Here is a 56,829-nt window from a genome sequence, read left to right on the forward strand (position 1 = left end):
GACCGCCGGGGTGGTCGAGGTGCCCGCGAAGCTGTAGCGGAAGTAACCGTCGACGGTGGCCGTCGTGGTCGTCTTCAGGTTGCCCGTCGAGTCCGACTTGATCGTCTTCAGCGTGGTGTAGGTGTCGCTGCCCTTCTTGCGGAACTGCAGCTTCACCGACTGGTTGGTGTAACCGTGGTTCCGGCCGTCCTCCCAGTTGGCGCGGGACAGCTTGCCCGTGACCGTGACGGTCCTGCCGGAACGATCGCCGATCGGAACGATCGGGAGAACGCTGATTCCCCGCGCCCCAGGACGGGACGCGGGGAAACCGGAGAAACTCGCGACTACTGCACGTCGACGTAGTCACCCGTGGCGTTGACCGCCGGGGTGGTCGAGGTGCCCGCGAAGCTGTAGCGGAAGTAACCGTCGACGGTGGCCGTCGTGGTCGTCTTCAGGTTGCCCGTCGAGTCCGTCTTGATGGTCTTGACGGTGGTGTAGGTGGTGCTGTCCTTCTTGCGGAACTGCAGCTTCACCGACTGGCCGGTGTAGCCGTGGTACAGGTTGTCCTCCCAGTTCGCGCGGGAGAGCTTGCCCGTGACCGTGATGGTCTTGCCCTTCTTCACCGGCTCCGGCGAGGCGTTGACCGTCAGCTTCGAGTAGCGCTGGACGTTGGGGGACGTGAAGCCGCCCTGGTCGGCGATGCCGACGTTGTCCCAGTTGATGTTGTCGCTGGTCCAGTCCTCGCCGTTGTAGGCGACGGCCAGAGCCGCGGCGTGCCAGGCACCGGCGTCCGAGTTGAGCAGCTCACCCTCGGCCGGGTAGATGTCGACGTCGCCCTTGCAGGTGGCGACGGTCGACGAGGTGGCCGTGCAGGTCGCGTCGTAGTCACCGAACAGCATGTTGTCCGGCGCGTCGAACGAGCCCTTGTAGAGGTAGGGGCCAGTGAAGAAGTCGTCGGCGGTGATGTCGACGTCGGCGCCGTGGGTCATCGTGTAGGTGACCGGGACGGCGACGTGGTTGGTGGTGCCGACCTTGACCGCCGCGCCGCTGTTCACCTTGATGTTGGAGAAGGTGGCGTCGAGGGCGTACGGCGTGCCGGTGTCGGCGGCCGTGGAGGCGCTGAACGCGGTCTTGCCGGTGGCCGCGCGAGCGACTTCCTGCGCCTTGGTGACGTTCGCGCGGTAGGAAGAGGCGGAGTCGTCGGCGTGGGCGCCGGGCACGGCGAAGGCGGAGAGAGCCAGGGCGCCGGAGACGGCGGCCACAGTGGCACGTATGCGCATGCGATCCCCAAGTGGAGAAAGGGGCCCCGGTGGTGGTCGTTCCTCACGGCTCGTCGTCGCACGGGGCCCAAATGATCGTGGAGTCTGTTGACTCGGAAGACCAGATCCGCGACGGGTGCGAATGGTTGTACGGGTGATGAAGACTTTGTGTACGGATTACCAAGATCACAGGAAGGTGAGAGGAACGGCCGTCCCCGCCCCTCTCACCTCACCCCGGCCGGATCAGTCGAACCAGCGGTCCCGGGCCAGCTCCTCGGTGCGGGACGGGTCCTCCAGGAGGGCCGCGACCTCGAAGCGGCGGGGCCACTGGCCGGCCGCCCAGGCGAGTCCGGCGGCGACGCCCTCCAGGGTGGCGGCGTGCAGCACGCCGTCGCGCGTACGCCGCCAGTCCAGCTCGGTGCCGTCCACGAGGAGTTCCTCGTGTTCGACGTACGAGGTGGGGGTCGAAGGGCCGAGCAGCACCCGTACGGAATCGGGCACGTCGTGCTCGACGCCCTCGGAGTCCACCTCGCCGGTGACGGACTCGCTCAGCCGCCGCACCTGGAACAGCTCGGCGAGTTCGGCGGCGCGCGAGGGCCGGACAGGGAGCAGCGGCACGCCGTCGGTGAAGGGCAGCAGGTCGGGCGAGTCCACGACGACGGCATCCGCCGCGTCCACGACGCGCACCTCACCGTCGACGACGGCCCGCAGCTCGTCCGGCAGCGTCACCTGCTCGGGGTCGAGGTCGGCCAACGCGCCGTACAGAGCGTGCAGTTGGGCGCCGGAGACCTCCCGGTCGGGGTCGGCGAGCCGGTCGAGCAGCTCGGCGGCGCCGCCGGGTTCGTCGAGGAGCGCGGCCACGGAGGTGCGTACGCCGAGCGCCCGCAGCACCTGCTCGTCGTCGAAACCGGTCGCGTCGGCGGCGTCGTACAGGCCGTGCAGGAGCGGGTCGCCGCCCTCCGCGCGCAGCCCGGCGGGACGGCGGCCGTCGAGTACGGGATGCCCGCGCAGCCACCAGGCGGCGTACGGCCGGACGATCTCGTGTGTGCCGTCCGGCAGCAGGATGCGCACCGGCTGGGTGATCGCGTCCCGCAGCGGCGGCTGCGAGAGCAGGGCGAGGGCCTGCGGCCACCGCTCGTCGTCCACCAGGTCGAGATCCCGTACGGCGACGATCTCGGTGGCGACGGGCGGCACCGGGGTGTCCGGCAGCCGGTCGAGGACGTCCTCGCACCACACGTCGACGGCGTCCAGCAGCCCCGCGTCGTCGGGTTCGGCGTAGTCGGAGTCGCGCGGCTCCAGCTCGTCCGGGTCCAGGACGAGATCGGTGGCGCGTACGAGGGCGAAGTTGGCCAGCACACCACAGGCGGCGAGCGGCTGCTCGCCCCAGCGCTCGGCCAGCTCGCCGTCCACGAAGGCGAGTTCGTCCTCGCGCATGACCTGGGCGAACGGGCTGCCGGGCAGGACGAGTTCACCGGCGGGCGCGATGTCGCCCTCCTCGTCCGGGAGGGCGAGGGCGCCGAGCCAGGGCTCGTCGCCGGGTTCGAGGCCGGCGTCGCGGACGAGGGCGAGCACGGTGTCGGCCAGTTCCTCCGCGTCCGGCGCGTCCTCGTCCCATGCCCCGCCGTCGTCGTCGAGCGAGGCGGCGACGGCGGCACGCACCTGCGGGGTGGTGAGCACGGCGCGGGGCGTGGCCGGGAGGGCGCCCAGCTTCTCCAGGAGCGGGTGTGCGGCGTCCGGGTGGGCGACCTTGAGGCCGAGCCGGGCGAGGGTGTCGGGGGCCGCCTGCGGGCCGTCGGAGGTGGGCAGCAGGACCTGCCGGGGCCCGATCGTGGTCCGCCCGTCGGCGAGCGGCACGGGCAGCCCGGAGAGCCGGTCGGGGTCGACGCCCGCGAGGCTGTCGTAGAGCCGCCACCACCAGCCCGGGTCCTTCTCCAGCCCGGCCAGCCGGTCCACGGCCTCCGTGAGGGGTACCCGCGCGACCCCCAACGTCCGCAGCTCCACCCGGCGTTCGAGCCCGGCGGGCAGCAGGCTGGGCAGCACCTCCGCCAGCACCCGTACGGTCTCGGCGCCCGCGCCCTCCACCACCTCGGCGTCGCGGGGCCGCAGGGCGGCGGGGTTCTCCGCCACGCTGCTCTCGGGCCATTCGGCGGGGGTGTCCTGGGCGCTCTCCGGTGGCGCGGCCGGCGGCAGGAAGGCGGTGCGGGGCAACCGGTCCAGGATCGCCTGGCGCAGGACGCCGTCCAGCTCGCCCTTGCCCAGCGGGCCCGGCACCAGGTCGATGATCCCGGCGTTCACCGGGCGCCAGGCGGCGAGCAGTTCGGCGTACGCGTCCGCCGCGCGCTGCACGAGGAAGTCGGTGAGCGGGCCGGGGGCGGCGTGCCGCCGGGTAGTGTCGAGCGGGAGGGAGGCGATGAGCAGGGCCGGGACGCCGAGGGGCTCGTCGCTGGGGGTGGGCGCGTGCACGACCGGGCTGGTGCGGGGGCGGGCCGGCGTTCCGTCGGCGTCCACGGGCACGGCCCAGGTCACCGACCAGTGCGGGCGCAGCCGCTCCTCGACCGGGCGGTCGGCGAGGAGGGCCGGGTCGACGGGGCCGTGCCGGGAGACGGTGCGGTAGCGGGTGACGCCGTCGCGGGAGTCCTCGACGGCGACACCGTGCTCGTCGCCACGGCGCACCAGGGTGCGTACGTCGCCGCCGATCTCGACGACCACTTCCTCCAGGCCCGGAAGGGCGAGCAGCAGGGCGTCGTCGATGTTCTGGAGCAGCCGCTCGGCGAGACCCTCGGCGGCCCCGTCCCGCAGCGGCAGGATCACGACGGTGTCGTACGGATCCGGGGCGGTGCCCTCGGCCGCGAACGGCAGCCGGAGCAGCGGCACATGGCCGTCGCGCCGGCGGATCTCGTCGCCCAGGCTCGGACTGTGCCGGGCGGTGTCCGCCGCCAGCTCACGGGCCTCGGCGAGGGACCAGCGGACGCCACCGTGCCGCCCGACGACGGCGGGCTCGTCGGTGACGGCCAGCACGGCGGCGAAACCGACGCCGAAGCGGCCGATCGCGGTGTCGTGGGCGTCCCGCTTGGCGGAGGCGCGGAGCGTGGACAGGGACTCGACGCCGGCCGCGTCGAGCGGGGCGCCGGTGTTGGCCGCGACGAGCACGCCGTCGCGGAGGGTGAGCCGGAGACGGCCGGGGACGCCCGCCCTTGCCGCCGCGTCGGCGGCGTTCTGGGCGAGCTCGACGACGAGCCGGTCCCGGTAGCCGCCGAGGACCAGGTCCTCCTCGGCGTTGGCGTCCTCGCGGAACCGGGCCGGGCTGGTGGCCCAGGCGTCCAGCACACCGCGTCGCAGGCGCGCCGTCCCGAACGGGTCCGCGCCCTCGGCTGCCGGCCGCACGAACTTGCTCACGGTTCACTCTCCCTCTCGCCTGACGCGACCGCGAGTGCTGCGCCCGGTCGCGGCATGAAGGTACCGCGCTCCGGGGCACCCTCCGCCCGGGGCTCTCTCCACGGAGCACCGTGAGCGAGTGCGGACGCCCTTCAGGGGCGCGGGGAACTGCGCAATCTTTCAGGGGGCCGGCGCCCGGGGGCGCAGCCCCGGGATACGGGCCGCGCGAGGAGCACCGTGAGCGGGTGCGGACGCCCTTAGGGGCGCGGGGAACTGCGCAATCTTTGTAGGGGGGTCTGGGGGCGCAGCCCCCGGATACGGGACGGGCAGGGGCGGAGGGGGCGAAGAAACCCGCGGGTTACGAGTGGCCCAGCTCCGCCGAGGACTCGTCCGGGGTCACGGAGACCGACCCCGAGTCCGGGGACGGACGGAGCGGGAACGGGTCCACCCGGGTCTCGTCGATCACCGGTGCGGCCGGCCGCGGAGGCTTCGGCATGACCGCGGCCTCGGAGTGGCCCCCACAGCCGTACGAGAGGGAGACCACCCGCCCGTCAGCGGGCGAGAACTCATTCGCACAGACCCCGAACGCCTGACCGAGCGACCCGCCGATGGGGTTCAGGAATCCGCAGCTGACGCACGAGGCGGGCGCGGCCTGCGCCATCGCCGTCTTCGGCCCGTACGACTCCTCCCACCGGTCGGCCGCGACATGCAGCCCGTACCGGGACAGGACACGGGCCCGCCGCAGCCCCAGCTCCTCCGCCACCGCCGCGATCGAACCGCGCCGCGGCGCGACCGGCAGCGTCGCGGGCGCCCCGCCGGTGACCTCCGCGTCCTCCGCCTCCACCAGCTCGGCCATCTCGTCCGAGACGGGGGAGTTCGGCGGCGGCTCGTCCTCGCCGGTGAAACCGGGCTCGAGCCGCAGATCCTCGGCGTCCGTGGGCAGCAGGTCGCCAGGACCCATGTCGCCGGGGCGCAGCCGCTCGCTCCACGGCACCCACTCCGGGGCGAGCAGCGCGTCGGAGCCGGGCAACAGCACGGTCTCGTCGAGCGTGACGAGCTTGGCGCGGGAGGCCCGGGCGACGGTCACCGCCCAGCGCCAGCCCCGGTACCCGGGCTCCTTGCATTCGAAGTAGTGCGTGACAACACGGTCCCCCTCGGAGACCAGCCCCGCGTGCTCGCCGACGACGCCGGGGGCGGCGGCCTCCTCGGCGGCGGCGCGGGCGAGGTCGACCGCCTCGGCGCACAGGCGGTCGGGGGTGCGGCTTCGCGTTGTCGCTGCGCTCACAGGTATCGCTTCTCTCCTACGCCGTCTCACGGGTGCGCCATTCCTCCGGCGGGGGTGCGGACGGAGCGGACCAAAGGACCGCGTCGACGTCCGCGCCCGATCGCACTCGGGCGCACCTACGCCATCCATTCTGCGGGATGGCCGAGAGGCGCGCGGCCGAGAACAATCGCCGCAGGCGCGTAACGCACGCTACCTTCTCCTGGCCCCTGGGCCCACACCGGCGGGCGTCTTCGGCGCTCCGCGCCGACATTCGCCACCGCTCCGAGGTGGTCCCTCCCCCCGCTCCGCGGGGCCTCATCCCCCGCTCCGCGGGGCCTCTCCGCCGCTCCGCGCCCGCCTCTCCGCCGCTCCGCGGCATTTTCTCCGGCGCTCCGCGCCGGTGTTTCCCACCCGCCCACCGGTCTCGGCCGACCGCACGGCTCCCCCGGCACGTGCCCCCGCCCGCGCCATCACACGGCGCCCATACGCGCGGTAACCGCACTACGCACCCCCGACTCGGGGCACTATGACGGAGTGGCAGCCGCAAGGTCGCCCCAGGGAGCCGCCGGGATCGGCAGTGGTGGCGTCAAGGGGAGTACCCGAAGTGGCGGATCGAGCCGGGTGACCGGCTCCGTCCGTGCGGTGGGGCGCGCCCTGCACTTCCCGCTGACCGGCACGGCCCGCGGCATCAGGAAGGCGACACACGCCCACGGCGCGGGCGAGTCCGGCCTCGGCAAACTGATCGAGCTGCACGCGGTGAACGGCGCCGGCGACGTCATGATCACCGTCGCCCTCGCCTCCACCGTCTTCTTCTCCGTCCCCACCGACGAGGCCCGCGGCCGCGTCGCCCTCTACCTCGCCATCACCATGGCGCCCTTCACGCTCCTCGCCCCCGTGATCGGCCCCCTCCTCGACCGCCTCCCGCACGGCCGCCGCGCCGCCATGGCCGGCGCGATGCTCGCCCGGGCCTTCCTCGCGCTGACGCTCTCCGGCGCCGTCGTGACCGGCGGTATCGAGCTGTATCCCGCCGCGCTCGGCGTGCTGGTCGCCTCCAAGGCGTACGGAGTCGTACGAAGCGCCGTGGTGCCCCGGCTGCTGCCACCCAGGTTCTCCCTGGTGAAGGCCAACTCCCGGGTCACCCTCGGCGGGCTCCTCGCCACCGGAGTCGCCGCGCCGATCGGTGCGGGGCTCCAGGCCCTCGGCCCGCGCTATCCGCTCTACGGCGCCTTCGTGATCTTCATCGCGGGTACGTTCCTGTCGTTCACGCTGCCGCCCAAGGTCGACTCGGCCAAGGGCGAAGACAGGGCGCTGCTCGCCGCGGACGAGGAGCATCTGCACGGGCCGCAACTGATCAAGAAGAAGGTGCGGCGCCCCGGGCTGCGGACCGTCGGTACGGCCGTCACACACGCCCTCGGCGCCAACGCCTCGCTGCGCTGCCTCTCCGGCTTCCTGATCTTCTTCCTCGCCTTCCTGCTGCGCGAGCACCCGCTCACCGGCGAGAGCGCGGCCGTCTCGCTCGGCATCGTGGGCGTCTCGGCGGGCGCGGGCAACGCGCTCGGCACAGCGGTCGGAGCCTGGCTGAAACAGCGCTCCCCGGAGATCATCATCGTGACGGTGGTGGCGTTCGTGCTGGGCGCGGCGATCACGGCGGCGGTCTTCTTCGGGGCGGTCCTGGTGGCCTGTCTGGCGGCGGTCGCCGGGTTCGCGCAGGCCCTCGCCAAGCTGTCCCTGGACGCCCTGATCCAGCGGGACGTCCCCGAGCTCGTCCGTACGTCCGCCTTCGCCCGCTCCGAGACGCTGCTCCAGATGGCCTGGGTCCTCGGCGGCGGGATCGGCATCGCCCTGCCGCTCAACGGGACGCTCGGCCTGTCGGTGGCCGCCGCGATCGTCGCGGCGGGCTGGCTGACGACCGTACGCGGCCTGCTCAGCACGGCCCGCCACGGTGGTCCGGCCCGCCAGCGGGTGGCCTAGCCCCACCGCCCGCCGCCCCCGGCCGGCCACGCGACCCGCACCCCCGGCACCGGCACCCGCACCCGCACCCGCACCCGCACCCGCCCAACCACAGCACCCCCGGCGTCCGCGCCCTCAGGGCACACGGGCCCCTGCCAGGAGTGCGGCCCGGCCACGCACGGCACGCCGTACCCCACGTGGGGAGAGCACTGGACGTGCCCGATAGCCTTCGCCCATGACCTCCCTGCCCCGCGGCAGAGCCGCTAATGATCACCGTGCTGCGCGCCGCCGTCGCGCCGTCGCCGCCGTCGGCGCCGTATCCGCCGGGCTGCTCGCCCTGTCCGCCTGTGACAAGCCGACGCCGCTGGCCACCATCACGGTCGGCGACCACTCGGTGAGCTCCGAGACCGACTGCTACAACGACGGCAAGGCGGTGAGCACCGCGGATCTGGCCAACTGCCTGAAGGCGAAGGACATCAAGTCCATCAAGGTCGACCCCGACGCCACCGTGCGGTTCGGCGTGGACCCGAAGATCGCGGACAAGGGCTGGACGATCCTGATGAACGGTCAGCCGCTGACCGATTCCAGCACGAAGACGTACCGCACGATCCCGGGCAGCGTGTTCTTCAACGCCCAGTACGGGGCGAGCGGCAACTCCACGCTGGTCTCCATCAAGGAGGGCGACAAGACCGTCACCGGTCTGTGGTCCTTCAAGCTCAAGAAGGACGCCTGATCGCTGCCGCTGGGCTGCGTGTGCTGGTGGCCACCGCGGTCCCCGTCGAGCGGGACGCGGTGGCCGGGGCGTTCACTGCCCCAGCCCGTGAGGTCGTCCTTCCCGGGGTGACCCTGCGGCGGCTGTCCACAGCGGCGGTGGACCTGCTCGCCGCCGGCGTCGGTCCCGCGCTCGCCGCCGCCTCCACCGCCACCGCGCTCACCGCGGCGGCCCTCGAAGGCGATCCGTACGGCCTGGTCGTCTCGGCCGGGATCGCGGGCGGGTTCCAGCCCGACGCCCCGGTCGGGTCGCTCGTCGTCGCCGACGAGATCACCGTGGCGGATCTGGGCGCGGACACCGCGGACGGCTTCGTGCCGGTCACGGAGCTGGGCTTCGGGACCGTCAGCCACCGTCCGCCACCATCACTCGTACGAGAGGTCGTGGCGGCCACGGGGGGACGCGTCGGGACGGTACTCACCGTGTCCACGGTGACCGGCACCGCCGCCCGCGCGGCCGCACTGCGCGCACGGCACCCCCGCGCCCTCGCCGAGGCGATGGAGGGGTTCGGGGTCGCCGAGGCGGCCGCCGCGCACGGGGTGCCCGTCCTGGAGCTCCGCGCGGTCTCCAACCCCGTCGGCCCGCGCGACCGCGCCGCCTGGCGTATCGGGGACGCTCTCGCCGCCCTCACCGAGGGTTTCGGGAAGCTCACGCCCGTACTGGAGAGTTGGAACCCACATGAGTCCTGAGAAGCTGCCCGCGCCCCTGCGCATCGCCTACTCGCCCTGCCCGAACGACACGTTCGTCTTCGACGCCTGGGCCCACGGCCGGGTGCCGGGCGCGCCCGCGCTCGACGTCACCTTCGCCGACATCGACATCACCAACGGCATGGCCGAGCGCGGCGAGTTCGACGTGCTGAAGGTGTCGTACGCCGTGCTGCCGTACGTCCTCGACGAGTACGCGCTGCTGCCCTGCGGCGGCGCGCTGGGACGGGGCTGCGGCCCGCTGGTGCTCAGCCGCGGAGCCGACGCGGACCTGACCGGCCGCACGGTCGCCGTACCCAGCGAGAAGTCGACGGCGTACCTGCTCTTCCGGCTCTGGGCCGCGGACACGGTCCCCGGTGGGGTCGGCGAGATCGTGGTCATGCCGTTCCACGAGATCATGCCGGCCGTGCGGGACGGGAAGGTCGACGCGGGCCTCGTCATCCACGAGGCACGTTTCACGTACCAGAACTACGGGCTGCACAAGCTCGCCGACATGGGTGAGCACTGGGAGCGGACGACCGGGCTGCCCATCCCGCTGGGCGCGATCATCGCCAAGCGCTCGCTCGGCGACGACACGCTGAAGCTGCTCGCCGACTCGACCCGCGCCTCGGTCCGCGCCGCCTGGGACGACCCGGAGGCCTCCCGTCCCTACGTCCTGGAACACGCCCAGGAGATGGATCCGAGCGTCGCCGACCAGCACATCGGCCTGTACGTCAACGAGTTCACGGCCGATCTGGGCGACGACGGGTATGCCGCCATCCGCGGACTGCTCACCCGTGCGGCGGCCGAGGGGCTGCTGCCGCCCCTCGGCCCGGATGCGCTGAACTTCCCGTAGATACAGGCGGGACATCCCTTATGTCCCGCACTTCGCGTACGGCCCGAGTACGGCACGCACTCCGAGTACGGCCGTACTTCCCGTACTTCCCGTGCGTCCTATACGTCGAGCTGGTCCGCGACCGCGCGCAGCAGGCCCGCGATCTTCTTGCCGGAGGCCTTCTCCGGGTAACGGCCCTTCTCCAGCATCGGCGTGATGTTCTCCAGGAGGGTCGTCAGGTCCTGGACGATGGAGGCCAGTTCGTCCGGCTTGCGGCGCTGCGCGGCCGCGACGGAGGGGGTCGGGTCCAGGATGGTCACCGAGAGTGCCTGGTCGCCGCGCTGGCCCGCGACGACACCGAACTCCACGCGCTGGCCGGGCTTGAGAGCATCGACTCCGGCGGGCAGGACCGAGGAATGAACGAAGACGTCGCCGCCGTCGTCGCGGGAGAGAAAGCCGAAGCCTTTCTCGCTGTTGAACCACTTGACCTTGCCGGTAGGCACGTCTGTCCTCGTCCTCGTACTCGTCGGGAACTGCTCTGAAAACTGCTCGGCGGTTGCAGGGGCAACTGCCCTTAAACGGCTCTGGATAGCACTACAGCGGGTCGTCGGACCCGCCGGTACCAAGGCTAATGGTCCGACGGCTGGTGACAAGACGTCGCTGGATTGTTCCTTCGCGCAGGGAACTACCCTGGTCCGGTGCGTGACAAAACCCAAGCGAATTCCGCCGAAGCCGGTGACCGGCTGATCCGTGCCGGTGCCATCGTCTTCTTCATCGGAGCGTTGGCCACACTGGTCACCGTGGCCCCGCTGCTACTCGGTACGACGCCTTTTCCGACCTACATGTTCGGCTTGAGCATGCTCATGGGTGTCGGATTCCTGTTGGCCGGAGCCGGTGTGCTCCAGTCGATCGCGGAGGGCCGCCGCCGGGCGCGCGCGGCACGCGGCTAGGCGCGCGGCACGGCTGGGGCGCCCGCTACGGCCGGTAGTCCGCCAGCCACTCCGGGAACCGGGTGAGGTCGGCGAGGACGACGTCCGCGCCCGCCGCGCGCAGCTCCGCCGCGTCGCACGGCCCGGTGGTCACGGCGACGGAGTAGGCGTTCGCCGTGTGCGCGCCGCGTACGTCTCCGACGTGGTCGCCGACGTACACGCTCGCGCCGTGCTCGCGCAGCGCCTCCGCCTTCTGCTCGGCCCACAGGTTGCCGACGACCTCGTCCGCGTCGATGCGCAGATGCTCCAGGTGCAGCTTGGCGTTGGGCTCCCACTTCGCGGTGACGACGACGGCCCGCCCGCCGGCCGCGTGCACGGCGGCGACGGCCTCCCGGGCGCCGGGCATCGCGAGCGTGCCGGTGATGGCGTACGTGGGGTACATCTCACGGTAGAGATCGGCTATGGCCGCGACGTCCTGGGCCGGGAACCAGTTGACCAGCTCGTCCTCCAGCGGCGGCCCGAGCCGCGTGATCACCAGATCGCAGTCGATGTACGTCCCTGTCCGCGCGGAAAGCGCCTGGTAGCAGGCGTGGATACCGGGGCGGGAGTCGATCAGGGTCATGTCGAGGTCGAACCCGACGGTCAGCGCGGGGGAGGTCGTGTCAGCCGAAGTCATATGGGCCATTGTGCCCAGCGGGGCGCGCGGCCGTCGGCGGGGCGGGTGCCCGGTCAGCGTGGGCGCTGTGAGCGCCACACCAGGTACAGGGCCGAGGCCACGGCCGCGCCGCGGACGACCCAGGGCCAGGTCTCGGTGATCGCGTCGTTCATGTGGCCCTGGGCGATGGGGGCACCCCAGCGGCCGTTCGTACGGCCCCACAGCCAGACGATGCCGGCGGTGGCGGCCAGGCCCGGCAGGACGAGGACCGCCCACTTCGACTCGGCGGGGGTCAGCCGGCGCGAGCCGTAGGCGATGAGCCAGCCGAGACCCAGGGCGAACCAGTTGCCGAGGACGGCGCCGGCGACCAGGAGGACCGCGGCGAGCAGGAGGAGGGGGTTGGTCCAGCCGCTGAGGCGGGGGAGGCGGCGGCGCGCGGGGGCGTCGTCGGTCTCGGCCGCCGCCCGCACCTCGGGCTCCTTCTCCGGAGCCGCTTCCCTGGCGGCCGGCCCCGCTCCCGGCCCCGCTCCCCCGTCGGGCTTTTCGCGGGGCGGCGGCTTGAGCAGCTCGGGGATCTCCACGCCGCCGACGAACCCCGGCACGCTGTCCCCGAGCCCGAACGGGCTGCTGTCCACCCGCCACCAGTCGGGCTGGGTCGCGCTGTCGCCGAGCTCGTGGGCGCTCGCGAGGTGCGGCGGGGACGGGGCGTCGGCGTTCTCGGTGGGTGCCGCTTCGGCGGCGCGCGGCCTCGGGACGACACGGCGCAGGCCCTTGGGGCGGGTCTCCGGTTCGGCAGCGCGCTGGCTGGGGACGGCGGCCCACGGCTCCGGCGCGGGTCCGGCGGCGCCGTCCTGGCCGGCCGCCGCGACGATCTCGTCGGGGGTGCCGAGGCGAGCGAGGATGCGGCGGACGGCGGCGGGGCTGTCGACGGTCGTCTTCGCGCGGCGGCGGTCGATCTCGTTGCGCAGCTCGGAGACCAGCCGCATGCGTGTCGCGGACGGCAGCTGGCGCTGCTGGGCCAGGTCGCCGACCCGGCTCAGGTAGTCGAAGACGAGCTGGTCGCTCTCAATCCCCACGAAGTCCCCTCCGGGGCGCGTGCGTTGGATACCCCGTGCTGACGGTACCGGGTTTTTCGCCCCCTCCGCCCCTACCCGCCCCTTGCCTGAAGGCTGCACCCCCGGACCCCCCGGAAAAGCTCGCGCGGCTCCCCGCGCCCCCTGTCCCCGGGGTGCGGGGAGCCGCGCGCCAACACCCCGGCCCCGCCCCACCCGCTACCGTTGACAGGATGAGCACCGAGACCGCTCCGCGTTCCCTGGCGGAGGCCCTCCGCGCGCGGGACGACGCCTCACTGTCCGCGCTCCTCAGGTCCCGCCCGGACCTGATCACCCCCGTCCCCACCGACCTCACGCAGCTCGCCACCCGCGCAGGCACCCGCGCGTCGGTCGTCCGTGCCCTGGAGCGCCTGGACCGGTTCGCGCTGCAGACGGCGGAGGCCCTGGCCCTGGCGGCGGAACCGGCGACGTACGACGAGCTGCTCGGGCTGATGGCGGGTGACGAGCGGGACCCGGCGGTCACGGCGGCGTTCCCGCACGCGCTCGGGACGCTGCGCGAGCAGGCGCTGGTCTGGGGCCCCGACGACCGTCTCCGACTCGTACGGACGGCCCGGGAGCTGCTCGCGCCGTCCCCGCAGCACCCGTCCCCGACGGGACTCGGACCGACCGTCGCGGAGGCGACGGCGGGCAGCATGTCTCCGGGGCGCATCCAGGAGATCGTGGTGGCGGCCGGGCTGCCGAGCACCCACGACTCGGTGTCGGCGGTGGCCTCGCTCACCGCGCTGTTCGCGGACCGGGAGCGGATGTCGGCGCTCCTCGACGAGGCGCCCGTCGACTCGCTGGACGTGCTGTCGCGGCTGGTGTGGGGGCCGCCGTACGGCCAGGTGACGGCCGACCCGGCGCGCCATCTGCGCTGGCTGATCGACCGGGGGCTGCTGCTGCCGACGGCGCCCGGCACGGTCGTCCTGCCCCGGGAGGTCGCCCTGCATCTGCGGGCGGGCCGCGCGCACCGGGCGACCGAGCCGGTGGCGCCCGCGGTCGACGCCGCGCGGACGCACCGTCCACAGGTTGTGGACGCCGCGGCGGCCGGTCAGGCCTACACCGCCCTGGCGACGATCGACGAGCTGCTCAAGGACTGGCACGAGGGCGGACCCGCGGTGCTGCGCGCGGGCGGGCTGAGCGTGCGGGACCTGAAGCGGACGGCGGTGGCGCTCGACGTGGCGGAGCCGGTGGCCGCGTTCTGGGTGGAACTCGCCTACGCGGCGGGCCTGTTGGCGTCGGACGGCGAGGCCGACGAGCGGTACGCGGCGACGCCCGGGTACGACGAGTGGCTGGAGCTGCCCGCCGCCGAGCGCTGGGCGCGGCTGGCCTCGGCGTGGCTGGCGGCGACCCGCACGGCGGGCCTGGTCGGCGGGAGGGACGCGAAGGACCGTACGTTGTCGGCGCTGGGCCCCGGTCTGGACCGTTCCGCGGCACCCGAGGTCCGCCACCGCGTCCTCACCCTGCTCGCCGCGCTCCCCGAGGGCGCCTCCGCCACCGCGGACTCCGTCCTGGCCCGCCTCCACTGGGAACGCCCGCTCAGAGGCCCCCAGTCCGCGGCGACGGACGACCTGCGCGCCCGGCTGGCCCGGTGGACCCTGTCCGAGGCGGAGATGCTGGGGATCACGGGCCGGGGCGCGCTGTCGGCGCAGGGGCGGGCGCTCCTGGGATTCCCGTCGCCGTCCGCGCGGGAAGGCGAAACCACCGGATCCGCCCAGCAGACCGGACCCACCGGGTCCGCCCAGCAGACCAAGCTCACGGAGTCCGCGCGGCAGACCGGGCCCACCGGCCCCGGCGACAAGCTCCCCGCCCACAAGCACCACCACCACACCCTCGCCCCCGAGACGCCCACCCGCTCCCCCGCCGAACAGGCCGCGGCCGCCGCGCGGGCAGCCCGTCTGCTCGCCCCGCTCCTCCCTGAGCCGCTGGACCACGTCCTCCTCCAGGCGGACCTGACGGCGGTCGCGCCGGGCCCGCTGGAGCGCCCCCTGGCGGACACGCTCGGCGTCCTGGCGGACGTGGAGTCGAAGGGCGGGGCGACGGTCTACCGCTTCACGCCGGGTTCGGTGCGCCGGGCGCTGGACGCGGGCCGCTCGGCGTCGGACCTGCACGCGTTCCTGGCCACCCACGCGCGCACCCCGGTCCCGCAGCCGCTCACGTATCTGATCGACGACGTGGCGCGCCGGCACGGCCATCTGCGGATCGGCGCGGCCTCGGCGTACGTCCGCTGCGACGACGACGCGCTGCTGAACGAGATCCTCGCCGACAAGCGCTCGCAGGGACTGCGCCTGCGTCGCCTCGCCCCCACGGTCCTGGCCGCCCAGGCCGATCCGGCCGCCCTCCTCGAAGGCCTCCGCTCGATGGGCTTCGCGCCCGCCGCCGAGTCCGCGGAGGGCGACGTCCTGATCACCCGCGCACACGCCCACCGCACCCCGCCGCGCACCGCACCCGAGCCCGTCCCGGACGGCCCCCCGGTCCCCGACGCCACCCTCCTCGGCGCCGCGGTCCGCGCCATCCGCGCCGGCGACCTGGCCTCCACCGCCCCCCGCAAGCAGACCCCGGAGACCGGCGCCCCGGCCAACGGCGCCCTCCCCCGCACCAGCTCCGCCGAGACCCTCGCCACCATGCAGGCCGCCGTCATGACCGGCGACTCGCTCTGGATCGGCTACGTGAACGCCGAGGGCGCCGCCAGCCAGCGCGTCATCGCCCCGATCCGCGTCGAGGGCGGCTTCGTCACGGCGTACGACCACACGGCGGACGAAGTCCGCACCTATCCGTTGCACCGCGTGACCGGAGTGGCGGAGCTGGCGGACGACCAGCCGTGATCACCGCCCCTTGAGGCACACTGGACGTTTGGCCGGTCACCCGCGCGGGGTGGTCGGCGCGCAGAAAGGGACGGGTGTGAACGGACCCCTCATCGTCCAGAGCGACAAGACACTGCTTCTCGAAGTCGATCACGAGCTGGCCGACGCCTGCCGGCGGGCCATCGCCCCGTTCGCGGAGCTGGAGCGGGCGCCCGAGCACATCCACACCTACCGGGTGACGCCGCTGGGGCTGTGGAACGCGCGGGCCGCGGGGCACGACGCGGAGCAGGTCGTCGACGCGCTCGTGGAGTTCAGCCGGTATCCGGTTCCGCACGCGCTGCTCGTCGACATCGCGGAGACCATGGACCGCTACGGGCGGCTCACCCTCAGCAAGCACCCCGCCCATGGCCTCGTCCTCACCACCACCGACCGGCCCGTGCTCGAAGAGGTGCTGCGGTCCAAGCGGATCGCGCCGCTGGTCGGCAACCGGCTCGACGCCGACACCGTGGCCGTGCATCCGTCCGAGCGCGGTCAGATCAAGCAGACGCTGCTGAAGCTGGGCTGGCCGGCCGAGGACCTCGCCGGGTACGTGGACGGGGAGGCGCACCCGATCGAGCTGGCCGAGGACGGCTGGGCGCTGCGGCCGTACCAGAAGCAGGCCGTGGAGAACTTCTGGCACGGCGGCAGCGGCGTCGTCGTGCTGCCCTGTGGCGCCGGGAAGACACTCGTCGGCGCCGGGTCCATGGCGCAGGCCAAGGCCACCACGCTCATCCTTGTCACCAACACCGTCTCCGCCCGGCAGTGGAAGCACGAGCTGGTGAAGCGGACCTCGCTGACCGAGGACGAGATCGGCGAGTACAGCGGTACGAAGAAGGAGATCCGGCCGGTCACCATCGCCACCTACCAGGTGCTGACGACCAGGCGGAAGGGTGTCTATCCGCACCTCGAACTCTTCGACTCCCGTGACTGGGGGCTCATCGTCTACGACGAGGTGCATCTGCTGCCCGCGCCCGTCTTCAAGTTCACCGCGGACCTGCAGGCGCGTCGCCGGCTGGGCCTCACGGCCACCCTCGTGCGCGAGGACGGGCGGGAGTCGGACGTCTTCTCGCTCATCGGTCCCAAGCGGTTCGACGCGCCCTGGAAGGAGATCGAGGCCCAGGGGTACATCGCGCCCGCCGACTGTGTCGAGGTCCGGGTGAATCTGACGGACTCCGAGCGGCTCGCGTACGCCACCGCCGAGACGGAGGAGAAGTACCGCTTCTGCGCCACGACCGCGACCAAGCGGAAGGTGACGGAGGCGATCGTCCGCCGGTTCGCCGGGCAGCAGATCCTTGTCATCGGGCAGTACATCGACCAACTCGACGAGCTGGGCGAGCACTTGAACGCGCCCGTCATCAAGGGCGAGACGAGCAACGCGGAGCGCGAGCGGCTCTTCGAGGCCTTCCGGCAGGGGGAGATCTCCGTCCTGGTCGTGTCCAAGGTCGCGAACTTCTCCATCGACCTGCCGGAGGCCACGGTCGCCATCCAGGTGTCGGGCACCTTCGGGTCACGGCAGGAGGAGGCCCAGCGGCTCGGACGGGTGCTGCGGCCCAAGGCCGACGGGCACCAGGCCCACTTCTACTCCGTCGTCGCCCGCGACACCATCGACCAGGACTTCGCCGCCCACCGGCAGCGGTTCCTGGCCGAACAGGGCTACGCCTACCGGATCATGGACGCCGACGAGTTGCTGGCCGACACCGACAGCTGACCCGCGACCAGCAGCGCCAGCAGCGGGTAAGGCGACGCCAACGGCTGCTGCCACCAGGGGAGTTGCAGATCCAGGGCGCCCTGATGCGGGACCAGCCACAGGGTGCGGGCGGTGAAGACCGCGGCCGCCGTCAGGGCCAGGCGGCGGTGGTGCTCGGCGTACAGCACGGCGATCAGCGGGACGCACCACACCCAGTGGTGCGACCAGCTGATCGGGGAGATCAGCAGCCCGGTGAGGGCGGTGACGAGGACGCCCCGCCGGTCGGTGCGCGCGCGCCGGGCCAGCCACAGCCCCGCCAGCGCCACCGCCAGCGCGGGTACGGACCACAGCGGGCCGGGGACCGGGTCCCCCAGGGCGCGGGCGATCAGGCCCTGGAGCGACTGGTTGTCGACGATCCACGCCTTGCCGACCCTGTCGGTCTCGTACAGCCGCCGGGTCCAGAAGTCGACGCTCGCACCGGGGAGCGCGAGGGCGCCGACCAGAGCCGTCCCGGCGAATGCGGACGCGGCGGTGACCGCCTCCCGTCGCCGGCGGGTGAGCAGCAGATACGCGATGAAGAGGGCCGGTGTCAGTTTCAGCCCGGCCGCGATGCCCAGCGCAATGCCCTTGCCCCGGGCGCCGGGCGGCCGGGTCAGGTCCCAGAGGATCAGGCAGGCCACAGCGAGGTTGATCTGGCCGAAGAGAACGGTCTGGAAGACGGGTTCGAGCCACAGCGCGAGGGCGGTGGCGGCGCAGCGGGCGGGCAGTTCGGCCGACAGGCCCGCGAGCCGGCAGGAGAGCCGGACCAGCACGGCCAGCAGCACCACGTTTCCGGCGACGAAGGCCACCTTGAGGGCGGTCGGCGGAAGCCAGGCGGTCGGGACGAAGAGGAGCGCGGCGAAGGGCGGATACGTGGCGGGAAGGTGCCACCGCGTGACGGTGAAGCCGTAGAGATCCGTGCCGTGCAGTACGGCCGCGCCCTCGGCCCGGTAGACCAGCGCGTCGGCCATGGTGGCGTGCGTGACGACGCAGAGCGCGCAGAAGGCGCCGAGGGAGAGAGCCAGGAGGAGGGCCACCAGCGGGGGCCGGGTGAACCGGGTGGACCAGGCAGACCAGGCGGACCGGAACCGGGCGGACCGGGTGGGGGACCAGGCGGACCGGGTGGACCGGGTGGAAGCGGTGAACTGGGTTACTTCGGTGGGTGGGTGGTCGGTCACGTTCCGTTGTGGCACGGAGCGACCCTAGTGCCGGGCGGGACACCCCGGCGTACGGCTCACCGCCGCCGTACGCCAGCTTCCTCGCCGTACTCGCCGAGGAGCACCACGCCGACGGCCGCCTCCGCGAACACCTTCACGGCGCGCAGGGCGTCGCCGAGGCGGTGGCGGTGGTGCGTGGAGGAGGCGGCGGTCGCACCATGGGGCTGAACCGGATGGACAGGACCTGGGCCGAACGTTGCTGCGCTCATGTATCCATGGTGGAACGCGGGGCTCCCCGCGGCGTCGGTCTTCGGACCGAACCTCGGCGACCCCCTCGTACACCTGCGGGCCGCCCCCCGTACGCCTCCCGGGGGACCCCGGCCCCTAGGGTTCTCAGGGGCGCGCCCCTGAGTCCCGCGCGCAAGCTCCCCGGAGCCCCGCGGAGAACCCACCGCACCGAGCTCCCGGAGCCCCGCGGAGACACGCCGCAGACAACCTCCCGAGCCCCGCGGAGACAAACCGCATCGAGCCCCCCGAGCCCCGCGGAAAACGGTTGGCCCCCGCACCCTCCGGTCACCTAGAATCTCCGCTCTTGCCCGCCTCCCTTCACGGAGTGCCGCCGCCCGGCCGGAAACCGGACGGCATCCCGGAATCACGCACCGATTCACCCAGGAATCACGCACCGATCCGCCCAGGAGTCAGGTGCGGATTCACTGCGGGATCACCCACGCAGCAGGTCCCCGGAGGCAACCCCCGTGTCCACCGCGCCCGACTACCCGCCCGACCACCAGTCCGACTACCCGTCCGACGCCCTGTCCGACGACCCCCTCTCCCGAGAGCGGACCCACCTCGGCGAGTCCCGTGCCGCCCTGCGCGCGATGCGCGAGGACGTGGAGAACCTCGACATCGGCGACGTCACCGCGAACTGGGTGAACGCCGAGGTGCTGCACCGGCAGATCGGCGAGCGCATCAAGGCGCTGGCCGACCTCAGCCACACCCCGCTGTTCTTCGGACGGCTCGACTATCTGCACGCACCGGGCGCCGAGAAGGCCGAGGGCGCGCAGGGTGAGCGGTTCTACATCGGGCGGCGGCATGTGCACGACGCCGACGGCGACCCGATGGTCATCGACTGGCGCGCGCCGGTGTCGCAGCCGTTCTACCGGGCCTCGAAGAAGGACCCGATGGACGTCGGGCTCAGGCGCCGCTTCGGCTACACCGGCGGCGACCTCACCGCGTACGAGGACGAGCATCTGTCGGACCCGGCCGAGGCGGCGACCACCAGCAAGCTGCTCCAGCAGGAGATCGAGCGCCCGCGCGTCGGCCCGATGCGCGACATCGTGGCGACGATCCAGCCGGAGCAGGACGAGATCGTACGGTCGGGGCTGTCCGGCTCGGTGTGTGTGCAGGGAGGCCCCGGCACCGGGAAGACCGCCGTCGGCCTGCACCGGGTCGCGTATCTGCTGTACGCGCACCGGGAGCGGCTCGCCCGCACCGGCACCCTGGTCATCGGGCCGAACAGGTCCTTCCTGCACTACATCGAGCAAGTCCTCCCGGCGCTCGGCGAGTTGGAGGTCAAGCAGGCGACCGTGGACGACCTGGTCGCGCATGTCGAGGTGCGCGGAAGCGACGAGGCGGCGGCCGCCGTCATCAAGGGTGACGCCCGGATGGCGGAGGTGCTGCGGCGGGCCGTGCGCTCCCATGTGACGCTGCCGACCGAGCAGGTCGTCGTGGTGCGCGGCTCGCGGCGCTGGCGCGTCGCGGCGTACGAACTCGAGGAGATCGTGCGGGAGTTGCTGGACCGGGACATCCGGTACGGCGCCGCGCGTGAGGCCCTTCCACAGCGGATCGCGCACGCCGTGCTGGTGCAGATGGAGCGGTCGGGCGAGGCGCCGGACGACCGGGTTCAGGACGCCGTCGCCCGCAACACCGCCGTGAAGGCCGCGGTCAAGGCGATCTGGCCGCCTGTCGACCCCGCGAAACTCGTGCTGCGGCTGCTCTCCGACGCCGGCTTCCTCGCCGCCCACGCGGCCGGGATCCTCGACGAGGACGAGCAGAAGGAGATCCTCTGGGCGAAGCCCGTGCGCTCCGTGAAGTCCGCCACATGGTCACCCGCGGACGCCGTGTTGATCGACGAGGCGAACGATCTCGTCCGGCGCACGCACTCGCTCGGGCACGTGGTGCTCGACGAGGCACAGGATCTGTCGCCGATGCAGTACCGGGCGGTGGGGCGGCGCTGCACGACCGGGTCGGCGACCGTGCTCGGGGATCTCGCGCAGGGCACCACCCCTTGGGCGACCCGGAGCTGGGACGAGGCGCTGCGCCATCTCGGCAAGGAGGAGGCCGTCGTCGAGGAGCTGACGGCGGGCTTCCGCGTGCCCACCGACGTCATCACCTACGCCTCCCGGCTGCTGCCGCACATCGCGCCCGGGCTGACGCCGGTGGCCTCGGTACGGGAGAACCCGGGCTTCTTCGAGGTGCGGCCGAGCGCGGCGGACTCCGAAGTGGTGGGCGCCTGCGCGGAGTTGCTGCGCAACGAGGGGTCGATCGGGCTCATCGCGGCCGACGCCCGGATCGCCGTCCTCGCCGAGGCGCTGACGGCGGCCGGGCTGACGTACCTCGAACCGGGCGAGGAGACGACGGCGCAGACCCGCCTCACGCTCGTGCCGGCCTCGCTCGCCAAGGGTCTCGAGTACGACTACGTGGTGCTCGACGAGCCGGGGGCCGTGGTCGACGGCGAACCGGACGAGCGGACCGGCCTGCGCCGTCTGTACGTGGCCCTGACCCGAGCGGTCTCCGGCCTGATCGTCACGCACGCGGCCCCACTGCCGACCCAACTCGCCTAGGCCGGTCCGGCGGATCAGGTCGCAGGGAACGGGCGGCGCCTCCTCGACGCCGGTCAGCGGGGCTTGGTGCGTGCAGCTGCAAGGCGGAGGAGGGAGTCGACGCGGAGCGTCGGCGAGTGACGACAACGCCGCAGGTGGGCGTGCCAAGCCCCGCGTCTGCGGCATGATCCGCCGGACCGGCCTCAGGACCGGTCCGGCAGGGATTTCAGCAAAGCGTCCAGGAGGCCGGGGAACCGGGCGTCGAGGTCGTCGCGGCGCAGCTGCACATAGCGGTTGCGGCCGACGGCCCGGGTCGAGGTGATCCCGGCCTCGCGCATGATCTTCATGTGGTGCGAGACGGTCGACTTGTGCAGGTGCGCGACCCCCAGCGCGTCGGGCGCGCAGCTGAACCGCTCACCGCCCGCGTACACCTTCAGCAGCCACAGCCGCACCGGGTCGCCGAGCGCGTGCAACACCTTGACCAGCTCGATGTCGTCCGCGTCGGGCTGCGGGAGCCACTCGCCCTCCTCACTCACGGCGCTCACCCATGCCCGGATCCCTCTCCTCGCGTCGCCTCATACCGTTTGACAATTATCCAACAGTCTCTATGGTTTGACCAACGTCAAACCAATCTCGCGCATCTACGGACCTTGGGGGGAACCCGTGCGCCTACGCCTGCTCCTGCTCGCCCTCGGCACCTTCGCCGTCGGAACGGACGGCATGGTGATGGCCGGCATCCTGCCGCTCATCGGCCGCGACCTGGACGTCTCCATCTCGGTCGCCGGACAGGTGGTGACCGTCTTCGCCCTGTCGTACGCCGTCCTCGCGCCGGTGCTCGCCACGGTCACCGCGCGCTGGCCGCGCCGCCGCGCCCTGCTCACCGCGCTCACCGTCTTCAGCCTCGCCAACGCCCTGACGGCGCTGGCCCCTTCGTACGGCGCCCTGCTCGCCACCCGCGTGCTCGCCGCCGCCGGAGCCGCCCTCTACACCCCCACCGCGAACGCCGTCGCCACCGGGCTCGTCCCGCCGGAGCGGCGCGGGCGGGCGATCGCCGTGGTGATGGGCGGGCTGACCGTCGCCACGGCGCTCGGGGTGCCGCTGGGCACCTGGATCGGCCGTACCGACTGGCGGCTGACCATGTGGCTGGTGACGGGGCTAGGGGTGGCCGCTTTCGCCGGTCTGGCGCTGCTGTTGCGCGAACTCCCGCAGCCGGCAGCCGCGTTGACCCTGCGTGAACGGCTGAGGCCGCTCGCCGACCCGCGCGTCCTGGGCGCGGCCCTGACCACCTTCCTGGTCTTCCTGGCCTTCCAGACGTCGTTCATCTACTACACCGTGGCCACCTTCCCGGCGACGGGCGGCGACCAGGACCGGCTGACGCTGCTGCTCCTGGTCTCCGGGATCGCGTCGGTCGGGGGTTCCTCGGTCGGCGGACGGCTGGTGGACACATGGGGACCGCGGGCGGTGATCATGTCGTGCAGCGCGGCGTACGTGATGTTCGCGGCGGCCTCGCCCTGGACGCTGCGGACGATGCCGACGGCGCTCGCCGCCTCCGCGCTCACCCCGCTGTTCGGCTGGTCGATCGCGGTCGCGCTGATCACCCGCGTGGCCTCCCTCGACCCCGCCAACGCGCCTGTCCTGGTCTCCCTCAACAGCAGCGCGCTCTACCTGGGCGTGGCGGCGGCGGGCGGCACCGGCAGCCTGGCGATCACGCTCTTCGGGGACCGGTGGTTCCTGCTGGTGGGAGCGGGCCTGATGGTGGTGGCGACGGCGGTGGCGGCGGTCACGACCCGGACGCCCCGCGCGAAGGAAGGAGCGGTGGCACCGGATCCGGTACGGGTGTGAAAAGCACCGGTGGCCCCCGGCGCTACACGCCGAGGGCCACCAACGACCGTACAGACAGAGCTACTTGAACTTACGGCTGGTCGCCAGATAGACCTGCTTGGCGTTCTTGCCGAGGCGCGGCCCGGTGATGAACGTCTTGCGGTCGCTGAGCGAGTTGTTGGACACCAGATAGGTCCGGCCGTTGTGGGTCATGAACCAGGGGCCGCCGGAGGCGCCGCCGTTCATCGTGCAGCCGATCATGAACTGGGCGGGGACGTTGCTCGCGAGCACGAAGCGCTTGGTGGCGCCGCGGCAGTCGTACATCTTCGAGCCGTCGTACGGCGATTCGGCGGGATAGCCGCGGACCTTCATGGACTTGACCTTGTTGGCCGCCGGGGCGTTGAACCACACCGGAAGAGCCGAACCGAGCTGCTCCTGGAGGGACTTCTTGCCGCTCTCGGGCTTCACGTGCAGCACGGCGTAGTCGTACGCCGAGGCCGAGTTGCCCTGGTGGCCGCCGCCCTTGATCCACTGGGACGACGTGGTGGCCCAGTTCGCCCACCAGACGCCGTACGGGGAGACGGACTTGGCGCGCGGGTCGGTGATCTGGCTGTTGCTCAGCTTCGCGCCGTTGTTGAACGACGGGACGAAGGCGATGTTGCGGTACCAGCCGCCGCCCTTGCCCGCGTGCACACAATGGCCCGCGGTCCACACCAGGTTGGACTTGCCCGGGTGCGCCGGGTCGGTGACGACCGCGGCGGAACACACCATGTTGCCCTCGGGCGAGGAGAAGAACAGCTTGCCGACCGGCGGCGCGTAGTGGTGGTAGGTCGCCTTGACCTTGGTGGCCGCCTTCCGCTTCACCTTCCCGTCGGGCAGGTAGGAGGTGGCGCCGCTGCCGGAACCGGAGCTGGTGCTGCCCGCCTGCGCGACCGGGATCTCGGCCTTCGCCCGGGCCATCTGCTCCGGCGTCCAGAAGTTCTCGATGTACGGGTTGGCGAAGTCCTCCGCCTTGGACGCCCAGTCGCTGTAGTCCTTCCACCCCCCGTTCTTCCACTTGTCCAGGGCGTCGCCGCTGAGATCGGTGGGGATGCCGGCGGGCAGCTTGTAGCCGCCGAGCGAGACGGACCCGTCGTCGCTGCCGGTGTCGACGCCCTGGTCCGCCTTGTTCGCCTGGTCCGCCTGGGCGGACGCGGAGGACTGGGCGGAAGCCCCGTCGTCCTTCTTGCTGTCACAGGCCGTCGTCGTGACCATGAGGGCCGCGATCACGGCCGCTGCGGCCGCGAGCGAGCGGCTGCGTATGGATGGCATGGAGCCTTGTCCCCCTGTTGCTGCGCATGTGCGTCTTTGTCATGCCCCGGCTCATCGGGGCATCCCTAATATGCACGTACGCGGCCGGGCCGTGATCGAGGCGAGACTCTCAACACAGAACAACTACCTGGCGGATATGGATCCGTGACCTCAGGGATCAAGCCCCCTGGTGCTCCCCCTCGCCCCCTTCCCGCCCTCCCCTTGACCTCTCTCGCCCTCGGCCTGCCTACGCGTCCAGGGCCGCCCGCCACTCCCGCACCGCGTCCGCCGAGACGGGGGCCGTCCAGCCACCCGGGCGGGCGGCGCCGCCGATGTGGAAGGCGTCGATACCGGCGGCACGCAGGCGGGGCACGTGGTCGAGGCGGAGTCCGCCGCCGACCATGATCCGCGGCTCGTAACCGGGCTCGCCGCGGCGCGCGGCCTCGGCGACGAGGACGGCGAGGCCGTCGTCCACGCCCGCGGAGGACCCGGCCGTGAGGTAGGCGTCGAGGCCGGGCAGGTCCGCGAGCTGCTTGCGCAGGGCGTCGCGGTCGGCGGCGCGGTCGATCGCGCGGTGGAAGGTCCAGCGGCAGCCGTCCAGTTCGGCGACGATCCGCTCCACGACGGCGAGGTCGGGACCGCCGTGCTCGTCGAGGAACCCCAGGACGAACTCGTCCGCCCCCGCCGTGCGCATCTCCCCGGCGACGCGCACGAGCCCGTCGGCGTCCCCCGCGGCGAACCCGTCCGTCAGCCGCAGCATCACACGCAGCGAGATGTCGACGGCGGCGCGGATCCCGGCGAAGGTCTCCACGGGCGGGGTGAGCCCGTCCGCGGCCATGTCGGTGACCAGCTCCAGCCGGTCCGCACCTCCGGCCTCAGCGGCGACCGCGTCCTCGACGCCGAGGGCGATCACCTCCAGGACTGCGCGCTTACTCATGGGACCTCTTCCCTTGGGCGGCTACAGGTCTAGTCCAATCTAAGCGTACGCCGGTGGGGGCCGCCGCCGCGACAAGATCGCCCCAGGCCGTGGTGCGGGCGGGGGTGAGTCCCGCTCCCGCCGCGCCTGCCCGTCCCCATCCTTCCGGGGCCCCGCCCGAGGCCGCGGTGGGTTGTTCGTCGGCTGCGGATCGGTCGGGGCTCGTCGCGCACGGTTCGGGCTTGTCGCGCACGGTTCGGGCTTGTCGCGCACGGTTCGGGCTTGTCGCGCACGGTTCCCCGCGCCCCTGACAGGAGCGCGGGGAACCGCGCGACGAAAACCTCACGGCCGACCCGGCCGACCCGTCAGCCGAAGATGGTCAGCTCCTCCTCCGCCGCACCCGCGAGCTCGTACCGGGTACCGTCCAGCGGCCGCCCCGCGTAGAGCCGTACGAGCGTGGCGGCATCCCCGATGTACCGGGCCGGCGTCCGCTCCCCCGACACGCCTCCCAACCGCAGCGGCTCGTCCAGGTCGTCGAGGTCGGCGTGCAGCGGCACATGCCCCTTCTTCCGGCTGATCCGCGCGAGCAGGGTGAGCGCGTACGGCAGCCCCGGGCCCGCGTACGCCCCGGGCTCCCCGAAGGCCTCGCGGACATCGCCGGCGTGCACCCACTCGCCGAGCGCGACCGGGTCGAGGACCCCGCCGGCCTTGGCGATCGCCGGGCCCGCCTCGGTCATCCCGCGCTCCAGCTCGTCCACGATCTGCGTCACGGACCAGTCGGCCCGCTCGGCGATGTCGCGGTCGTTCGCCTCGGGTGAGAACACCCCCTTCTCGAACCGGCTCTCCACCACGCGGGTCAGCGCGGCCCCGCAGTGCGCGAGCACATGCCGGACCGTCCACCCCGGGCAGGCGGTCGGCAGCGCGAAGTCCTCCTCCGGCCGGCCGCGCAACAGCGGTACCAGCGCGTCACGCTCAACGGTCAACAGCAGCCCCGGCAGCTCGGGGTCCCGTTCTTCGTGCACATCAGCGGGGTTCGTCATGTGTTCCACGCTAGGGCCTGTACCCGGCGGAGGAGAATGAACCCATGGCCGACCTCGACGCGCTGCGCAGCCGCTGGAACCGTGCACTGGAGGGGGTCCGCTCCCCCGGGGGCCCCGACCCGGCCCCGTACGCGGACCATCTCCTCACCCGCTGGCAGGAGCCGCAGCGCCGCTATCACACGCTCGCGCACCTCACGGCGGTCCTCGACCGCGTCGACGTGCTGGAGGAGTACGCGGACGATCCGGACCTGGTGCGGCTGGCCGCCTGGTTCCACGACGCCGTGTACCTCCCGGACCGCTCCGAGAACGAGGAGCGGTCGGCCCACCTCGCCGAACGCGCGCTCCGCGAGGCCGGGGTGTCCGACGAGGACACCGCGGAGGTCGCCCGGCTGGTCCGCCTCACCGTCACCCACGCCCCGGCCGACGGCGACCGCAACGGCCAGGTGCTGTGCGACGCCGACCTGGCGATCCTGGCCTCGTCCCCGGAGACGTACGCCGCCTACACCGTCGCCGTCCGCCAGGAGTACGCCTTCGTCCCGAACGACGCCTTCCGCCGGGGACGGGCGGCCGTGCTGCGTCAACTCCTCGACCTGCCACGGCTGTTCAGGACGCCGTACGGCGAACGGGAGTGGGAGCGGCGGGCGCGCCTGAACATCGGCGGCGAACTGGACCTGCTCGACGCCTGATGATGCCTGACGACGCCTGACGCACGTCGTCCGGCCGCTCACCCGGCCGCCGGGTTCCCGCCGGGTGGCCGCCGGCTGCCTGCGGGCGCCGCGAACAAATCCGTACGTACGGAAGCATGATGCGCCCTATCCTCGCCCGCATGGGAGACACGGGCGGGGACGGGGACCGGGACATGAGCGGGGACGGGCACATGAGCGGGGACGGGGACATGAGCACGGGCGGGGGCCGGCACATGGGCGGGGACTTCGGCGGCGACCAGGTGGCGGAGGCCGTCGCGGGGAGCGTGGCGCTGCTGCGTACCGCGGCCGGACGGGACTGGGACGGCGTCAGGGCGGGGCGTCTGGAGTGGAGTTGCCGGCGGACCGCCGAGCACATCTCCAGTGATCTCATCGCGTACGCGGGGCAGTTGGCCGGGCGGGCCACCACGGCGTACGTGCCTTTCGAGATCGTGATGGACGACGGCACGGACAACACGGGCGTCGTCGACGTGATCGAGACGACCGGCCCGCGCTGTTCGCCGCCGTCGTGCGGACGACGCCCCGGGAGGTTCGGGCCTTCCATCCGTACCCGTTCCGCAGCGCGAACCGGGAGGGGTTCGCCGCGATGGGCATCGCCGAAGTCCTGCTGCACACGCACGACATCGCCGAGGGACTCCAGCTCACCTACGAACCCCCGGCCGCGCTCTGCGAGGGCGTCCTCACCCGGATCTTTCCGCACGTCCGGCCCGGGCCCTCCCCCTGGCGCACCCTCCTGTGGGCGACCGGGCGCGGCGAACTGCCCGGCCGCGCCCCGGTCACCGAGTGGCGCTGGTCCAACAACCTGGTGATCGAGTCCGAGCGGCTCACGCTCCAGGGGGTCACCCCTGCGGCCGCCGCCGACCTGCGGGCGGGCGGCACGGGCGGCTTCGAGTGGATCGAGGGCGGCCCGTTCGAGGGCACCCGGGACGCCGCCGGAATGGTCCTGAAGGCATACGAGGGCGGGGTGCACCGGCCGGAGTGGGGGGTGTTCGTGCTCGTACGGCGAAAGGACGGGCGCGCGGTCGGCGGAATGGGCTTCCACGGGGCCCCCGACGAGGAGGGGCGCGCCGAGGTGGGGTACGACCTCGCGGAGAACGCCCGCGGTCACGGCTACGCCACCGAGGCTCTGCGCGCCCTCGCCGCCTGGGCGCTGGCCCGCGACGACGTCAAACTCCTCCTGGCCGCCGTCGACCGGGCCAACACCCCGTCGCAGGGCGTCATTTCCCGCGCCGGGTTCACGCGGGTGAGCGAGGACGTGGAGCAGTACGCGTACGAGCTGCACGGCATGGACCGTTCACTCCAGCTGTACGCCCGGGAGGCGTGAGGGTCCGCCGAGGCGTGAGGGTCCGCCGAGGCCTGTCCCGACGGCTGACGGCCGCCCGGGAGCGGCGGCCGTCGTGAGAACGCTTCAGCGCCTCACAGGTTTCCCATCGGTTCGATGTCGACCTTGACCGGGGTGCCCCAGATGCGCAGGACCTCGTAATCGGTGAACTCGTGGATCAGGCGGTAGGCCATGCCGGGGCGGGGGGTGCGGCGCTCGGCGGCGAGGTAGCGCTCGGCCTCGTGGCGGTCGCGGCGGGGGGTGCCGCACAGCTGCCACTCCTGGCCGGTCCACACCTCCGGCAGCCAGCGCTGCTGGGGCTGCGGGCGGTCGCCGCGCACGCCGTAACGGGACATCGTGCGCTCGGGGGACTCGTCCGGGCCGGCGGGGCGGCCGTGTCCGTACGCGTCGTTGACCTCGGTGCGGCGGGCGGCGCGGCGGCGGGTCTCGCAGAGCAGGCAGAGGTCGGCGGCGCCCTCGTCCACCGGGCCGTTCGGGTGCTCGGAGCAGCGGGTGGTGGGCGCGGCCGTCGTCACCGTCTCGTCGAGGAGGTCCAGCGCCCGCTTGAGATCCGCCTTGACCTCGTGCAGCTTCGCGTCGGGGGTGTCGGCGGTCAGCGCGTCGCCGTGCTCCCCGAGCAGGCGCAGGGCTCGCCCCAGGGCGGTCAGCTGTGCGTGGTTCATGGCTCCACCTTCGCACGCGCCACTGACAACCCGGCAGGGTCGGCAGGGTCGGCAGGGTCCGTAAGGCCGGCGGGACCGACGGAGCCGGGGGAGTCGGCGGGGCCGGTGGGCTCGGGAAGACCGGTAAGACCTGTGAGGCCGAAAAAGTACGTTGCCGCGAAGCCGACCACGTATCCCGTCAGCAGGCCGCCCGCGTAGATGGCGGCCGTGAGGGCCAGGCCCCGGTTTCCGGAGAGCAGCGGGAACAGGGCCCAGCCCGAGGGGCCGATGGCCGAGGAGCCGACCTTGTCGCCGAGCATGGAGAAGAAGCCGACGAAGGCGCCGCCCGCCGCTCCGCCCGCGCACGCCGTGACGAAGGGGCGGCCGAGGGGGAGCGAGACGCCGTAGATCAGGGGTTCGCCGACCCCGAGAAGGCCTGCGGGGAGGGCCGACTTGATCGTCGTACGGATGGAGGTGTCGTGGCGCAGGCGGACGTACACCGCCGCGGCCGCGCCGACCTGGCCCGCGCCCGCCATCGCCAGGATGGGCAGCAGGACCGTGTAGCCCTGCTGCTCGATGAGGGTGGTGTGGATGGGGATCAGGGCCTGGTGCAGGCCGAGCATGACGAGGGGGAGGAACAGACCGCCGAGGATCAGGCCCGCGAAGACGCCCGTATGGGCCAGCAGCCAGTTCGCCGCCGTGCCGATGGCGGTCGAGAGCTCGCCCGCCGCGTACATGAGGGCGTAGAGCGTCACCAGGCCCGCGATCAGGACCGTCAGGGTGGGGGTGACGAGGACGTCCAGGGCCTCCGGGACCCAGCCGCGGCACCACTTCTCGACGTATGTGCCGAGGACGGCGGCGGCCAGCGCGCCGAGCACCCCGCCCTGGCCCGGCGCGAGCGTCATCCCGAACACCGTCACCTTCGCCACCCCCGCGTACACGATGACCGCCGCCACCGCGCCGCCCAGGACGGGCGTGCCGCCGAACTCCTTCGCCGTGTTGTGCCCGACGAAGACGGCGATCAGCGCGATGAAACCGGCGGCGACGGCGGCGAGGGCGGGGGTGATCGTCCCCAGCCACCCCAGGTTGACCAGCAGGCCGTTCAGACCCGCGATCACGCCGCAGCCGATCAGGGCGGGGATGAGGGGGACGAAGATGTTCGCGATGCGGCGCAGGAGCAGTTTGACGGGTGTGGTGTTGCGCTGTCGCCGGGCCGCCTTCAACTCGGCGCCCCTGGCGGCCAGCTGTTCGGCGGTGCTCGCGCCGGCCAGGAGGGCTTCGAACTCGGGGGTCACCCGGGCGACGGTGCCCGGGCCCAGGACGATCTGGTACGTGTCGTCGTCGGCGACCACGCCGAGCACGGCGGGCAGCGCCCTGAGGGCCTCCTCCTGGACCAGGGACCGGTCCCGCAGGTCCAGGCGGAGGCGGGTCATGCAGTGGGCCGCGGACGTGACGTTGGCGGGGCCGCCGACCAGGGGGAGGATCGCCGCGGCGATCGAGGCGTTCGTTGTGCGCACTCCCCGAGAGTGCTGGTCAGTGGGCCGTCGCCGCCAGCGCCGCGCGCAAGTGGCCCCTGCTCTCCTCCAGAAGGTGGGCCGCGGTGGGGCCGTCCACGCCGCTCAGGATGATCAGGATGGCGTTCTTCACCTCGCCGTCGGTGGCGGCGAGGGCCTGCTCGATCTCCTCGTCGGAGGCGCCCGTCGCCAGGGACACGATCCGGCGGGAGCGGGCCCGCAGCTTCTCGTTCGAGGCGCGTACGTCGACCATCAGGTTCCCGTACGTCTTGCCGAGGCGGATCATCGTGATCGTCGAGAGCATGTTGAGGACGAGTTTCTGGGCGGTCCCCGCCTTGAGGCGGGTGGAGCCCGTCAGCAGCTCGGGGCCGACGACGATCTCGATGCCGTGCTCGGCCGCCGCGGCCAGCCCGCTACGCGCGTTGCACGACAGGCCGATCGTCAACGCCCCCCGAGCGCGGGCGTGTTCGACGGCCCCGATGGCGTACGGGGTGCGGCCGGAGGCGGAGATGCCGACCACCGTGTCGTCGGGGGTCAGCCCCAGCCCGGAGAGGTCCTGCGCCGCCAGCTCCTTGGAGTCCTCGGCACCCTCGATCGAGGTGATCATGGCGGTGGGGCCGCCCGCGATCAGGCCGACGACCTCGGAGGGGTCGGTGTTGAAGGTGGGCGGGCACTCGGAGGCGTCCAGCACGCCGAGGCGGCCCGCGGTGCCGGCGCCCGCGTAGATCAGGCGGCCGCCGCGGGACATGCGGTCCGCGATGTCGTCGATCGCGGCGGCGATGAGCGGCAGCCGGTCGGCGACGGCCGTCGGCACCGTCGCGTCCTCGCCGTTCATGATCTTCGCGATCTCCAGGGTGGCCAGCTGGTCGATCTCGGCGAGTTCGGGGCGGAACGCCTCGGTGGTCAGTGTCTCCAACTCGGCCTTCAGGCCACGGAGGTGCGAGGAGGCGTCGGCGGTTGAGGTCATGGAGGAGGGCTCTTTTCGGTGCGTACGACGACGTTCGATGCTGCGAGAAGTAGGCCCCGTTGAGTAAGACGTTGAGCAGGTCGATGAGCAGGTCGTTGAGCAGGTCGATGATCCGTGCGCGGGTGCGTGCTAGCGGTGTCCGCCGCCGCGCGGGGTGTGGCGGTGCGCCAGTGCCTCGTACGAGGCGGACAGCGCGGGTGCCGCCGTCTCGTAGGTCCGCTGGGCGACCCCCACGAACAGACAGTCCACCACCAGGAGCTGGCTGGTGCGCGACGACATCGCCGCCGGGCGCAGCTCGCTCTCGCGGGCCGTGGACGTGGTGAGGATGTGGTCCGCGTACTGCGTGACCGGTCCTCCCGGGCGGCCGGTGATCGCCACCGTGGTCGCCCCGTGCTCGAAGGCGACCCGCAGCGGTTCGATGACGTCACCGGTCGAGCCGGAGTGCGTGATGGCTATCGCCACGTCCTTGGCGCGCAGCTGCACCGCGTGGGTGACGGCGAGGTGCGGGTCGCTGTGCGCGTGGGCTATGAGCCCGATGCGCATCAGTTTCTGGTAGAGGTCCTGCGCGACCAGACCGGACGCCCCGACGCCGTAGATGTCGATACGGCGGGCCGCGGCGAGCGCGGCGACCGCCGCCCCCAGCTGTACGGTGTCGAGCCCCGCGGCGGTGTCCGCGAGGGTCTGCTGCTCGTCGTACGCGAGTTTCGCCACGACGTCCGCGATGGGGTCGTCGACCGCGATGTCGGCGGTGACGGCGGGCGCGCGCCCCGACTGCTGCTGGGCGGCGAGCCCGGCGAGCGCCAGCCGAAGGTCCCGATACCCCGGGTAGCCGAGCAGCCGGGCGGTGCGCACGACGGTGGCCTCGCTGGTGCCGGTGAGCTCGGCGAGGCCGGTGACCGTGAGGGCCGCGCAGCCGGCCGGGTCGCCGGCGACGGCCTCGGCGACCCGCTGCATGGAGCGGGTCATCGAGGGGGCGAGGGTCCGCACCTTGGCCGCGAGGGCGGCGGGGGCGGGCGGCGCCTCCCCCGCGAAAATTTCCTTCACGTCATGGGTCACGTACTGAAAGATATTTTCCTTTGGGGTGGACGGTCAAGGGTGCGCACAATGGGGACATGGACCCCACCGACGACCCCATCAGCCCCCTGGAGCAGGCCCTGCACGCGGCGCGCGCCCTGGTACTCGCCGATCTGATCGCCGGCGAGGTCGCCGAGGCGGACGTCGTCTCGCTCGTGGAGGAGTCGGTGGTGCAGCGCCGGTGGTGGGTCGAGCAGTGGCCGGAGGGCGCGGGATTCGTCGCCGGGCTCGTCGCCCAGGACGTACAGGACGCCCTGCTGGAGCGGTACGGACGGTGGCCGCTGTGCCCCGTCTGCGGTTCCGGGGACCCGCACGCGCTGGACGTCGAGCCCGAGTTGGGGCCCGATCCGCACTGGGTGTGCCACAAGGCGGGGGTGAAGGTCGCGTCCGTGGGCTCCCTGGGCGCGGCGACCGGCGAGGCACCGTCCTCGTGACCGTCTATATCGATCCGCCCACCTGGCCGGGGCACGGCCGGCTGTGGTCCCACCTGATCAGCGATGTCTCGTACGACGAACTGCACGCCTTCGCCGCCGAGTTGGGCGCCCCGCCGCGGGCCTTCGAGCGGGACCACTACGACATCCCGGCACACCGGTACGAGGACGCGGTGCGCGCGGGCGCGGTGCGGGTCAGCAGCCGCGAGGTGGTGCGGCTGCTGCACGGGGCGGGGCTGCGGCGGCGGAAGGGTTCCGCCGCCGCCGAAGGGGCTGAGAATCTCCAGCCCCTCCGGCGTTCGAGGACGCGGCCGTTCACACCTGTGCCCGAGCCCGAGGGCGGCAGCCCCCGGTCAGGGAACGGGTAGCGGCGGAGGGGGACGAAACCCGCCCGGCGGTCAGCTGAGCGTGCGCAGCGCCGTCGTGTCGTACGCCGCCAGTTCCCCGAAGCGGCCGTCGAGGACCTTCGCCGCCCACTCCGGGTCCTGGAGAAGGGCGCGCCCCACGGCGACGAGGTCGAACTCGTCGCGCTCCAGGCGGTCGAGGAGGTCGTCGATGCTCTTCACCGCCGACCCCTCCCCCTGGAAGGCCTTGATGAAGTCGCCCTCCAGACCGACCGAGCCGACCGTGATGGCGGGCTTGCCCGTCAGCTTCTTCGTCCAGCCCGCGAGGTTGAGGTCGGAGCCGTCGAACTCGGGGACCCAGTAGCGGCGGGTGGAGGCGTGGAAGGCGTCCACACCGGCCGCGGCGAGCGGGGTGAGGATCGCCTCCAGCTCCTCCGGCGTCTCGGCGAGCCGGGCGTCGTACGCCTCCTGCTTCCACTGCGAGTAGCGGAAGAGGACGGGGAAGTCGGGCGAGACGGCGGCGCGGACCGCGGCGACGATCTCCGCCGCGAACTTCGTACGGGCGACCGGGTCACCGCCGTACGCGTCCGTGCGGCGGTTCGTGCCCGCCCACAGGAACTGGTCGATGAGGTAGCCGTGGGCGCCGTGCAGTTCGACGCCGTCGAAGCCGATGCGCTCGGCGTCGGCGGCGGCCTCGGCGAACGCCGCGACGACGTCGTCCAGGTCGGCCTGGGTCATCTCCTTGCCCTCACCGGCCGTGCCGTTGATGCGCAGCCCGGACGGGCCGACGGCGGGGGCGTCCGCGAACGGCGGTTCGCCCGCGCTGCGCACCATGCCGATGTGCCACAGCTGGGGCACGATCGTGCCGCCGGCCGCGTGCACGGCGTCGGCGACCTTCGCCCAGCCCGCCAGCTGCTCCGCGCCGTGGAAGCGCGGGATGCGGTCGCTCTGTCCCGCCGACTCGTGGCCCACGTACGTGCCCTCGGTGACGATCAGGCCCACGCCCGCGGCGGCGCGGCGGGCGTAGTACCCGGCCACGTCCTCGCCCGGTACGCCGCCCGGCGAGAACTGCCGGGTCATCGGGGCCATCGCGATCCGGTTCGGGACCGTCAGGCCGTTCAGGGAGACGGGGCGGGACAGGATCTCGGCTGCGCGGGAGGCGGCGGTGGCAGTCACGTAGGGGGCTCCTCGGAGGGGGCGATCACGGGGGCGATCGGACGTCGTGCAGGACGGTGGATTCCGGACGGTATGTGCATGTGCATCAACCGTCCGTCAACGTCAACTGGCCCATCCGTCGCGGCATTCCGCCGTCCGCCCGCCGGGTCCTGTGATCCCGGACACTCCTCAGGGCCCCTGCCTGACGGGAACCTCGCGAGGGGAACGCCGTGAGCGGAACTCCATGAGGGCGCGAACGCCCAAGGGCGGCACCCCTCCCTGTGAGGAAGGGTGCCGCCCTCGGAACGAAAGGACGGTGATCGACCGGGGTCGATCAGAAGTCCATGTCACCGCCCGGCATGCCGCCCGGAGCGGCCGCGGAGGCCTTCTCCGGCTTGTCGGCGATGACGGCCTCGGTGGTGAGGAACAGCGCGGCGATGGAGGCGGCGTTCTGCAGGGCAGAGCGGGTCACCTTCGCCGGGTCGATGATGCCCTCGGCGATCATGTCCACGTACTCACCGGTGGCGGCGTTCAGGCCGTGACCGATGGGCAGGTTGCGGACCTTCTCGACGACGACGCCACCCTCGAGACCACCGTTGACGGCGATCTGCTTGAGCGGGGCCTCCAGGGCGAGCTTCACGGCGTTGGCGCCGGTCGCCTCGTCACCCTCGAGCTCCAGCTTCTCGAAGACGGCGGAGGCCTGGATGAGGGCCACGCCACCACCGGCGACGATGCCCTCCTCGACGGCCGCCTTCGCGTTGCGAACGGCGTCCTCGATGCGGTGCTTGCGCTCCTTGAGCTCGACCTCGGTGGCGGCACCGGCCTTGATGACGGCCACGCCGCCGGCCAGCTTCGCCAGGCGCTCCTGGAGCTTCTCGCGGTCGTAGTCCGAGTCCGAGTTCTCGATCTCGGCACGGATCTGGTTGACCCGGCCGGCGACCTGGTCGGCGGAGCCGGAGCCGTCGACGATCGTGGTCTCGTCCTTGGTGATGACGACCTTGCGGGCGCGGCCCAGCAGGTCCAGACCCGCGTTCTCCAGCTTGAGGCCGACCTCCTCGGAGATGACCTCGCCGCCCGTGAGGATGGCGATGTCGCCGAGCATGGCCTTGCGGCGGTCACCGAAGCCCGGGGCCTTGACGGCGACGGACTTGAAGGTGCCACGGATCTTGTTGACGACCAGGGTCGACAGGGCCTCGCCCTCGACGTCCTCGGCGATGATCAGCAGCGGCTTGCCGGACTGCATGACCTTCTCGAGGAGCGGCAGCAGGTCCTTGACGTTGCTGATCTTCGAGTTGGCGATCAGGATGTACGGGTCGTCGAGGACGGCCTCCATACGCTCCATGTCGGTGGCGAAGTACGCCGAGATGTAGCCCTTGTCGAAGCGCATACCCTCGGTGAGCTCCAGCTCCAGACCGAAGGTCTGGGACTCCTCGACGGTGATGACGCCTTCCTTGCCGACCTTGTCCATCGCCTCGGCGATGAGCTCGCCGATCTGGGTGTCGGCGGCGGAGATGGAGGCCGTGGAAGCGATCTGCTCCTTGGTCTCGACATCCTTGGCCTGCTCGAGCAGGGCACCGGAGACGGCCTCGACGGCCTTCTCGATACCGCGCTTGAGGGCCATCGGGTTGGCGCCGGCGGCTACGTTGCGAAGGCCCTCGCGGACCAGCGCCTGGGCGAGGACGGTCGCCGTGGTCGTACCGTCACCGGCGACGTCGTCCGTCTTCTTGGCGACTTCCTTGACCAGCTCGGCGCCGATCTTCTCGTACGGGTCCTCGAGCTCGATCTCCTTGGCGATGGAAACACCATCGTTGGTGATCGTGGGGGCGCCCCACTTCTTCTCGAGGACGACGTTGCGACCCTTGGGGCCAAGGGTGACCTTGACGGCGTCGGCGAGCTGGTTCATCCCGCGCTCGAGACCGCGCCGTGCCTCCTCGTCGAACGCGATGATCTTGGCCATGTGAAGTGGTCCTCCCGGACGGGGTGGATTGCTCCGGATCGCGCCCGCGCCCGCGACGGACGGCCTGCAAGCCCTGTGGTTCCTTGCCCCACCGGCCTGCGGGCCTCGCCGGCCCGATCCAAGTTCTGTCACTCTCACTGGGAGAGTGCTAACGCCAATGATTAGCACTCGACCCCTGCGAGTGCAAGCGCCTCTCACGAACGGGGCGGGTCCGGGAACGCGAACGGGGCGGGTCCGGGAACGCGAGTGGGGCGGGCCCGGGGACGCGAGTGGGGCGGGCCCGGGGACGCGAACGGAAGCGGGCCGGGGAACGCACGAGGGGTCCGCATCCCAGGTGGGATGCGGACCCCTCGGCGTGAGTGCGTCGTTGGCCGTTCGCGCCGGATCAGACGGCGAGCTTGACCATGTCCGCCTGCGGACCCTTCTGGCCCTGCGAGATCTCGAACTCCACTCGCTGACCCTCTTCAAGGGTGCGGTAGCCGTCCATCTGAATCGCGCTGTAGTGCACGAAGACGTCCGCACCACCGTCGACCGCGATGAAGCCGTACCCCTTCTCCGCGTTGAACCACTTGACGGTGCCCTGAGCCATGCCTAACTCCCCTATTACTGGCCCTTGCACAGATCCACACTTCGCGGATCCGGGTCAGACCTCACCCCCCAACGGTTGGGGGTGTGCGCCGGAACGCGTCGACCGCGGCTGAATGTATCTGTCCAACTGCCGTCTGCAACAGGTCAATCGGACGAGAATTCTGGGCACGACCGATCGGGAATATGCGGAGAATTTGCGAAGATTCAGGGCAAGTCGGGCCCCGTAAATGCCATAAACGGCTCAAAGACATGGGGCACATTGGCTACTTCTTATCGGGTGTCGCACAGGTACTCATATGCGTCCGGCATGAAAAGCGAAGCAGCTTCCCCAACTGTACCGCGCTCAACCATGCAGAATTGCCCCCTCCGTTTCTCTCACGGAGAGGGCAATTCGATGAACTCTTGGTAATGAGCGTTACCTACGGTAACAATCTCACCCTGGGTGACGGGCGTCGGCGCCGCTCAGCCGCCGGCCACGGCCGGGATGATCGAGACGCCCGCACCGTCGGGCGTAGCCGTCTCCAGCCCCTGCTCGAACCGCACGTCGTCGTCGTTGACGTACACGTTGACGAACCGGCGCAGCTTGCCCTGGTCGTCCAGGACGCGCGCGGCGATGCCCGTGTGGTTCTTCTCCAGGTTCTCGATGACCTCGGCGAGGGTCGCCCCCTCGGCACTCACCTCGGCCTGCCCGCCCGTGTAGGTGCGCAGGATGGTGGGGATACGGACGTTGACGCTCATGGGGTACGACCTCCGGTCTGATGGTCTACGGCTGTGGAGCGCCCCCGTCAGGGGCGCGGGGCTGTGACAGCTGCGGCTCCGCCGTATGGGCGCGACCAGCCCCCACCGGCCCGCGGCGAAACGCTTAAGCGAGACCAGCCTCGCGGAAGGACTCCAGGTTGGGACGGATGGTCGCGGTGAGCCCGGTACCGGCCACCGCGTCCAGCGTCTTGAGACCATCACCCGTGTTGAGGACGACGGTCGTGAGCGTCGGGTCGAGCAGCCCGTTCTCGATCAGCTTCTTGGTGACACCGACGGTCACGCCACCGGCGGTCTCCGCGAAGATGCCCTCGGTGCGCGCGAGGAGCTTGATCGCGTCGACGACCTGCTCGTCGTCGACGTCCTCCACCGCACCGCCCGTACGCCGCGCGATGTCGAGCACGTACGGCCCGTCGGCCGGGTTGCCGATGGCGAGCGACTTGGCGATGGTGTTCGGCTTCTGCGGCCGTACGACGTCGTGGCCCGCCTTGTAGGCGACGGACACCGGCGAGCAGCCCTCGGCCTGGGCGCCGAAGATCTTGTACGGCTTGTCCTCGACGAGCCCGAGCTTGATCAGCTCCTGGAGACCCTTGTCGATCTTCGTGAGCTGGGATCCGGAGGCGATCGGGACGACCAGCTGGTCGGGGAGCCGCCAGCCGAGCTGCTCGCAGATCTCGTACGCGAGGGTCTTGGAGCCCTCCGCGTAGTACGGCCGCAGGTTGACGTTGACGAAGCCCCAGCCCTCGCCGGCCGGGTCGCCGATCAGCTCGGAGCAGAAGCGGTTCACGTCGTCGTAGTTGCCCTCGATGCCGACGAGTTCGCCGCCGTAGATCGCGGCCATGACGACCTTGCCCTGCTCCAGGTCGTGCGGGATGAACACGCAGGAGCGGAAGCCGGCGCGGGCGGCGGCGGCACCCACGGCACCGGCGAGGTTGCCGGTGGAGGAGCAGGAGAGCGTGGTGAAGTCGAAGGCGCGGGCGGCCTCGATGGCCTGGGCGACCACGCGGTCCTTGAAGGAGTGCGTCGGGTTGCCGGAGTCGTCCTTCACATACAGCCCGCCGGTCACGCCCAGCTCGCGCGCCAGGTTGTCGGCCTTGACGAGCTTGGTCCAGCCGGGGTTGATGTTCGGCTTCTCGGCGACGTCCGCGGGGACGGGCAGGAGCGGCGCGTAGCGCCAGATGTTCGCGGGGCCCGCTTCGATGCGCTTGCGGAGTTCTTCGGTCTCGTAGGCCGAGAAGTCGTACGCGATCTCCAGCGGGCCGAAACACTCCTCGCAGGCGAAGACCGGTCCGAGCGGGACGCGGTGGCCGCACTCGCGGCACGAGAGAGCCGCGGCGGGACCCAGATCGACGGAGTTCGTGGTGCTTGCAACAGTCTGCGCAGCCATGGAGGCGAGGCCCTTTCTCCTCATCTTCCTCACGACGCACTTCGCCGTGAGACGGATTTGGCACCTTCCCTAGCCGGGAGCCTCGCGGAGCGATCGACATCGATCGGTACGAGACCGGCTGGAGGGTTGCCGGGGCTTCAACGGGCCGTATCCCTCTGCCCCTCTGGATGAGCGGTATTCGGTTGTTGAACTATTGAGCACTATGAGTGCCGATGATCTACACCGATGATCTACGCAATGCGATGGTCATCCGCGTTGTTCAAGACTGTAACCGAAGGCCAGGACAGTTGAGATAGTCGTCCGAACCGCGAGATGGATCACACCGTGAGACACCGGGTGATCAGACAGTGAGGAGCCGCAGACTGTGCTGAAGGAAGTCGAGCGCTGGCTGAGCACACGCTCCTGGTCCGTGACCGATCGCCCGCTCCACCAGCTCATGGCCGCGAAGCGCACCACAGGGTCGACGGTCAGCGTCGTACTGCCCGCGCTCAACGAGGAGGAGACCGTCGGCGAGATCGTCGCGGTCATCCGCCACGATCTGATGCAACAGGTGCCCCTCGTCGACGAGATCGTCGTCGTCGACTCGGGCTCGACGGACCGCACCTCCGAGGTGGCCGCCGCCGCGGGCGCGCGGGTCGTGCACCGGGACGAGATCCTGCCGCGCATCCCGACCGTGCCCGGCAAGGGCGAGGTCCTGTGGCGGTCGCTCCTGGTGACGAGCGGGGACATCGTCTGTTTCATCGACGCGGACCTCAAGGAGTTCTCGTCCGACTTCGTCACCGGGATCGTGGGCCCGCTGCTCACCGAGCCCGGCGTGGACCTCGTCAAGGCGATGTACGACCGTCCGCTGGGCGGCGCCGCGGGTCAGGGCGGCCGCGTCACCGAACTGATGGCCCGCCCCCTGCTCAACATGCACTGGCCGCAGCTCGCCGGCTTCGTCCAGCCGCTCGGCGGCGAGTACGCCGCGCGCCGCTCCCTGCTCGAACAGCTCCCCTTCCCCGTCGGGTACGGGGTCGAGCTGGGCATGCTCGTCGACGCCCTGCACCTGGTGGGCCTCGACGCGCTCGCCCAGGTCGACGTGGGCGAGCGCAAGCACCGCCACCAGGACGGCCAGGCCCTTGGCCGCATGTCCGCCGCGATCTACCGCACCGCCCAGCTCCGGCTGGCCCGCGGGCACCTCATCCGCCCGTCGCTCACGCAGTTCGAGCGGGGCGAGGAGGGCTTCGAGCCGCGCACCTACTCCGTGGACACGGAGGAACGTCCGCCGATGGTGGAAATCTCCGAATACGTGAAACGGAGGGCCGCGTAGGACACGCCCCGTCAGGGGCGCGGGGCTGTGACATACGCGGCTGAGCCGCGTGGGCGTGACCAGCTCCCCTTGGCCGGGGGATCGCCTACGAGCTCGCAGACGGCCGACGGGAACGTTTGAGCGTTTCGACCGAGGGCTAGGTTTCGAGGCATGGCTTCAACGCACGGTGCCCACCGGATCCTGGTCGCCTCCAACCGCGGCCCGATCACCTACGAGGTCCGCGAGGACGGCTCGCTGCACGCCAAACGCGGTGGCGGCGGGCTGGTCTCGGGCCTCTCCGCCATCGGGCCGGACGCGGGCGCCCTGTGGGTGTGCTCGGCGCTCGGCGAAGGGGACCGCGAGGCGGTGCGGCGCGGGGTCGGCGAGGACGGCGTACGGATGCTGGACATCGACGCCGGGACACACGCCGACGCCTACAACGGCATCGCGAACTCCGTGCTGTGGTTCGTCCACCACATGCTGTACCAGACACCGCTGGAGCCGGTCTTCGACGCGGAGTTCCGGCGCCAGTGGGCGTCGTACGAGACGTACAACCGCGCGTTCGCCCGGGCGCTGGCCGACGAGGCGGCCGAGGGCGCCGTGGTCGTCGTACAGGACTACCACCTGACCCTCGTCCCCGGGATGCTCCGCGAGCTGCGCCCCGATCTGCGGATCGGGCACTTCTCGCACACGCCGTGGGCGCCGGTGGACTACTTCCGGATGCTGCCCGACGACATCGCCGAGCAGGTGCTGCGCGGCATGCTGGGAGCGGACCGGCTGGGCTTCCTCACCCGTCGCTGGGCGGACGCGTTCACCGCGTGCTGCCTGGAGCTCGTCGGCGGCCTCGGTGACACGCGGGTCGGGGTGCACGGGCTCGGCGCGGACGCGGACTTCCTGCGGCGCCGCTCGCACGAGACGGACGTCGACGAGCGCATGGCCGCGCTGCGGGACCAGATCGGGGCGGGCCGCAAGACGATCGTGCGGGTCGACCGGACCGAGCTGTCCAAGAACATCGTGCGCGGGCTGCTGGCCTACCGGCAGCTGCTGGACGACCACCCCGAGTGGCGCGAGCGCGTCGTGCACGTCGCCTTCGCCTACCCGTCCCGGCAGGACCTCGCCGTGTACCGCGAGTACACCGCCGAGGTGCAGCGCGTCGCGGACGAGATCAACTCCCGGTACGGGACGGCCGGCTGGACCCCGGTCGTCCTGCACGTCAAGGACGACTTCGCCCGCTCGCTCGCCGCGTACCGGCTCGCCGACGTGGCCCTCGTCAACCCCATCCGGGACGGCATGAACCTCGTCGCCAAGGAGGTGCCTGTCGTCTCCGACGCGGGGTGCGTGCTGGTGCTCTCGCGGGAGGCGGGGGCGTACGAGGAGTTGGGCGAGGACGCGATTTCGGTCAATCCGTACGACGTGATCGGTACGGCGCGTGCCCTGCACGAGGCGCTGTCCATGTCCGGCGGGGAGCGCGCCGAGCGCACCAAGCGGCTGGCTGCCGCCGCGACCGCCTTGCCGCCGGCCCAGTGGTTCCTGGAGCAGCTGCGCGAACTGGAGCGCTGAAGCGGGAGCGGGGTCCGCGACCCGTCCGGCGTCGGTGTCGATCAGTCCAGTTGTGCCGCGAGCGCGCGGAGCAGTCGTACGACGCCAGGTGGGCCGTCCACCACCAGGTCGGCCCGGTCCGCGAGTTCGGCGACCTCGGAGCTGCCGCTGCAGACCAAGAGGCCGGCGATGCCGTCGGAACGGAGCTTGTCCACGGCGGCGAAGGCGGGCAGGTCGCCCAGGTCGTCGCCGGCGTAGAGGACGGATTCGGCGCCGATCTCCCGGACGTACTCCAGGAGGGCGACGCCCTTGTCCATGCCGGGGGGACGGAGTTCGAGAACCATGCGGCCGGGTTCGACGATCAGGCCATGACGGGTGGCCAGGGCGGTGAGGGGCTCGCGCAGCGTTTCGAAGGCGGCCTGCGGGTCGCTCGCGCGGCGGGTGTGCACGGCGACGGCGCGACCCTTCTCCTCGATCCAGGTGCCCTGCCAGGCGCCGATCGTGTCCAGGAAGCCGGGCAGCTCGGCGCGGACGGCGGCGACGCCGGGGTGCGGGGCGGGGGCGGTGACCGTGCCGCTCACGGCGTCCCAGCGTTCGGCGCCGTAGTGGCCGAGGACCACCAGGTGCTCCAGGCCCGGCACTCCCGCGAAGCCGCCGTGCCGGACCGCTACGCCGGCCGGGCGACCGGTGATCACGGCGACGGAGGCGACCTTCGGGGCGAGGACCGACAGGGCGGGGACCGCGTCGGGGTGGGCGCGGGCCTGTTCGGGATCGGGGACGATCGGGGCGAGGGTCCCGTCGAAGTCGAGCGCGATCACCGCCCGTGCGGGGTGCGTGAGGATGGCGTCGAGGCCGTCGCGACCGGCGGGGGTCGCGGGGGTCGGCAAGGAGTCCGTGGATTCCGGGTGGCTGCCCATACAGCGACCCTATCCGCGCGAGGGCGGGCGCACCCATGGCTCATCGGGTCACGGACGGCTTCCCGCCGGAGGTTTTCAGCCTGTCCGGCGTTTGCTTTCAGCCCGTCCGGTGTTGAGGACGAGGCCGTTCAGGCCAAAGCGGGGGGTCCGGGGGCGGCAGCCCTCAGGGACGACGGGATCTCCCTGCTCGAGCGAGGCCGAAAGATTGAGGGAGAGCAGGGGCGGGAGGGGCGAGTCAGTCACCGCTCCCCCCGCCGCGCCTCCCTCACCCGCCGCAGCCGGTTCACCGTCACCGGGTCGTGGGCGAGGGCACGGGGGTCGTCGAGGAGGGCGTTGAGGAGCTGGTAGTAGCGGACCGGCGCCAGCCCGAGCTGCTCACGTATCGCTCGTTCCTTGGCTCCGGGACCGGGGAAGCCCCGGCGTTCGAGGGCGAGGATGCCCTGCTCCCGCGGGGAGAGCTCTTCCATGGCGGCCATGGACAGCACCGTAACGCCCACCACCGACAGCACCGCCGACAGCAGCGCCGGCGGCACTACGCCGCGCTGTCCTCCGTCGTCGCCTTCAGCTGCAGCGTGCCGAGCACCCCGGTCGGGCTGCCGCCGGGGCTCACGGCCTTGGCGATCTCCTTCTTGATGTCGGCGCTGATCCCGGCCCAGGAGGTCTTGCCGACGGGGTAGAGCACGGAGGAGGGCAGCTCGTCCAGGAACGGGGCGAGGTCCTTGTCGTTCTGGTCGACGGCCATGGCGTCGGACGCGGACGTGGTGACGGGCAGCAGGTCGTACTCGTGGGAGAAGGCGAGCACGTTCTTGTCGCTGTAGACGAAGTCGAGGAAGTCGCCGATCTGCTTGCCGTGGCCGTTCTTCTTGAAGGCCATCATCCAGTCGGCGACGCCCATGGTGGACTTGGCCCTGCCGTTGGTGCCGGGCATCGGCACCATGCCGAACTTCACGCCCTTGTCGGCGGCCATCTTCATCAGCGTGGGATGCCCGCTGAGCATCCCGACCTCACCGCGCGCGAACGCGGCGAACGCGTCCGCGCGGTTCAGCTTCGCGGGCGCGACCGGGCCGGTGAGCCCCTTGCCGACCAGTTCGTCCCTGAGCCAGGTGAGCGTCTGGACGTTCTGCGTGGAGTCGATGGAGTACGTGCCGACGTCGTCGGTGTAGCCGCCACCGCCGCTCAGCAGCCACTGCATCGTCTCGGCCTGCGCCTCCTCGGGCCCGAGCGGCAGCGCGTACGGGTACTTCACGCCCTTGGACTTGAGTGCCCTGGCGTCGGCGGCGAGCTCGCTCCAGCTCCGCGGCGGGGTGATCCCGGCCTGCGAGAACAGCGTCTTGTTGTAGAAGAGCAGCCGCGTGGAGGACGCGAACGGCATGCCGTACTTCGTCTGGTTCGTCTGGCCGGCGTCCGTGAGCTGCGGGACGAAGTTGGCCTCGGCGGGTATGGAGAGCAGGTCGTCGACCTTGTAGAGGTCGCCCTGCGCGGCGTAGTCGGCGTAGGCGCCGATCTGCGCCATGTCGGGCGCCTTGCCCGCCGCGACCATCTCCTTGACCTTGCGGTCGACGTCGGTCCAGGAGTAGACGCTGACCTCGACCTTGACCCCCGGGTGGTCCGCCTCGTACTCCTTGACCAGCTTGTCCCAGTACTTCTGGGAGCTGGTGGCCTTGGAGTCGCCGTAGTCGGCGGCCACCAGCCTGAGGGTCACGTCCGAGGAACCGCCGCCGGAGCCGCCGCAGCCCGCGAGGGTCGCCGCCATGCTCATGGCAGACGCCACCGCGATCAGTCCTGTCCTACGCCGCTGCACTGCGCTGTCTCCCAACCCCCGGCCATCCCCTGGCCGTATTTGCTTGTGCGTCCGTTGCATCCGTCTCGGAATGCGGATACAAGGTCTACACCACGCGAGTGGACTAGACCTCTCATGGGGTAAGGGGCGACACTGTCCCCCGTGAGACATGTCATCGCCCTCGATGTGGGCGGCACCGGGATGAAGGCCGCCCTCGTGGGCGCCGACGGCGACCTGCTCCACCAGGCCCGCCGGGCGACCGGCCGGGAGCGCGGTCCGGACGCCGTCGTCGGGACGATCCTCGACTTCGCCGCCGAGCTGCGCGCGTACGGCGAGCAGCGCTTCGGCGAGCCCGCGTCCGCCGCCGGGGTCGCCGTCCCCGGCATCGTCGACGCTCAGCACGGCATCGCGGTGTACTCGGCCAACCTCGGCTGGCGCGACGTACCGCTGCGCCGGCTGCTCGGCGACCGGCTGGGCGGCGTACCGGTCGCGCTCGGGCACGACGTGCGCACGGGCGGGCTCGCGGAGGGCCGGATCGGCGCGGGCCGGGGCGCGGACCGTTTCCTGTTCGTCCCGCTCGGCACCGGTATCGCGGGCGCCATCGGCATCGACGGCGGCGTCGAGGAGGGCGCGCACGGCTTCGCGGGCGAGATCGGCCACATCGTCGTACGCCCCGGGGGAACCCCGTGTCCGTGCGGTCAGCGCGGCTGTCTGGAGCGGTTCGCCTCCGCGGCGGCCGTCAGCCAGGCCTGGGCGACGGCCTCCGGTGATCCCCAGGCGGACGCGGCCGACTGCGCGAAGGCCGTGGAGTCCGGGGACGAGCGGGCCGTACGGGTCTGGCAGGAGGCCGTCGACGCGCTGGCCGACGGACTGGTCACCGCCCTCACCCTGCTGGACCCGCGCACCCTGATCATCGGTGGCGGTCTGGCGGAGGCGGGGGAAACCTTGTTCACACCGCTGCGGGCCGCCGTCGAGCGGCGCGTCACCTTCCAGAAGCTGCCGTCCCTCGTCCCGGCGGCCCTCGGGGACACGGCCGGCTGCCTGGGCGCCGGGCTGCTGGCCTGGGACCTGCTCGCCACCCCTTCCACTGTGACCTCGGAGGTAACCACCTGATGGCCCCTAGCAAGGTTCTCGCCGGCGCCCGGGTGGTACTGCCCACCGGGATCGTGGACGGCGGCCGCGTGGTCGTCAACGGGGCGCGGATCGTCGAGGCGGGTCCCTCCCCCACGGAGCCCGCCGGCGCCGCCGGGAGCGCTCCCGCGGACACCGGGACGGTCGATCTCTCCGGCCATTGGCTGGTCCCCGGCTTCGTCGACCTGCACAACCACGGCGGCGGCGGCGCGTCCTTCACCTCGGGGACGGTCGAGGAGGTCCTCCAGGGCGTCCACACGCACCGTCTGCACGGCACCACCACGGTGGTCGCCTCGACGGTCACCGGCGACATGCACGGCCTGGCCCAGCGCGCCGGGCTGCTGTCCGAGCTGGCCGAGCAGGGCGACATCGCGGGCGTCCACTTCGAGGGGCCGTTCATCTCGCCGTGCCGCAAGGGCGCGCACTCCGAGGAGCTGCTGCGCGACCCGGACCCGGCGGAGGTCCGCAAGCTGATCGACGCGGCCCGCGGGCAGGCCCGCATGGTCACCCTCGCCACCGAACTGCCGGGCGGCATCGACTCCGTGCGGCTGCTGGCCGAGCACGGGGTGATCGCGGCGATCGGGCACACGGACGCGACCTACGAGCAGACGCGGGAGGCCATCGACGCGGGCGCGACCGTGGCGACACACCTGTTCAACGCGATGCCGGCGCTCGGCCACCGCGCCCCGGGCCCCATCGCCGCCCTCCTGGAGGACGAGCGGGTCACGGTCGAGCTGATCAACGACGGCACGCATCTGCACCCGGCCTCCCTGGAGCTGGCGTTCCATCACGCCGGCGCGGGCCGGGTCGCGTTCATCACCGACGCCATGGACGCGGCGGGCTTCGGCGACGGCCGCTACATGCTCGGCCCGCTGGAGGTCGAGGTGGCGGACGGGGTCGCCCGCCTGGTGGAGGGCGGTTCGATCGCGGGCTCGACGCTCACCCAGGACCGCGCCTTCCAGCGCGCGGTGACGATCGACAGGCTGCCGGTCGAGGACGTCGTGGCGGCCCTCTGCGCCAACCCCGCGCGACTGCTCGGCATGTACGACAAGGTGGGCTCGCTGGAGCCGGGCAAGGACGCCGACCTGGTGATTCTCGACGCCGACTTCGGGCTCAAGGGCGTGCTGCGCAAGGGCGCATGGGTGGTCGATCCCCAACTGGGGTGATTCACCCCTTTGTTGCCGCACGGCGGTTGGCCCGGGGGACTGGGCCGACCGCCGTTGTCTTTGGCATGATCGAGCCTCCGGAACAACCGGTAAGCGCGTACCGCGCGTCCAGTCCAGATTTTCTTCGGGGGAGGTCGGCCCAGGTGATCCTCACGGTCACACTGAACACCGCTCTCGACATCACCTATCGCGTACGGTCCCTGCGTCCGCACTCCTCGCACCGGGTGACCGAGGTGAGCGAACGCCCGGGCGGCAAGGGCCTGAACGTGGCCCGGGTGCTCGCCGCCCTCGGCCACGAGGTGACGGTCACGGGGTTCACGGGGGGCGCGACGGGCCGCGCGGTGCAGGACCAACTCACGGACACGACAGGCATGGTGGACGCGCTGATCCCGGTGACGGGCTCAACGCGCCGCACGATAGCGGTGGTCGACGCCACGACGGGCGACACGACCCAGCTCAACGAGCCCGGCCCGGAGATCACCCCCGCCGAGTGGGCGGCCTTCCAGGAGGCGTACGAGCATCTGCTGCGCTCCGCCTCGGCGGTGGCCCTGTGCGGCAGCCTGCCGCCGGGCGTGCCGGTCGGCGCGTACGCCCATCTGATACGCGCCGCCCGCGCCTCGGCGGTCCCGGTCCTGCTGGACACCAGCGGCGAACCGCTGCGCCGCGGGATCGCCGCCCGCCCCGACATCGTCAAGCCGAACACCGACGAACTCGCCGAACTCACCGGCTCCCACGACCCGTCGCAGGCCACCCGGGAGGCCCGCAGGCGCGGCGCCCACACGGTCGTGGCCTCTTTGGGAGCGGAGGGCCTCCTCGCGGTCAACGCGGACGGCCGCTGGCGCGCCACCCCGCCCCGTCGCGTACCCGGCAACCCGACCGGCGCGGGCGACTCCGCGGTCGCGGGCCTGCTCTCCGGCCTGGTCGAGCACCTGCCGTGGCCGGACCGCCTCGCGCGTGCCGTCGCCCCCTCCACGGCGACCGTACTGTCCCCCGTGGCGGGCGAGTTCGACCGCTCGGCGTACGAGACGCTGGTGGGCCAGATAGCGGTGACGGGCGACGCGACGGCGGCCTAGAGCCCCCCTGCTGCTACTTGGCCTTGCCCGCCTTCAGCGACAACTGGTCGAGCAGGACATTGCACTTGTCGCCGGCCTGGCAGGAGATGGAGATCGTGTTGGTGCCCTTGTTGAGGGTGGGATACGCGAACGTCTGGGTCCAGCCCTTCGCGAAGTCGCCGTCGGCGGCATGCGTGAAGTTGGACAGGTTCAGCTTGGTACCGAACGGCTTGCCGTTGACGGTGAGCGTCATCGACTGGTCCTCGCCGGTCGCGCTGTATCCCGCGAAGAGGGTGTAGAGACCGTCCTTGGGAATGCCGTTGACGGTCCAGGTGACCGAGGCGCCGACGTTGTTGAGGCCCTGCACGTAGACACCGCCGTCGGCGCTCGCGCCCGTGACGTCGGATGCCGTCGTCACGCCGGTCCCCAGGTTCAGCGCCTTCGCGTCGATCTTCGGCAGTTCCGCGGCGGAACCGGAGCTCTGCGACGCCGACGCGCTTGGTGAGTCGCTCTGCGAGGTCGAGGGGGTCGAGCCCGTCACGTTGTCGGACTTGTTGTCGTCCGCATTGCCGCCGAGCATCGCCACGCCGATGCCGATGACGACCGCGGCGACCACGGCGATCGCGCCGATGAGGAGGCCCTTGGTGTTGGGGCCGCGGCCACGTCCGCCGCCGTCGCCGGGCAGCGGCGTGCGGGTGGTGGGCGCGCCGCCGACGGTCTCGGGCGCCGCGTAGTGCGCGTTCGGCTGCCCGTATCCGGGCTGCTGGCCGTACGCCTGCTGCTGCGGGACCTGGCCGTACTGCGCGGTCGGCGCCTGCTGCCCGTACGCGGCGGTCTGCTGGCCGTAGCCGGCCTGGGTCTGCTGGCCGTACTGGCGCTCGCCGACCGCCCGCACCCGGTTGACCGAGCCGGGGTAGCCGTAGCCGCCACCTCCGCTGGGCGGGGTGGCTCCATTGGCCTGACCGTCGGCGTAGAGATAGCCGAACGGGTCGTCGTCCTCGGGCGTGCTCGCGCCGTTGTTGCCGGGCGTCATCCCTTGGTCTCCTCAACAGGTGCGGTACAGATGCGGTACACGGATGAATGGCGAGCCTACCCGCTCTCGCTGGGCCAAACGGGGGGTCTTCACCGCATCAACGCACTGACCTGCGATTTATCCGGCGCGCCTGTGAGCTTTGGGACGAGAACGTTTCTCGACGTACATCCGCTCGTCAGCGGATTTCAACACCTCGTCCGCCGTCATGCCGCAGTGTGCCCACCCGATGCCGAAGCTGGCGCCCACCCGGACGGCCCGGCCATCGACCCTGATGGGCGGAATGATCGCGTTCCGCAGCCGTACGGCGAGGTCCTGGGCGTCGGCCCGGCCGAGCCCGTCGGCGAGCACCACGAACTCGTCGCCGCCGAGCCGGGCCACCGTGTCACCGTCCCGGACGCCGTGGGTCAGGCGTCTGGCGACTTCGATGAGAACTGCGTCCCCCGCGTTGTGCCCGAACCGGTCGTTGATCGACTTGAAGCCGTCGAGGTCGCAGAAGAGCACCGCGAGGCCCTTGGTCCCGTCGTCCGTCTCGCCCTCGGGCGCGATCGTGTGCACGTGGTGGTCGAAGGCGTCGTACGCCTCGGAGCCGGGCCGGAAGTCGAAACCGTGGCCGTTGCCGTCGTACGCGGGATGCCCGTTCCCCTCGAACGCGCCGCCCGGCAGTTCCGCGTACTGCCCGTGCCCGTACGCCGCGTCCAGCGAGGCGACCGCGCCGGGCGGCAGGGACTGCGGGCGCTGGCAGAGGCGGGCGCCGAGCCGGGAGCGCAGCTCGGCGGAGTTCGGCAGGCCGGTGAGCGCGTCGTGCGAGGCGCGGTGGGCGAGCTGGAGCTCGCGGCGCTTGCGCTCCTCGATGTCCTCGACGTGGGTGAGCAGGAAGCGGGGGCCGTCGGCGGCGTCCGCGACGACGGAGTTGCGCAGGTGGACCCAGACGTACGTGCCGTCGCGGCGCCCGAGCCGCAGCTCGGCCCGGCCACCCTCGGCGGACGTTCTGAGCAGGGTGCCGATGTCCTCGGGGTGCACGAGGTCGGAGAAGGAGTAGCGGCGCATCGCGGAGGCGGGGCGGCCGAGCAGGCGGCACAGGGCGTCGTTGGTGCGCAGTATGCGGCCGTGCTGGTCGCCGCCCATCTCGGCGATCGCCATGCCGGAGGGGGCGTACTCGAAGGCCTGCCGGAAGCTCTCCTCGCTGGCGCGCAGCGCCTGCTGCTCCCGCTCCAGGCGAACCAGCGCGCGCTGCATATTGGCTCGTAGACGCGCGTTGCTGATCGCGATGGCGGCCTGGAAGGCGTACATCTGGAGCGCCTCGCGCCCCCACGCGCCGGGCCGCCGCCCGTTGCGCGGCCGGTCCACGGACAGGACGCCGATCAGCTCGCCCGTGCCACCGCCGGAGATGCCCGGGGTGTACATCGGCGCGAAGAGGCGGTCGGAGGGGTGCCACTCGTCCTCGAAGCGGGGCGCGGGACCGTCGGTGTACCACTGCGGCACGTCGTCCTCGTCGAGGACCCAGCCCTCGGTGTGCGGGATGAAGCGCAGGTCGCCCCAGGCCTCGCCCATGGTCAGCCGGCGGTCCCAGGAGGTGCGGGAGCCGACGCGGCCGGTGATGAGGGCCTCGGCGGCGGAGTTGCCGGCGAGCGCGGCGACCACGAGATCGCCGTCCGGGCGTACGAGGTTGACACACGCCAGCTCGTAGCCGAGACCGGTGACCACGCCGTCGGCGACCGTCTGCAGCGTGTCGGCCAGGCTGCGGGCGGTGTTCATATCCGCCATCACCTGATGCAGTTGCCGCAGGGTCGCAAGACGGACGTAGGGCTCCGACTCGGTCTCCATTCGCCCTCCCCTCGAGACCTCGCAGCAACTCCAGGGTTCTCTTCGGCTTACTACTTGGTAGCTTCTTGCCTAGCTTCCCGCCACTGAATCACAGCGCGCTGCCCACTCGGTACACAGGGTCAACAAAATATGGCTCCTGTGACTCAAGTCACAGGCGAACGTGAGCAATTGAGGAGGGTTTCTGCATTTTCCGGGTGCGTTTACTGAACGCATCGCAGGTAGCTGTGCAGAGGCTGTGACTGATTGTGTTCGGCGGACGAGTGCGGCTGAGCGTGGATGAGTAGCGCGATGAGTCGTGACGAGTATCGCCGAGTGCGCCGACTGCCCGGAGCGTGCCGAGCGTGCCGAGCGTGAACGAGTGATCGACGAGTGCGGCCGAGCGACGGACGTCTCCGTCCTCGGTCCTAGGACCCGGTTCGGGCCGAGGTCCGATGTGCCGCGCCGGAGCCGGAGACTAGCGTCTTGGCGTGCTGAACACTCCCTCTGCCGCTCCGCCCTCCCCGTCCGTGCATGCTGAGGGGGTGAGCAACGACGAGTTCCGCGCCGCCATGTCCCGGCTGGCCGCGGGCGTGGTCCTGGTGACCGCGCACGAGCCCGCGCTGGACCCGGACGGCCCCGGCGGCGACGACGTCGGTATGACCGCGACGGCCTTCATGTCCGTCTCCCTGGACCCGCCGCTCGTCCTGGTCAGCCTGCGCGAGGGCTCCCGTATGGACGACCTGCTCGACGAACAGCCCCTGTGGGCCGTCTCCGTGCTCTCCGAGAGCCAGCGCCACATCGCGGGCCGCTTCGCCATGAAGGGCCGCATCAGCGACCGGCTGCTCTTCGAGGACATCCCGTACGTCCGTGGCGAGGCGGCCGGGGCGCCCCTGGTGGGCGGCGCCCTGGCGACCCTGGAGTGCCGTACGGAGCAGCGGGTGGCCGCGGGCGACCACACGCTCGTCGTCGGCCGCGTCCTGACGGCGGAGGTGCCGAGCGCGGACGGGGGCCCGTTGCTGCATTTCAAGGGCCGGTACCGGCAGTTGGGCTGAGGCCGGGCTGAGGCCGCCCGACCGGTCCCCCCGCGGTCCTACTGGTCGAGGACCGTGACGTCGAGTCCGGCCAGCCGCTCCGGGTCGTTGAGGATGTCGATCACGGCGATCCGGCCGTGAACGACGGTGAAGGCGAGAACGCCGACCGGGCGTCCCTCGGCGACCACCACGACACCTGCCGCACCATTGACGAGGGCGGGCTGCGCGATACGGGCCAGGTGGGCGAAGCCACTCGCCCCCGAGGCCACGGCGACGGCGCCGGCCGTCACGCCGCCCTCCGAGCGCGCCACCACATCCGGGTCGAGCACCGCGACGAGCGCGTCGAAGTCACCGTCGCGCGCCGCCGCGAGGAACGCGTCGACGACCGCCCGCTGCCGGGCGAGGTCCGGATCCGGCGCGGGCGCCCCGCCCTGGACCCGGCGCCGGGCGCGGCTGGCGAGCTGCCGGGAGGCCGCCGGCGTACGGCCCACGATGGGCGCGATCTCCTCGTACGGCACGGCGAACAGGTCGTGCAGCACGAAGGCGAGCCGCTCGGCGGGCGCGAGCTGCTCCAGGACGACGAGCAGGGCGAGGCCCACCGAGTCGGCGAGCAGCGCCTCCTGCTCGGGGTCGACGCCGCTGACGGGGCTGAGCACCGGTTCCGGCATCCGCACGCCCGGCCGCTCCTCCAAAGGCTCCTCGCCACGCGTCCTGCGCGAACGCAACATGTCCAGGCAGACCCGCCCCACGACGGTCGTCAGCCAGCCGCCGAGGTTGTCGACCCGGCTCGCGTCGGCCCGGCTCAGCTTGAGCCAGGCCTCCTGCACGGCGTCGTCGGCCTCGGCGAGCGACCCGAGCATGCGGTAGGCGACGGCGCGCAGATGACCGCGGTGCGACTCGAAACGCTCGGCGAGGAACTCGCTCTCGTTCCTCTCGGGAAAACCGCTGTCGCTCATCCGTCACATCTCCTCGTGGGTGGTCCGTCAGTGGGTTGACGGACTACGGAGGGCAGATGTGACGAGAACGGGGGTGCGGTGTAGGGCGGAGAGGTTCTAGCCCCAGTCGCGGCCGGTGCGTCCCCGCTTGGTGTCGGAGCGCTGCTTCTTCTCGCGCAGCCGGCGTTCGTTGATTCCGCGGGGGATTCGGGTGGCCCGGCGGGGCTTGGGGGGCGGGGCGGTGGCCTCGGCGAGAAGCGAGGCGAGCCGCACCGCGGCGGTCTCACGATTGCGCCACTGGGACCGGTGCTCGGAGGAGCGGACGCTGATCACCCCGTCGACGAGCCGCCCCGCGAGCTTGGCGAGCGCGCGCTCCTTCCACACCGACGGCAGCGCCTCCGTCTTCGCGAGATCGAACCGCAGTTCCACCTGCGAATCACTGGTGTTCACATGCTGTCCGCCGGGTCCACCGGACCGCGAGAAACGCCACATGAGCTCGGCCTCCGGAAGGGAGACGGAGCCGCGAATGACGTAAGGACCGGACATGCCGTCCATGGTCCCGTGTCTGTCCGGTCCACGTCACCCGGTTTTCGGCGCGCCGTGGGTAAAGAAAGTAAAGGGATACGGAACCTCGGGGACCCCCCTTGGCGTTCATAGGGGTGACGGTAGCTTCGTCCCCAGTACGAAGCCCGTAGTACGCAACGAGGGAAGGGACTCCCAACAATGGCTGTAAGCCTGTCCAAGGGTGGCAACGTCTCGCTCACCAAGGAGGCTCCGGGCCTGACCGCCGTCACCGTGGGTCTCGGCTGGGATGTCCGCAGCACCACGGGCACCGACTTCGACCTCGACGCTTCGGCCATCGCGGTCAACCAGCAGGGCAAGGTCTACTCGGACGCCCACTTCGTCTTCTTCAACAACAAGCAGACCCCGGACCAGACCATCGTCCACACCGGTGACAACCGCACGGGCGAGGGCGCGGGCGACGACGAGGCGATCAACGTCAACCTGGCGGGCCTCCCCGCCGACGTCGACAAGATCGTCTTCCCGGTCTCCATCTACGACGCCGAGACCCGCTCGCAGAACTTCGGCCAGGTCCGCAACGCCTACATCCGCATCGTCAACCAGGCCGGCGGCACCGAGATCGCCCGCTACGACCTGTCCGAGGACGCGGCGACGGAGACGGCGATGGTCTTCGGCGAGCTCTACCGCAACGGCGCCGAGTGGAAGTTCCGCGCCGTCGGCCAGGGCTACGCGTCGGGCCTGGTCGGCATCGCCCAGGACTTCGGCGTGAGCGTCTGACATCTGGCGTCTGACATCTGGCGTCTGACACCTGGCGTCTGACACCTGACGCCCGGGTGTGAACGTCCGACACCCACCGCGGCACACTGCACATTCAACGTCCGCCTGCCCGGGGAGACTTCCCCGGACAGGCGGACGTGCGGTTTCACGCGGTTTCCTCGGCCGTGTGGGCCCACGAGCCTCGCGGGTGACCCGCCGGTCGACGGCCTCACGGGCGACCCGCCGATCGACGGCCTCACGGGGGCCCGGCCCGGACCGCGAGCCTCGCGGTGGTCCGGCCCAGACCGCGACCCTCGCGGGGTCCGGGCGTCCGCGGCCTCACGGGTGGGCCGGCTTGCCGTCGCCGTACAGCCAGTCCTTCCAGATCTCGCTGAAGTCCTTGCCCGGGGCCTTCTTCTCCACGTATGCCGTGAACTCGGCGGTGTCCGCGTTGGCGTGACGGTGGGTGGCGGCCCAGCCCTGGATGATGTCGTAGAACGTATCGTCGCCGACGGTCCGGCGGATCTTGTGCAGGACCATGGCACCGCGCTCGTAGACGGGGCTGTCGGAGATGTGGGCCGCGCTGGACGGCTTGGCCGGGGGGAAGGCCCAGATGGCCTTGTTCTGCGCGGGGTCGTCGTAATAGTCGCCCTTGTAGAGGGAGTCGAAGATCTCGTCGGCCGTGTAGCCGTCGTGGTCCTCCTGCCACAACCACTCCGCGTATGTGGCGAAGCCCTCGTTGAGCCACATGTCCCGCCAGGACGTGGGGGTGACCGAGTCGCCGTACCACTGGTGGGCCAGTTCGTGGACGAGGGTCCCGGTGTCGGGGGCGCCCGGGAAGACGGGGCGGGTCTGGGTCTCCAGGGCGTAGCCCGCGTCCTTGGGGCGGTCGACGACGGCACCCGTGGAGGAGAACGGGTACGGGCCGAAGTTGTACTCCTCCCAGTCCATGATCTCCGGGATTTTCGCCAGGACCTTCTTGCTCGCCGCGCTCTGCGTCGGGTCCACGGCGACATACACCGGCAGGCCGTTCTTCGTCGTGCTCCGCGTGATGTCGTACCTGCCGATCGCCAGCGTCGCGACATAGCTCGCCATCGGTTCGGCCGTGTGCCAGGCGAAGGTCGTACGGCCCCCGCTGGTCGTCTCGCTGGTCAACTCGCCGTTGGAGACTGCCGTCAGTCCCTCCGGAACCGTGATCCTTACGTCGTACGACGCCTTGTCGGAGGGGTGGTGGTTGCCGGGGAACCACGCCATCGAACCCGTGGGTTCGCCGAGGGCGAGGGCGCCGTCGGCCGTGCGCAGCCAGCCCTCCTCGGAGGTGTCCGGATCGGTGATCGTCTCGGGGGTGCCCGAGTAGCGGACCGTCGCGCGGAACGTCTCTCCCTTGTCGAGGTCGTCGTGCGGGCGCACGGTCAGCTCCTGGCCGGCCCGGTTCCAGCGGGCCTTCTTGCCCTCGACGGTGACCCCGGAGACATCCAGCCCCTTGAGGTCGAGGTCGAACGCACTGAGGCCCTGGGTGGCCCGCGCCGTGATCTCCGCCGTGCCGACGAGCTGCCGCGCCTTGGGGTCGTAGGAGAGCGTCAGGCCGTAGTGGCTGACGTCGTATCCGCCGTTGCCCATCTTCGGGAAGTACGGGTCACGGACACCGGCCGCCCCGGGCTTGCCGTGCACCCCGCCTCCTCCACCGCACGCGGAGAGACCAAGGGCGGCGACGAACGCCAGGGCAAAGGGGACGGCGACGGAAGATCGGGGCACACTCATGATCCTACGAGTCCATGCGGGGCCCCTTCAGGCGCGGGCCGCACGGCCCTCGTCCATGCGGGGCTCCCCTCGGGCCGGGCCGCAAGGCCCTTGCCCCGGGGCCATCATCACCGCACGCCTGTGATCATCCGAGCCGTAATCCCCTGCCCCGCCCCCGAGCGCCACGACCGCACACCCGCGCCCCGCCGAGGAAGAGCGGACCCCGGACGGAGCCGTGGCCCTGCGCCTGCGGTCCCCCCTGTCCATGAGGCCCTCCCCGGAGGCCACGACCACCCGCCCGCGACGACCTTCCGACGCCCGTGCCGGGCTCGTCCGGGCCATGACCCGCGCCTCCGACCCGCCTCAGGCCAAAACCCTTCCTCGACGCTCGTCGACGACCAGCGCCCACTCGCCCCCTCCTGCGCCGCAAGGCCCTCATCCCAGGGCCTTGCGGCGCAGGGGCCTGGCCTCTCCCCGGCCGCGCCGAGGTCGCCCGAGGCCATGACACCATCACCTACGTGCTCGACATCGGCTACGCCCTCTCCAACCGCTTCCCCGACCCCCCGCAGACCGACTACCGCCGCGCGGACGTCCACGCGCTGCGGCACGACCTCTTCTGCGGGGACGTCTATCTCGCCGACACCAAGGCGGACCGAGAGCTGTCCACAGCCTGGGGATGGGTGCCGGTGCTCGACTTCGCGTGGGCGCTGTGCGACATCGTGGAGCAGCTCGATCAGGACCCGCTCGGCAGCCGGGCCTCGCGGCCCCAGTACGCGGAGCTCGACTTCACCGAGTCGACCGACCGCATGCTCTTCGAGCGCCGCTTCGGCTGGGTGGACATCGAGGCCGACTGGATGCCGGGCGACGAGGAA

At 71.8% G+C, this 56,829-nt stretch carries 49 protein-coding genes, 2 pseudogenes and 1 riboswitch (1 of these 52 running past the window's edge); of the genes and pseudogenes, 21 read left to right on the plus strand and 30 right to left on the minus strand.

Annotated features, from left to right (window positions below; all coding sequences use genetic code 11):
- From ACFVXA_RS14520 to ACFVXA_RS14535, 4 genes and pseudogenes are all read right to left on the minus strand, one after another.
- Window positions 1-243 (minus strand): annotated as a pseudogene (locus ACFVXA_RS14520) (hypothetical protein); the annotation flags it as partial.
- An 80-nt stretch (window positions 244-323) separates the two neighbouring features.
- The gene (locus ACFVXA_RS14525) at window positions 324-1,259 is read right to left on the minus strand and encodes a hypothetical protein (RefSeq protein ID WP_389466463.1); all 936 of its coding nucleotides are present in this window, start codon (window positions 1,257-1,259) and stop codon (window positions 324-326) included.
- Window positions 1,260-1,481: 222 nt separating this feature from the next.
- Complete coding sequence (locus ACFVXA_RS14530; protein ID WP_384026382.1) at window positions 1,482-4,634, minus strand: sacsin N-terminal ATP-binding-like domain-containing protein; 3,153 nt, start codon at window positions 4,632-4,634, stop codon at window positions 1,482-1,484.
- A 337-nt stretch (window positions 4,635-4,971) separates the two neighbouring features.
- Window positions 4,972-5,898, minus strand: coding sequence for a DUF3027 domain-containing protein (locus ACFVXA_RS14535; RefSeq protein ID WP_362016744.1), 927 nt, complete (start codon window positions 5,896-5,898; stop codon window positions 4,972-4,974).
- 513 nt (window positions 5,899-6,411) lie between these two features.
- Between ACFVXA_RS14535 and ACFVXA_RS14540 the strand changes: the two genes are divergently transcribed.
- The 4 genes from ACFVXA_RS14540 to ACFVXA_RS14555 all read left to right on the plus strand — a co-directional run bounded on the left by ACFVXA_RS14540 (window position 6,412) and on the right by ACFVXA_RS14555 (window position 10,135).
- Window positions 6,412-7,848 carry an MFS transporter gene (locus ACFVXA_RS14540; RefSeq protein WP_390025155.1) on the plus strand — a complete coding sequence of 479 codons (1,437 nt, stop codon included), beginning with the start codon at window positions 6,412-6,414 and terminating at the stop codon, window positions 7,846-7,848.
- 214 nt (window positions 7,849-8,062) lie between these two features.
- Complete coding sequence (locus ACFVXA_RS14545) at window positions 8,063-8,560, plus strand: DUF2771 domain-containing protein (protein ID WP_362016748.1); 498 nt, start codon at window positions 8,063-8,065, stop codon at window positions 8,558-8,560.
- A 14-nt stretch (window positions 8,561-8,574) separates the two neighbouring features.
- A complete protein-coding gene (locus ACFVXA_RS14550; RefSeq protein ID WP_390025257.1) occupies window positions 8,575-9,285 on the plus strand; it encodes a futalosine hydrolase in 711 nt (236 codons plus the stop codon).
- A complete protein-coding gene (locus ACFVXA_RS14555) occupies window positions 9,275-10,135 on the plus strand; it encodes a 1,4-dihydroxy-6-naphthoate synthase (RefSeq protein WP_384026385.1) in 861 nt (286 codons plus the stop codon). The genes ACFVXA_RS14550 and ACFVXA_RS14555 overlap by 11 nt, the downstream gene beginning before the upstream one ends.
- Window positions 10,136-10,233: 98 nt before the next feature.
- On the opposite strand, the gene ACFVXA_RS14560 is transcribed toward ACFVXA_RS14555, so the two are convergent.
- Complete coding sequence (locus ACFVXA_RS14560) at window positions 10,234-10,617, minus strand: cold-shock protein (protein ID WP_362016752.1); 384 nt, start codon at window positions 10,615-10,617, stop codon at window positions 10,234-10,236.
- A gap of 195 nt (window positions 10,618-10,812) precedes the next feature.
- On the opposite strand from ACFVXA_RS14560, the gene ACFVXA_RS14565 reads away from it, so the two are divergent.
- Entirely contained in the window at window positions 10,813-11,064 is a 252-nt protein-coding gene (locus ACFVXA_RS14565; RefSeq protein WP_383737150.1) for a hypothetical protein, read from the plus strand.
- A 25-nt stretch (window positions 11,065-11,089) separates the two neighbouring features.
- On the opposite strand, the gene ACFVXA_RS14570 is transcribed toward ACFVXA_RS14565, so the two are convergent.
- The gene (locus ACFVXA_RS14570) at window positions 11,090-11,728 is read right to left on the minus strand and encodes a haloacid dehalogenase-like hydrolase (RefSeq protein WP_362016756.1); all 639 of its coding nucleotides are present in this window, start codon (window positions 11,726-11,728) and stop codon (window positions 11,090-11,092) included.
- A gap of 44 nt (window positions 11,729-11,772) precedes the next feature.
- A complete protein-coding gene (locus tag ACFVXA_RS14575) occupies window positions 11,773-12,774 on the minus strand; it encodes a hypothetical protein (protein ID WP_362016758.1) in 1,002 nt (333 codons plus the stop codon).
- A gap of 209 nt (window positions 12,775-12,983) precedes the next feature.
- Here ACFVXA_RS14575 and ACFVXA_RS14580 point away from each other — a divergent pair, with 209 nt between their 5' ends.
- Together ACFVXA_RS14580 and ACFVXA_RS14585 are read left to right on the plus strand one after the other, a co-directional pair.
- The gene (locus tag ACFVXA_RS14580) at window positions 12,984-15,614 is read left to right on the plus strand and encodes a helicase-associated domain-containing protein (RefSeq protein ID WP_390025157.1); all 2,631 of its coding nucleotides are present in this window, start codon (window positions 12,984-12,986) and stop codon (window positions 15,612-15,614) included.
- A gap of 76 nt (window positions 15,615-15,690) precedes the next feature.
- Window positions 15,691-17,340 (plus strand): DNA repair helicase XPB, encoded by a 1,650-nt coding sequence (locus tag ACFVXA_RS14585; RefSeq protein WP_362016762.1) that lies wholly within the window; start codon window positions 15,691-15,693, stop codon window positions 17,338-17,340.
- Here the strand turns inward: ACFVXA_RS14585 and ACFVXA_RS14590 are convergent.
- Entirely contained in the window at window positions 17,292-18,329 is a 1,038-nt protein-coding gene (locus ACFVXA_RS14590; protein ID WP_383748382.1) for a glycosyltransferase 87 family protein, read from the minus strand. The genes ACFVXA_RS14585 and ACFVXA_RS14590 overlap by 49 nt on opposite strands.
- Window positions 18,330-18,592: 263 nt before the next feature.
- On the minus strand, window positions 18,593-18,784 hold the full coding sequence (locus tag ACFVXA_RS14595; protein ID WP_362016764.1) for a hypothetical protein: 192 nt from the start codon (window positions 18,782-18,784) through the stop codon (window positions 18,593-18,595).
- A 543-nt stretch (window positions 18,785-19,327) separates the two neighbouring features.
- Here ACFVXA_RS14595 and ACFVXA_RS14600 point away from each other — a divergent pair.
- The gene (locus ACFVXA_RS14600; RefSeq protein WP_389939086.1) at window positions 19,328-21,358 is read left to right on the plus strand and encodes a HelD family protein; all 2,031 of its coding nucleotides are present in this window, start codon (window positions 19,328-19,330) and stop codon (window positions 21,356-21,358) included.
- Between the two features lie 182 nt (window positions 21,359-21,540).
- Here the strand turns inward: ACFVXA_RS14600 and ACFVXA_RS14605 are convergent, their stop codons facing one another.
- Window positions 21,541-21,882, minus strand: coding sequence for a transcriptional regulator (locus ACFVXA_RS14605; RefSeq protein WP_362016766.1), 342 nt, complete (start codon window positions 21,880-21,882; stop codon window positions 21,541-21,543).
- A 118-nt stretch (window positions 21,883-22,000) separates the two neighbouring features.
- Between ACFVXA_RS14605 and ACFVXA_RS14610 the strand changes: the two genes are divergently transcribed.
- On the plus strand, window positions 22,001-23,179 hold the full coding sequence (locus ACFVXA_RS14610; protein ID WP_389757785.1) for an MFS transporter: 1,179 nt from the start codon (window positions 22,001-22,003) through the stop codon (window positions 23,177-23,179).
- A gap of 60 nt (window positions 23,180-23,239) precedes the next feature.
- Here ACFVXA_RS14610 and ACFVXA_RS14615 read toward each other — a convergent pair whose 3' ends face one another.
- From ACFVXA_RS14615 to ACFVXA_RS14625, 3 genes are all read right to left on the minus strand, one after another.
- A complete protein-coding gene (locus ACFVXA_RS14615) occupies window positions 23,240-24,469 on the minus strand; it encodes a trypsin-like serine peptidase (protein ID WP_384025198.1) in 1,230 nt (409 codons plus the stop codon).
- 226 nt (window positions 24,470-24,695) lie between these two features.
- Window positions 24,696-25,385 (minus strand): copper homeostasis protein CutC, encoded by a 690-nt coding sequence (locus tag ACFVXA_RS14620; RefSeq protein WP_390025159.1) that lies wholly within the window; start codon window positions 25,383-25,385, stop codon window positions 24,696-24,698.
- 344 nt (window positions 25,386-25,729) lie between these two features.
- Window positions 25,730-26,404 (minus strand): maleylpyruvate isomerase family mycothiol-dependent enzyme, encoded by a 675-nt coding sequence (locus tag ACFVXA_RS14625; protein ID WP_389745740.1) that lies wholly within the window; start codon window positions 26,402-26,404, stop codon window positions 25,730-25,732.
- A gap of 44 nt (window positions 26,405-26,448) precedes the next feature.
- Between ACFVXA_RS14625 and ACFVXA_RS14630 the strand changes: the two genes are divergently transcribed.
- Window positions 26,449-27,090 carry a hypothetical protein gene (locus tag ACFVXA_RS14630; RefSeq protein WP_384025192.1) on the plus strand — a complete coding sequence of 214 codons (642 nt, stop codon included), beginning with the start codon at window positions 26,449-26,451 and terminating at the stop codon, window positions 27,088-27,090.
- A 260-nt stretch (window positions 27,091-27,350) separates the two neighbouring features.
- Window positions 27,351-28,432: pseudogene (locus ACFVXA_RS14635) on the plus strand (GNAT family N-acetyltransferase).
- Between the two features lie 92 nt (window positions 28,433-28,524).
- Here the strand turns inward: ACFVXA_RS14635 and ACFVXA_RS14640 are convergent.
- The 4 genes from ACFVXA_RS14640 to ACFVXA_RS14655 all read right to left on the minus strand — a co-directional run bounded on the left by ACFVXA_RS14640 (window position 28,525) and on the right by ACFVXA_RS14655 (window position 32,628).
- On the minus strand, window positions 28,525-29,112 hold the full coding sequence (locus ACFVXA_RS14640) for a hypothetical protein (protein WP_362016778.1): 588 nt from the start codon (window positions 29,110-29,112) through the stop codon (window positions 28,525-28,527).
- A complete protein-coding gene (locus ACFVXA_RS14645) occupies window positions 29,109-30,608 on the minus strand; it encodes a PTS transporter subunit EIIC (protein WP_390025161.1) in 1,500 nt (499 codons plus the stop codon). Before ACFVXA_RS14645 ends, ACFVXA_RS14640 begins: the two co-directional genes overlap by 4 nt.
- A gap of 16 nt (window positions 30,609-30,624) precedes the next feature.
- Window positions 30,625-31,572, minus strand: a complete 948-nt coding sequence (gene murQ, locus ACFVXA_RS14650) for an N-acetylmuramic acid 6-phosphate etherase (RefSeq protein ID WP_362016782.1) — start codon at window positions 31,570-31,572, stop codon at window positions 30,625-30,627.
- Between the two features lie 129 nt (window positions 31,573-31,701).
- Window positions 31,702-32,628 carry a MurR/RpiR family transcriptional regulator gene (locus ACFVXA_RS14655; protein WP_362016784.1) on the minus strand — a complete coding sequence of 309 codons (927 nt, stop codon included), beginning with the start codon at window positions 32,626-32,628 and terminating at the stop codon, window positions 31,702-31,704.
- A gap of 56 nt (window positions 32,629-32,684) precedes the next feature.
- Here ACFVXA_RS14655 and ACFVXA_RS14660 point away from each other — a divergent pair, with 56 nt between their 5' ends.
- On the plus strand, window positions 32,685-33,080 hold the full coding sequence (locus ACFVXA_RS14660) for a hypothetical protein (RefSeq protein ID WP_362016786.1): 396 nt from the start codon (window positions 32,685-32,687) through the stop codon (window positions 33,078-33,080).
- Window positions 33,077-33,445: a DUF4031 domain-containing protein gene (locus tag ACFVXA_RS14665; protein ID WP_383900672.1), complete on the plus strand. Its 369-nt coding sequence runs from the start codon at window positions 33,077-33,079 to the stop codon at window positions 33,443-33,445. The genes ACFVXA_RS14660 and ACFVXA_RS14665 overlap by 4 nt, the downstream gene beginning before the upstream one ends.
- Window positions 33,446-33,475: 30 nt before the next feature.
- Here the strand turns inward: ACFVXA_RS14665 and ACFVXA_RS14670 are convergent, their stop codons facing one another.
- From ACFVXA_RS14670 to thrC, 5 genes are all read right to left on the minus strand, one after another.
- Window positions 33,476-34,597 (minus strand): NADH:flavin oxidoreductase, encoded by a 1,122-nt coding sequence (locus ACFVXA_RS14670; protein ID WP_362016790.1) that lies wholly within the window; start codon window positions 34,595-34,597, stop codon window positions 33,476-33,478.
- Between the two features lie 313 nt (window positions 34,598-34,910).
- The gene (groL, locus tag ACFVXA_RS14675) at window positions 34,911-36,533 is read right to left on the minus strand and encodes a chaperonin GroEL (protein WP_362016792.1); all 1,623 of its coding nucleotides are present in this window, start codon (window positions 36,531-36,533) and stop codon (window positions 34,911-34,913) included.
- A 385-nt stretch (window positions 36,534-36,918) separates the two neighbouring features.
- The gene (locus tag ACFVXA_RS14680; protein ID WP_005315736.1) at window positions 36,919-37,122 is read right to left on the minus strand and encodes a cold-shock protein; all 204 of its coding nucleotides are present in this window, start codon (window positions 37,120-37,122) and stop codon (window positions 36,919-36,921) included.
- A gap of 461 nt (window positions 37,123-37,583) precedes the next feature.
- A complete protein-coding gene (locus tag ACFVXA_RS14685; protein WP_362016795.1) occupies window positions 37,584-37,859 on the minus strand; it encodes a ubiquitin-like small modifier protein 1 in 276 nt (91 codons plus the stop codon).
- Between the two features lie 124 nt (window positions 37,860-37,983).
- On the minus strand, window positions 37,984-39,264 hold the full coding sequence (gene thrC, locus ACFVXA_RS14690) for a threonine synthase (protein ID WP_389752510.1): 1,281 nt from the start codon (window positions 39,262-39,264) through the stop codon (window positions 37,984-37,986).
- Window positions 39,265-39,281: 17 nt separating this feature from the next.
- Window positions 39,282-39,438: riboswitch (SAM riboswitch) on the minus strand.
- A 190-nt stretch (window positions 39,439-39,628) separates the two neighbouring features.
- Here thrC and ACFVXA_RS14695 point away from each other — a divergent pair.
- Together ACFVXA_RS14695 and ACFVXA_RS14700 are read left to right on the plus strand one after the other, a co-directional pair.
- Window positions 39,629-40,573, plus strand: a complete 945-nt coding sequence (locus tag ACFVXA_RS14695; protein ID WP_362016799.1) for a glucosyl-3-phosphoglycerate synthase — start codon at window positions 39,629-39,631, stop codon at window positions 40,571-40,573.
- A 150-nt stretch (window positions 40,574-40,723) separates the two neighbouring features.
- Complete coding sequence (locus tag ACFVXA_RS14700) at window positions 40,724-42,112, plus strand: trehalose-6-phosphate synthase (protein WP_362016801.1); 1,389 nt, start codon at window positions 40,724-40,726, stop codon at window positions 42,110-42,112.
- A 41-nt stretch (window positions 42,113-42,153) separates the two neighbouring features.
- On the opposite strand, the gene otsB is transcribed toward ACFVXA_RS14700, so the two are convergent.
- From otsB to ACFVXA_RS14715, 3 genes are all read right to left on the minus strand, one after another.
- A complete protein-coding gene (gene otsB, locus ACFVXA_RS14705) occupies window positions 42,154-43,008 on the minus strand; it encodes a trehalose-phosphatase (RefSeq protein WP_362016804.1) in 855 nt (284 codons plus the stop codon).
- A 239-nt stretch (window positions 43,009-43,247) separates the two neighbouring features.
- A complete protein-coding gene (locus ACFVXA_RS14710) occupies window positions 43,248-43,484 on the minus strand; it encodes a DUF3263 domain-containing protein (protein WP_362016806.1) in 237 nt (78 codons plus the stop codon).
- Window positions 43,485-43,540: 56 nt separating this feature from the next.
- Window positions 43,541-44,761 (minus strand): extracellular solute-binding protein, encoded by a 1,221-nt coding sequence (locus ACFVXA_RS14715; RefSeq protein ID WP_362016933.1) that lies wholly within the window; start codon window positions 44,759-44,761, stop codon window positions 43,541-43,543.
- Window positions 44,762-44,950: 189 nt separating this feature from the next.
- Between ACFVXA_RS14715 and ACFVXA_RS14720 the strand changes: the two genes are divergently transcribed.
- From ACFVXA_RS14720 to ACFVXA_RS14730, 3 genes are all read left to right on the plus strand, one after another.
- A complete protein-coding gene (locus tag ACFVXA_RS14720; RefSeq protein WP_362016808.1) occupies window positions 44,951-45,901 on the plus strand; it encodes an ROK family protein in 951 nt (316 codons plus the stop codon).
- Window positions 45,901-47,085: an N-acetylglucosamine-6-phosphate deacetylase gene (gene nagA, locus ACFVXA_RS14725; protein ID WP_390025163.1), complete on the plus strand. Its 1,185-nt coding sequence runs from the start codon at window positions 45,901-45,903 to the stop codon at window positions 47,083-47,085. Before ACFVXA_RS14720 ends, nagA begins: the two co-directional genes overlap by 1 nt.
- A gap of 143 nt (window positions 47,086-47,228) precedes the next feature.
- Window positions 47,229-48,158, plus strand: a complete 930-nt coding sequence (locus ACFVXA_RS14730; RefSeq protein ID WP_390025165.1) for a 1-phosphofructokinase family hexose kinase — start codon at window positions 47,229-47,231, stop codon at window positions 48,156-48,158.
- Between the two features lie 13 nt (window positions 48,159-48,171).
- On the opposite strand, the gene ACFVXA_RS14735 is transcribed toward ACFVXA_RS14730, so the two are convergent.
- Both ACFVXA_RS14735 and cdgB read right to left on the minus strand, forming a co-directional pair.
- Window positions 48,172-49,170, minus strand: coding sequence for a carbohydrate-binding protein (locus ACFVXA_RS14735; RefSeq protein ID WP_362016814.1), 999 nt, complete (start codon window positions 49,168-49,170; stop codon window positions 48,172-48,174).
- 117 nt (window positions 49,171-49,287) lie between these two features.
- The gene (gene cdgB / locus ACFVXA_RS14740; protein WP_362016816.1) at window positions 49,288-50,994 is read right to left on the minus strand and encodes a diguanylate cyclase CdgB; all 1,707 of its coding nucleotides are present in this window, start codon (window positions 50,992-50,994) and stop codon (window positions 49,288-49,290) included.
- A gap of 467 nt (window positions 50,995-51,461) precedes the next feature.
- Here cdgB and ACFVXA_RS14745 point away from each other — a divergent pair, with 467 nt between their 5' ends.
- Window positions 51,462-52,025 carry a flavin reductase family protein gene (locus ACFVXA_RS14745; RefSeq protein WP_362016818.1) on the plus strand — a complete coding sequence of 188 codons (564 nt, stop codon included), beginning with the start codon at window positions 51,462-51,464 and terminating at the stop codon, window positions 52,023-52,025.
- A 38-nt stretch (window positions 52,026-52,063) separates the two neighbouring features.
- On the opposite strand, the gene ACFVXA_RS14750 is transcribed toward ACFVXA_RS14745, so the two are convergent.
- Window positions 52,064-52,960: a sigma-70 family RNA polymerase sigma factor gene (locus ACFVXA_RS14750; protein ID WP_389466948.1), complete on the minus strand. Its 897-nt coding sequence runs from the start codon at window positions 52,958-52,960 to the stop codon at window positions 52,064-52,066.
- A gap of 96 nt (window positions 52,961-53,056) precedes the next feature.
- A complete protein-coding gene (gene arfB / locus ACFVXA_RS14755; protein ID WP_384396447.1) occupies window positions 53,057-53,494 on the minus strand; it encodes an alternative ribosome rescue aminoacyl-tRNA hydrolase ArfB in 438 nt (145 codons plus the stop codon).
- Window positions 53,495-53,662: 168 nt separating this feature from the next.
- Between arfB and ACFVXA_RS14760 the strand changes: the two genes are divergently transcribed.
- A complete protein-coding gene (locus ACFVXA_RS14760; protein ID WP_362016824.1) occupies window positions 53,663-54,238 on the plus strand; it encodes a TerD family protein in 576 nt (191 codons plus the stop codon).
- Between the two features lie 318 nt (window positions 54,239-54,556).
- Here the strand turns inward: ACFVXA_RS14760 and ACFVXA_RS14765 are convergent, their stop codons facing one another.
- A complete protein-coding gene (locus tag ACFVXA_RS14765) occupies window positions 54,557-55,978 on the minus strand; it encodes a M1 family metallopeptidase (protein ID WP_389752507.1) in 1,422 nt (473 codons plus the stop codon).
- Window positions 55,979-56,475: 497 nt separating this feature from the next.
- Here ACFVXA_RS14765 and ACFVXA_RS14770 point away from each other — a divergent pair, with 497 nt between their 5' ends.
- Window positions 56,476-56,829 carry the 5' portion of a hypothetical protein gene (locus ACFVXA_RS14770; protein ID WP_362016828.1) on the plus strand. The gene runs 147 nt beyond the window's last position, so the window shows 354 of its 501 coding nt (coding positions 1-354); the start codon lies at window positions 56,476-56,478; its stop codon lies beyond the right edge, outside the window.

It is taken from the genome of Streptomyces sp. NPDC058246, assembly GCF_042881985.1.
GTDB lineage: Bacteria > Actinomycetota > Actinomycetes > Streptomycetales > Streptomycetaceae > Streptomyces.

Coding starts and splice junctions, on each gene's coding strand:
- arfB (WP_384396447.1), bottom strand. CDS start 53,494: ATGGACGGCATGTCCGGTCCTTACGTCATTCGCGGCTCCGTCTCCCTT.
- ACFVXA_RS14765 (WP_389752507.1), bottom strand. CDS start 55,978: ATGAGTGTGCCCCGATCTTCCGTCGCCGTCCCCTTTGCCCTGGCGTTC.
- ACFVXA_RS14760 (WP_362016824.1), top strand. CDS start 53,663: ATGGCTGTAAGCCTGTCCAAGGGTGGCAACGTCTCGCTCACCAAGGAG.
- ACFVXA_RS14685 (WP_362016795.1), bottom strand. CDS start 37,859: ATGAGCGTCAACGTCCGTATCCCCACCATCCTGCGCACCTACACGGGC.
- otsB (WP_362016804.1), bottom strand. CDS start 43,008: ATGGGCAGCCACCCGGAATCCACGGACTCCTTGCCGACCCCCGCGACC.
- ACFVXA_RS14555 (WP_384026385.1), top strand. CDS start 9,275: ATGAGTCCTGAGAAGCTGCCCGCGCCCCTGCGCATCGCCTACTCGCCC.
- ACFVXA_RS14640 (WP_362016778.1), bottom strand. CDS start 29,112: ATGAACCACGCACAGCTGACCGCCCTGGGGCGAGCCCTGCGCCTGCTC.
- ACFVXA_RS14735 (WP_362016814.1), bottom strand. CDS start 49,170: ATGACGCCCGGCAACAACGGCGCGAGCACGCCCGAGGACGACGACCCG.
- ACFVXA_RS14750 (WP_389466948.1), bottom strand. CDS start 52,960: ATGAGCGACAGCGGTTTTCCCGAGAGGAACGAGAGCGAGTTCCTCGCC.
- ACFVXA_RS14710 (WP_362016806.1), bottom strand. CDS start 43,484: ATGGCCGCCATGGAAGAGCTCTCCCCGCGGGAGCAGGGCATCCTCGCC.
- ACFVXA_RS14625 (WP_389745740.1), bottom strand. CDS start 26,404: ATGACGAACCCCGCTGATGTGCACGAAGAACGGGACCCCGAGCTGCCG.
- ACFVXA_RS14715 (WP_362016933.1), bottom strand. CDS start 44,761: ATGGCGGCGACCCTCGCGGGCTGCGGCGGCTCCGGCGGCGGTTCCTCG.
- cdgB (WP_362016816.1), bottom strand. CDS start 50,994: ATGGAGACCGAGTCGGAGCCCTACGTCCGTCTTGCGACCCTGCGGCAA.
- ACFVXA_RS14615 (WP_384025198.1), bottom strand. CDS start 24,469: ATGCCATCCATACGCAGCCGCTCGCTCGCGGCCGCAGCGGCCGTGATC.
- ACFVXA_RS14630 (WP_384025192.1), top strand. CDS start 26,449: ATGGCCGACCTCGACGCGCTGCGCAGCCGCTGGAACCGTGCACTGGAG.
- ACFVXA_RS14570 (WP_362016756.1), bottom strand. CDS start 11,728: ATGGCCCATATGACTTCGGCTGACACGACCTCCCCCGCGCTGACCGTC.
- thrC (WP_389752510.1), bottom strand. CDS start 39,264: ATGGCTGCGCAGACTGTTGCAAGCACCACGAACTCCGTCGATCTGGGT.
- nagA (WP_390025163.1), top strand. CDS start 45,901: ATGGCCCCTAGCAAGGTTCTCGCCGGCGCCCGGGTGGTACTGCCCACC.
- ACFVXA_RS14680 (WP_005315736.1), bottom strand. CDS start 37,122: ATGGCTCAGGGCACCGTCAAGTGGTTCAACGCGGAGAAGGGGTACGGC.
- ACFVXA_RS14580 (WP_390025157.1), top strand. CDS start 12,984: ATGAGCACCGAGACCGCTCCGCGTTCCCTGGCGGAGGCCCTCCGCGCG.
- ACFVXA_RS14700 (WP_362016801.1), top strand. CDS start 40,724: ATGGCTTCAACGCACGGTGCCCACCGGATCCTGGTCGCCTCCAACCGC.
- ACFVXA_RS14660 (WP_362016786.1), top strand. CDS start 32,685: ATGGACCCCACCGACGACCCCATCAGCCCCCTGGAGCAGGCCCTGCAC.
- ACFVXA_RS14545 (WP_362016748.1), top strand. CDS start 8,063: ATGACCTCCCTGCCCCGCGGCAGAGCCGCTAATGATCACCGTGCTGCG.
- ACFVXA_RS14620 (WP_390025159.1), bottom strand. CDS start 25,385: ATGAGTAAGCGCGCAGTCCTGGAGGTGATCGCCCTCGGCGTCGAGGAC.
- ACFVXA_RS14525 (WP_389466463.1), bottom strand. CDS start 1,259: ATGCGCATACGTGCCACTGTGGCCGCCGTCTCCGGCGCCCTGGCTCTC.
- groL (WP_362016792.1), bottom strand. CDS start 36,533: ATGGCCAAGATCATCGCGTTCGACGAGGAGGCACGGCGCGGTCTCGAG.
- ACFVXA_RS14590 (WP_383748382.1), bottom strand. CDS start 18,329: ATGGCCGACGCGCTGGTCTACCGGGCCGAGGGCGCGGCCGTACTGCAC.
- murQ (WP_362016782.1), bottom strand. CDS start 31,572: ATGACCTCAACCGCCGACGCCTCCTCGCACCTCCGTGGCCTGAAGGCC.
- ACFVXA_RS14595 (WP_362016764.1), bottom strand. CDS start 18,784: ATGAGCGCAGCAACGTTCGGCCCAGGTCCTGTCCATCCGGTTCAGCCC.